The 54,907-nt window shown below is 58.5% G+C and carries 65 protein-coding genes (2 of these 65 cut by a window edge); 15 read left to right on the top strand and 50 right to left on the bottom strand.

Annotated features, from left to right (window positions below; all coding sequences use genetic code 11):
- From rplR to fkpA, 29 genes are all read right to left on the bottom strand, one after another.
- On the bottom strand, positions 1-322 hold the 5' portion of the coding sequence (gene rplR, locus RE418_RS08120) for a 50S ribosomal protein L18 (RefSeq protein ID WP_004929748.1). 32 nt of this gene lie to the left of the window's left edge; only the first 322 of its 354 coding nucleotides appear in the window; the start codon lies at positions 320-322; the stop codon falls past the left edge of the window.
- A gap of 9 nt (positions 323-331) precedes the next feature.
- Positions 332-865: a 50S ribosomal protein L6 gene (gene rplF / locus RE418_RS08115; protein WP_004929751.1), complete on the bottom strand. Its 534-nt coding sequence runs from the start codon at positions 863-865 to the stop codon at positions 332-334.
- Between the two features lie 14 nt (positions 866-879).
- Complete coding sequence (gene rpsH / locus RE418_RS08110) at positions 880-1,272, bottom strand: 30S ribosomal protein S8 (RefSeq protein ID WP_004929753.1); 393 nt, start codon at positions 1,270-1,272, stop codon at positions 880-882.
- 30 nt (positions 1,273-1,302) lie between these two features.
- The gene (rpsN, locus tag RE418_RS08105) at positions 1,303-1,608 is read right to left on the bottom strand and encodes a 30S ribosomal protein S14 (protein ID WP_004929754.1); all 306 of its coding nucleotides are present in this window, start codon (positions 1,606-1,608) and stop codon (positions 1,303-1,305) included.
- 13 nt (positions 1,609-1,621) lie between these two features.
- A complete protein-coding gene (gene rplE / locus RE418_RS08100) occupies positions 1,622-2,161 on the bottom strand; it encodes a 50S ribosomal protein L5 (protein WP_004929756.1) in 540 nt (179 codons plus the stop codon).
- A 14-nt stretch (positions 2,162-2,175) separates the two neighbouring features.
- Positions 2,176-2,490, bottom strand: a complete 315-nt coding sequence (gene rplX, locus RE418_RS08095; protein ID WP_004929758.1) for a 50S ribosomal protein L24 — start codon at positions 2,488-2,490, stop codon at positions 2,176-2,178.
- 9 nt (positions 2,491-2,499) lie between these two features.
- Positions 2,500-2,871, bottom strand: a complete 372-nt coding sequence (gene rplN, locus RE418_RS08090; RefSeq protein ID WP_000613954.1) for a 50S ribosomal protein L14 — start codon at positions 2,869-2,871, stop codon at positions 2,500-2,502.
- 172 nt (positions 2,872-3,043) lie between these two features.
- Entirely contained in the window at positions 3,044-3,298 is a 255-nt protein-coding gene (gene rpsQ, locus RE418_RS08085; protein WP_004929760.1) for a 30S ribosomal protein S17, read from the bottom strand.
- Positions 3,299-3,490: a 50S ribosomal protein L29 gene (rpmC, locus tag RE418_RS08080; RefSeq protein WP_004929762.1), complete on the bottom strand. Its 192-nt coding sequence runs from the start codon at positions 3,488-3,490 to the stop codon at positions 3,299-3,301.
- Complete coding sequence (gene rplP / locus RE418_RS08075) at positions 3,490-3,900, bottom strand: 50S ribosomal protein L16 (protein ID WP_004929764.1); 411 nt, start codon at positions 3,898-3,900, stop codon at positions 3,490-3,492. The genes rpmC and rplP overlap by 1 nt, the downstream gene beginning before the upstream one ends.
- A gap of 12 nt (positions 3,901-3,912) precedes the next feature.
- A complete protein-coding gene (rpsC, locus tag RE418_RS08070) occupies positions 3,913-4,611 on the bottom strand; it encodes a 30S ribosomal protein S3 (RefSeq protein WP_004929766.1) in 699 nt (232 codons plus the stop codon).
- A 17-nt stretch (positions 4,612-4,628) separates the two neighbouring features.
- Complete coding sequence (rplV, locus tag RE418_RS08065) at positions 4,629-4,961, bottom strand: 50S ribosomal protein L22 (RefSeq protein WP_002223844.1); 333 nt, start codon at positions 4,959-4,961, stop codon at positions 4,629-4,631.
- 14 nt (positions 4,962-4,975) lie between these two features.
- A complete protein-coding gene (rpsS, locus tag RE418_RS08060) occupies positions 4,976-5,254 on the bottom strand; it encodes a 30S ribosomal protein S19 (RefSeq protein WP_004929772.1) in 279 nt (92 codons plus the stop codon).
- Positions 5,255-5,268: 14 nt separating this feature from the next.
- Positions 5,269-6,093, bottom strand: a complete 825-nt coding sequence (gene rplB, locus RE418_RS08055; protein ID WP_004929775.1) for a 50S ribosomal protein L2 — start codon at positions 6,091-6,093, stop codon at positions 5,269-5,271.
- A gap of 18 nt (positions 6,094-6,111) precedes the next feature.
- Positions 6,112-6,414 carry a 50S ribosomal protein L23 gene (rplW, locus tag RE418_RS08050; RefSeq protein ID WP_004951179.1) on the bottom strand — a complete coding sequence of 101 codons (303 nt, stop codon included), beginning with the start codon at positions 6,412-6,414 and terminating at the stop codon, positions 6,112-6,114.
- A complete protein-coding gene (gene rplD / locus RE418_RS08045) occupies positions 6,411-7,016 on the bottom strand; it encodes a 50S ribosomal protein L4 (protein WP_004929779.1) in 606 nt (201 codons plus the stop codon). Before rplD ends, rplW begins: the two co-directional genes overlap by 4 nt.
- Positions 7,017-7,026: 10 nt before the next feature.
- Entirely contained in the window at positions 7,027-7,656 is a 630-nt protein-coding gene (gene rplC, locus RE418_RS08040) for a 50S ribosomal protein L3 (protein ID WP_399676041.1), read from the bottom strand.
- A 32-nt stretch (positions 7,657-7,688) separates the two neighbouring features.
- Complete coding sequence (gene rpsJ, locus RE418_RS08035) at positions 7,689-8,000, bottom strand: 30S ribosomal protein S10 (protein ID WP_001181005.1); 312 nt, start codon at positions 7,998-8,000, stop codon at positions 7,689-7,691.
- Between the two features lie 385 nt (positions 8,001-8,385).
- On the bottom strand, positions 8,386-8,865 hold the full coding sequence (bfr, locus tag RE418_RS08030) for a bacterioferritin (RefSeq protein WP_019456183.1): 480 nt from the start codon (positions 8,863-8,865) through the stop codon (positions 8,386-8,388).
- A gap of 73 nt (positions 8,866-8,938) precedes the next feature.
- Positions 8,939-9,133, bottom strand: a complete 195-nt coding sequence (gene bfd, locus RE418_RS08025) for a bacterioferritin-associated ferredoxin (RefSeq protein ID WP_015379266.1) — start codon at positions 9,131-9,133, stop codon at positions 8,939-8,941.
- A gap of 132 nt (positions 9,134-9,265) precedes the next feature.
- Positions 9,266-10,450: an elongation factor Tu gene (tuf, locus tag RE418_RS08020; RefSeq protein ID WP_015376315.1), complete on the bottom strand. Its 1,185-nt coding sequence runs from the start codon at positions 10,448-10,450 to the stop codon at positions 9,266-9,268.
- 70 nt (positions 10,451-10,520) lie between these two features.
- A complete protein-coding gene (gene fusA, locus RE418_RS08015) occupies positions 10,521-12,635 on the bottom strand; it encodes an elongation factor G (protein WP_025304497.1) in 2,115 nt (704 codons plus the stop codon).
- Positions 12,636-12,728: 93 nt separating this feature from the next.
- Positions 12,729-13,199, bottom strand: a complete 471-nt coding sequence (rpsG, locus tag RE418_RS08010; RefSeq protein WP_004956203.1) for a 30S ribosomal protein S7 — start codon at positions 13,197-13,199, stop codon at positions 12,729-12,731.
- Positions 13,200-13,295: 96 nt separating this feature from the next.
- Positions 13,296-13,670 carry a 30S ribosomal protein S12 gene (rpsL, locus tag RE418_RS08005; protein WP_004930426.1) on the bottom strand — a complete coding sequence of 125 codons (375 nt, stop codon included), beginning with the start codon at positions 13,668-13,670 and terminating at the stop codon, positions 13,296-13,298.
- 143 nt (positions 13,671-13,813) lie between these two features.
- On the bottom strand, positions 13,814-14,101 hold the full coding sequence (tusB, locus tag RE418_RS08000) for a sulfurtransferase complex subunit TusB (RefSeq protein WP_025304499.1): 288 nt from the start codon (positions 14,099-14,101) through the stop codon (positions 13,814-13,816).
- Positions 14,102-14,110: 9 nt separating this feature from the next.
- On the bottom strand, positions 14,111-14,470 hold the full coding sequence (gene tusC / locus RE418_RS07995) for a sulfurtransferase complex subunit TusC (RefSeq protein WP_025304500.1): 360 nt from the start codon (positions 14,468-14,470) through the stop codon (positions 14,111-14,113).
- Between the two features lie 7 nt (positions 14,471-14,477).
- On the bottom strand, positions 14,478-14,867 hold the full coding sequence (gene tusD, locus RE418_RS07990) for a sulfurtransferase complex subunit TusD (protein WP_033636259.1): 390 nt from the start codon (positions 14,865-14,867) through the stop codon (positions 14,478-14,480).
- Complete coding sequence (locus RE418_RS07985; protein WP_004930418.1) at positions 14,867-15,589, bottom strand: transcriptional regulator; 723 nt, start codon at positions 15,587-15,589, stop codon at positions 14,867-14,869. The genes tusD and RE418_RS07985 overlap by 1 nt, the downstream gene beginning before the upstream one ends.
- A gap of 373 nt (positions 15,590-15,962) precedes the next feature.
- Positions 15,963-16,802: an FKBP-type peptidyl-prolyl cis-trans isomerase gene (gene fkpA / locus RE418_RS07980; RefSeq protein ID WP_025304502.1), complete on the bottom strand. Its 840-nt coding sequence runs from the start codon at positions 16,800-16,802 to the stop codon at positions 15,963-15,965.
- A 356-nt stretch (positions 16,803-17,158) separates the two neighbouring features.
- Here fkpA and RE418_RS07975 point away from each other — a divergent pair, with 356 nt between their 5' ends.
- Positions 17,159-17,386 carry a SlyX family protein gene (locus RE418_RS07975; protein ID WP_089181399.1) on the top strand — a complete coding sequence of 76 codons (228 nt, stop codon included), beginning with the start codon at positions 17,159-17,161 and terminating at the stop codon, positions 17,384-17,386.
- A 15-nt stretch (positions 17,387-17,401) separates the two neighbouring features.
- On the opposite strand, the gene RE418_RS07970 is transcribed toward RE418_RS07975, so the two are convergent.
- The 7 genes from RE418_RS07970 to kefG all read right to left on the bottom strand — a co-directional run bounded on the left by RE418_RS07970 (position 17,402) and on the right by kefG (position 24,539).
- Positions 17,402-18,574, bottom strand: coding sequence for a MalY/PatB family protein (locus RE418_RS07970; protein WP_049208852.1), 1,173 nt, complete (start codon positions 18,572-18,574; stop codon positions 17,402-17,404).
- A gap of 1 nt (position 18,575) precedes the next feature.
- Positions 18,576-20,015 carry a Na+/H+ antiporter NhaC gene (gene nhaC / locus RE418_RS07965; RefSeq protein ID WP_089181400.1) on the bottom strand — a complete coding sequence of 480 codons (1,440 nt, stop codon included), beginning with the start codon at positions 20,013-20,015 and terminating at the stop codon, positions 18,576-18,578.
- Positions 20,016-20,137: 122 nt separating this feature from the next.
- Entirely contained in the window at positions 20,138-21,166 is a 1,029-nt protein-coding gene (locus RE418_RS07960; RefSeq protein ID WP_089181401.1) for a LacI family DNA-binding transcriptional regulator, read from the bottom strand.
- Positions 21,167-21,258: 92 nt separating this feature from the next.
- Positions 21,259-21,846 (bottom strand): peptidylprolyl isomerase, encoded by a 588-nt coding sequence (gene slyD, locus RE418_RS07955; RefSeq protein WP_004930407.1) that lies wholly within the window; start codon positions 21,844-21,846, stop codon positions 21,259-21,261.
- A 112-nt stretch (positions 21,847-21,958) separates the two neighbouring features.
- Positions 21,959-22,162 (bottom strand): YheV family putative zinc ribbon protein, encoded by a 204-nt coding sequence (locus RE418_RS07950; protein WP_015379274.1) that lies wholly within the window; start codon positions 22,160-22,162, stop codon positions 21,959-21,961.
- A gap of 14 nt (positions 22,163-22,176) precedes the next feature.
- Positions 22,177-23,985 (bottom strand): glutathione-regulated potassium-efflux system protein KefB, encoded by a 1,809-nt coding sequence (gene kefB, locus RE418_RS07945; RefSeq protein WP_049206069.1) that lies wholly within the window; start codon positions 23,983-23,985, stop codon positions 22,177-22,179.
- Between the two features lie 2 nt (positions 23,986-23,987).
- Positions 23,988-24,539, bottom strand: a complete 552-nt coding sequence (gene kefG, locus RE418_RS07940) for a glutathione-regulated potassium-efflux system ancillary protein KefG (RefSeq protein ID WP_025159909.1) — start codon at positions 24,537-24,539, stop codon at positions 23,988-23,990.
- A 129-nt stretch (positions 24,540-24,668) separates the two neighbouring features.
- Between kefG and RE418_RS07935 the strand changes: the two genes are divergently transcribed.
- Positions 24,669-26,582: an ABC transporter ATP-binding protein gene (locus RE418_RS07935; protein WP_043138860.1), complete on the top strand. Its 1,914-nt coding sequence runs from the start codon at positions 24,669-24,671 to the stop codon at positions 26,580-26,582.
- Between the two features lie 3 nt (positions 26,583-26,585).
- On the opposite strand, the gene tauD is transcribed toward RE418_RS07935, so the two are convergent.
- The 6 genes from tauD to RE418_RS07905 form a co-directional block, all read right to left on the bottom strand.
- Positions 26,586-27,434 carry a taurine dioxygenase gene (gene tauD / locus RE418_RS07930; RefSeq protein ID WP_089181403.1) on the bottom strand — a complete coding sequence of 283 codons (849 nt, stop codon included), beginning with the start codon at positions 27,432-27,434 and terminating at the stop codon, positions 26,586-26,588.
- Positions 27,431-28,267, bottom strand: a complete 837-nt coding sequence (gene tauC / locus RE418_RS07925; RefSeq protein ID WP_033631937.1) for a taurine ABC transporter permease TauC — start codon at positions 28,265-28,267, stop codon at positions 27,431-27,433. Before tauC ends, tauD begins: the two co-directional genes overlap by 4 nt.
- A complete protein-coding gene (tauB, locus tag RE418_RS07920) occupies positions 28,264-29,031 on the bottom strand; it encodes a taurine ABC transporter ATP-binding subunit (protein ID WP_025304511.1) in 768 nt (255 codons plus the stop codon). Before tauB ends, tauC begins: the two co-directional genes overlap by 4 nt.
- Positions 29,032-29,040: 9 nt before the next feature.
- The gene (gene tauA / locus RE418_RS07915) at positions 29,041-30,036 is read right to left on the bottom strand and encodes a taurine ABC transporter substrate-binding protein (RefSeq protein WP_089181404.1); all 996 of its coding nucleotides are present in this window, start codon (positions 30,034-30,036) and stop codon (positions 29,041-29,043) included.
- A gap of 114 nt (positions 30,037-30,150) precedes the next feature.
- Positions 30,151-30,933, bottom strand: a complete 783-nt coding sequence (locus RE418_RS07910; RefSeq protein ID WP_089181405.1) for a PhzF family phenazine biosynthesis protein — start codon at positions 30,931-30,933, stop codon at positions 30,151-30,153.
- A gap of 10 nt (positions 30,934-30,943) precedes the next feature.
- Positions 30,944-31,546, bottom strand: coding sequence for a LysE family translocator (locus RE418_RS07905; RefSeq protein WP_089181406.1), 603 nt, complete (start codon positions 31,544-31,546; stop codon positions 30,944-30,946).
- A gap of 119 nt (positions 31,547-31,665) precedes the next feature.
- Here RE418_RS07905 and RE418_RS07900 point away from each other — a divergent pair, with 119 nt between their 5' ends.
- The 3 genes from RE418_RS07900 (at position 31,666) to RE418_RS07890 (ending at position 33,897) form a co-directional block, all read left to right on the top strand.
- On the top strand, positions 31,666-32,646 hold the full coding sequence (locus tag RE418_RS07900) for a hydrolase (RefSeq protein ID WP_072626833.1): 981 nt from the start codon (positions 31,666-31,668) through the stop codon (positions 32,644-32,646).
- On the top strand, positions 32,643-32,876 hold the full coding sequence (locus tag RE418_RS07895; RefSeq protein ID WP_004930376.1) for a YheU family protein: 234 nt from the start codon (positions 32,643-32,645) through the stop codon (positions 32,874-32,876). The genes RE418_RS07900 and RE418_RS07895 overlap by 4 nt, the downstream gene beginning before the upstream one ends.
- Positions 32,877-33,027: 151 nt before the next feature.
- Complete coding sequence (locus tag RE418_RS07890; protein WP_025304516.1) at positions 33,028-33,897, top strand: phosphoribulokinase; 870 nt, start codon at positions 33,028-33,030, stop codon at positions 33,895-33,897.
- A 38-nt stretch (positions 33,898-33,935) separates the two neighbouring features.
- Here RE418_RS07890 and RE418_RS07885 read toward each other — a convergent pair whose 3' ends face one another.
- The gene (locus tag RE418_RS07885; RefSeq protein WP_025304517.1) at positions 33,936-34,343 is read right to left on the bottom strand and encodes an OsmC family protein; all 408 of its coding nucleotides are present in this window, start codon (positions 34,341-34,343) and stop codon (positions 33,936-33,938) included.
- Positions 34,344-34,725: 382 nt separating this feature from the next.
- Here RE418_RS07885 and crp point away from each other — a divergent pair, with 382 nt between their 5' ends.
- Positions 34,726-35,358 carry a cAMP-activated global transcriptional regulator CRP gene (gene crp / locus RE418_RS07880; RefSeq protein ID WP_004090925.1) on the top strand — a complete coding sequence of 211 codons (633 nt, stop codon included), beginning with the start codon at positions 34,726-34,728 and terminating at the stop codon, positions 35,356-35,358.
- 50 nt (positions 35,359-35,408) lie between these two features.
- The gene (locus tag RE418_RS07875; protein ID WP_043138868.1) at positions 35,409-37,487 is read left to right on the top strand and encodes a YccS/YhfK family putative transporter; all 2,079 of its coding nucleotides are present in this window, start codon (positions 35,409-35,411) and stop codon (positions 37,485-37,487) included.
- Positions 37,488-37,527: 40 nt separating this feature from the next.
- Here RE418_RS07875 and RE418_RS07870 read toward each other — a convergent pair whose 3' ends face one another.
- The 6 genes from RE418_RS07870 to ppiA all read right to left on the bottom strand — a co-directional run bounded on the left by RE418_RS07870 (position 37,528) and on the right by ppiA (position 44,335).
- A complete protein-coding gene (locus tag RE418_RS07870) occupies positions 37,528-38,745 on the bottom strand; it encodes an aspartate aminotransferase family protein (RefSeq protein ID WP_025304519.1) in 1,218 nt (405 codons plus the stop codon).
- Between the two features lie 131 nt (positions 38,746-38,876).
- On the bottom strand, positions 38,877-39,452 hold the full coding sequence (locus tag RE418_RS07865; RefSeq protein WP_025304520.1) for an aminodeoxychorismate synthase component II: 576 nt from the start codon (positions 39,450-39,452) through the stop codon (positions 38,877-38,879).
- A 72-nt stretch (positions 39,453-39,524) separates the two neighbouring features.
- Complete coding sequence (locus tag RE418_RS07860; protein WP_043138869.1) at positions 39,525-41,048, bottom strand: helicase HerA-like domain-containing protein; 1,524 nt, start codon at positions 41,046-41,048, stop codon at positions 39,525-39,527.
- Between the two features lie 151 nt (positions 41,049-41,199).
- Positions 41,200-41,925 carry a two-component system response regulator BtsR gene (gene btsR, locus RE418_RS07855; protein WP_089181408.1) on the bottom strand — a complete coding sequence of 242 codons (726 nt, stop codon included), beginning with the start codon at positions 41,923-41,925 and terminating at the stop codon, positions 41,200-41,202.
- A complete protein-coding gene (locus RE418_RS07850; protein ID WP_043138870.1) occupies positions 41,925-43,610 on the bottom strand; it encodes a sensor histidine kinase in 1,686 nt (561 codons plus the stop codon). The genes btsR and RE418_RS07850 overlap by 1 nt, the downstream gene beginning before the upstream one ends.
- Positions 43,611-43,765: 155 nt before the next feature.
- Positions 43,766-44,335: a peptidylprolyl isomerase A gene (ppiA, locus tag RE418_RS07845; RefSeq protein WP_025304524.1), complete on the bottom strand. Its 570-nt coding sequence runs from the start codon at positions 44,333-44,335 to the stop codon at positions 43,766-43,768.
- 353 nt (positions 44,336-44,688) lie between these two features.
- Here ppiA and RE418_RS07840 point away from each other — a divergent pair, with 353 nt between their 5' ends.
- The 4 genes from RE418_RS07840 to tsgA all read left to right on the top strand — a co-directional run bounded on the left by RE418_RS07840 (position 44,689) and on the right by tsgA (position 48,758).
- Entirely contained in the window at positions 44,689-45,027 is a 339-nt protein-coding gene (locus tag RE418_RS07840) for a PTS lactose/cellobiose transporter subunit IIA (protein ID WP_025304525.1), read from the top strand.
- Positions 45,024-46,331, top strand: a complete 1,308-nt coding sequence (locus RE418_RS07835) for a 6-phospho-beta-glucosidase (RefSeq protein ID WP_025304526.1) — start codon at positions 45,024-45,026, stop codon at positions 46,329-46,331. The genes RE418_RS07840 and RE418_RS07835 overlap by 4 nt, the downstream gene beginning before the upstream one ends.
- 70 nt (positions 46,332-46,401) lie before the next feature.
- Positions 46,402-47,382, top strand: coding sequence for a LacI family DNA-binding transcriptional regulator (locus RE418_RS07830; RefSeq protein WP_089181409.1), 981 nt, complete (start codon positions 46,402-46,404; stop codon positions 47,380-47,382).
- 191 nt (positions 47,383-47,573) lie between these two features.
- Positions 47,574-48,758 carry an MFS transporter TsgA gene (gene tsgA / locus RE418_RS07825; protein ID WP_025304528.1) on the top strand — a complete coding sequence of 395 codons (1,185 nt, stop codon included), beginning with the start codon at positions 47,574-47,576 and terminating at the stop codon, positions 48,756-48,758.
- Positions 48,759-48,812: 54 nt separating this feature from the next.
- Here tsgA and RE418_RS07820 read toward each other — a convergent pair whose 3' ends face one another.
- Positions 48,813-50,081: a cytosine deaminase gene (locus RE418_RS07820; RefSeq protein ID WP_038629982.1), complete on the bottom strand. Its 1,269-nt coding sequence runs from the start codon at positions 50,079-50,081 to the stop codon at positions 48,813-48,815.
- Between the two features lie 303 nt (positions 50,082-50,384).
- Here RE418_RS07820 and nirB point away from each other — a divergent pair, with 303 nt between their 5' ends.
- The 4 genes in view from nirB to cysG are tightly spaced (at most 50 nt apart) and all read left to right on the top strand, a layout consistent with a single transcriptional unit that may run on beyond the window.
- Positions 50,385-52,934 carry a nitrite reductase large subunit NirB gene (gene nirB, locus RE418_RS07815; RefSeq protein ID WP_089181411.1) on the top strand — a complete coding sequence of 850 codons (2,550 nt, stop codon included), beginning with the start codon at positions 50,385-50,387 and terminating at the stop codon, positions 52,932-52,934.
- Positions 52,931-53,257: a nitrite reductase small subunit NirD gene (gene nirD / locus RE418_RS07810; RefSeq protein WP_038878129.1), complete on the top strand. Its 327-nt coding sequence runs from the start codon at positions 52,931-52,933 to the stop codon at positions 53,255-53,257. The genes nirB and nirD overlap by 4 nt, the downstream gene beginning before the upstream one ends.
- A 16-nt stretch (positions 53,258-53,273) precedes the next feature.
- Positions 53,274-54,074, top strand: coding sequence for a nitrite transporter NirC (gene nirC, locus RE418_RS07805; protein WP_043138885.1), 801 nt, complete (start codon positions 53,274-53,276; stop codon positions 54,072-54,074).
- Between the two features lie 50 nt (positions 54,075-54,124).
- Positions 54,125-54,907: the 5' portion of a siroheme synthase CysG gene (gene cysG, locus RE418_RS07800; protein WP_089181412.1), read on the top strand. It continues 621 nt past the right edge of the window; 783 of the gene's 1,404 nt are visible here — the first part of the coding sequence; it begins with the start codon at positions 54,125-54,127; its stop codon lies beyond the right edge, outside the window.

Genomic DNA, 54,907 nt, shown 5'->3' with positions numbered 1-54,907 from the left:
CTGCCAGTGCCTGGACTCGACCATGATATTGGAAACCGGAACGGTCAAAGGATACTTTCGCAATCCCTTTTTCCAACGCGCGCTCAGCCAGAGCTTTACCTACGGCTGCTGCTGCGTCTTTGTTACCGGAATACTTCAGTTGCTCCGCGATAGCTTTTTCTAAAGTAGAAGCGGCTACCAGTACTTCAGAACCGTTTGGAGCAATCACCTGTGCGTAAATATGACGCGGGGTACGATGTACCACCAGGCGGGTTGCACCCAGCTCTTGGAGCTTGCGGCGTGCGCGGGTCGCACGACGGATACGAGCAGATTTCTTATCCATAGTGTTACCTTACTTCTTCTTAGCCTCTTTGGTACGCACGACTTCGTCGGCGTAACGAACACCTTTGCCTTTGTAAGGCTCAGGACGACGGTAAGCGCGCAGATCTGCTGCTACCTGGCCAATAACCTGCTTATCAGCGCCTTTCAGCACGATCTCAGTTTGGCTTGGGCATTCAGCAGTGATACCTGCCGGCAGCTGGTGATCGATAGGGTGAGAGAAGCCCAGGGCCAAATTCACCACGTTGCCTTTAACGGCAGCACGATAACCAACACCTACCAGTTGAAGCTTTTTGGTGAAGCCTTCGGTAACACCAACAACCATTGCGTTCAGCAGAGCGCGCGTGGTACCCGCTTGAGCCCATGCGTTAGCAAAACCTTCGCGCGGAGCGAAAGTCAGTGCGTTAGCTTCTTGCTTCACTTCAACGGCGTCGTGGATAGTACGAGTCAACTCGCCGTTTTTACCCTTAATCGAAATAACCTGACCGTTGAGTTTTACCTCTACGCCGGCAGGAATGACGACGGGTGCTTTTGCAACACGAGACATTCTTTCCTCCCGAATTAAGCTACGTAGCAGATAATCTCGCCACCAAGACCAGCCTGGCGAGCTGCACGATCGGTCATAACACCTTTAGAGGTAGAAACAACAGCGATACCCAAACCGGCCATAACTTTTGGCAGCTCATCTTTTTTCTTGTAGATGCGCAGACCTGGACGGCTGATACGTTGAATGCTTTCTACCACAGCTTTGCCCTGGAAGTACTTCAGTACCAGTTCCAGAACAGGCTTGGCGTCGCCTTCGATTTTGAAATCTTCAATAAAACCTTCTTCCTTCAGCACGTTGGCAATTGCCACTTTCAGCTTGGAGGAAGGCATGGTGACCGCAACTTTGTTCGCGGCTTGACCGTTACGGATACGGGTCAGCATATCCGCGATCGGATCTTGCATGCTCATCTGTCTTTACTCCCGTGATTCAATTGGTAATTACCAGCTAGCCTTTTTCAAGCCTGGTACTTCACCGCGCATAGCGGCTTCACGAAGCTTAATACGGCTCAACCCGAATTTGCCCACATAACCATGTGGACGGCCAGTTTGGCGGCAGCGTTTACGCTGACGAGACGGGCTGGAATCACGCGGCAGAGTTTGCAGCTTGAGAACGGCATTCCAACGATCTTCATCGGATGCGTTCACATCAGAGATAATAGCTTTCAGTTCAGCGCGTTTTGCAAAGAACTTGTCAGCTAATTTCACGCGCTTGACTTCGCGTGCTTTCATTGATTGCTTAGCCATCAGTAACCCTGCCTTACTTGCGGAACGGGAAGTTAAAAGCAGCCAGCAGCGCGCGGCCTTCATCATCAGATTTCGCAGTAGTGGTAATGGTAATATCCAAACCACGAACGCGATCGACTTTGTCGTAGTCGATTTCTGGGAAGATGATTTGCTCACGCACGCCCATGCTGTAGTTGCCACGGCCATCGAATGACTTGGCGGACAGGCCACGGAAGTCACGGATTCGTGGAACAGCAATGGAGATCAGACGCTCAAAGAACTCCCACATGCGTTCGCCACGCAGAGTTACTTTACAGCCGATCGGATAGCCCTGACGGATTTTGAAGCCTGCAACAGATTTGCGGGCTTTGGTGATCAACGGTTTTTGACCGGAGATAGCTGCCAGGTCCGCTGCGGCGTTATCCAGCAGTTTCTTGTCAGCAATCGCTTCACCAACACCCATGTTCAGGGTGATCTTCTCGACCCGAGGGACTTGCATGACAGAGTTGTAATCAAACTGAGACATCAGTTGTTTGACTACCTCGTCTTTGTAGTAATCATGCAGTTTCGCCATCGTATTACTCCAAATTACTTGATAGTTTCGCTGTTAGACTTGAAGAAACGGACTTTTTTGCCGTCTTCGAATCTAAAGCCTACACGGTCAGCCTTGCCGGTAGCCGCGTTGAAGATAGCAATGTTAGAAACCTGAATTGCAGCTTCTTTTTCAACAATGCCGCCTGGTTGGTTCAGAGCCGGAACCGGCTTCTGGTGTTTCTTAACCAGGTTGATGCCTTCAACAATGACCTTGCCAGCAGACAGGACATTTTTTACTTTACCGCGCTTACCTTTGTCTTTCCCGGTAATCACGATAACTTCGTCATCACGACGGATCTTCGCTGCCATGTTCGCTCCTTAGAGTACTTCTGGTGCCAGAGAGATAATTTTCATGAACTTCTCATTACGCAGTTCACGAGTTACCGGCCCAAAAATACGCGTACCGATAGGCTGCTCGCTGTTATTGTTCAAAATAACGCATGCATTGCCATCGAAGCGAATGACAGAACCGTCCGGGCGACGTACACCCTTCTTGGTGCGCACCACTACCGCCTTCAGAACATCGCCTTTCTTCACCTTACCGCGAGGAATTGCTTCCTTGATGGTAATTTTGATGATGTCGCCGACGCCTGCGTAGCGACGGTGCGAGCCACCTAGAACCTTGATACACATTACGCGACGTGCACCGGAGTTGTCGGCGACGTTCAGCATAGTCTGTTCTTGGATCATTTTAGTGCTCCGCTAATGTCAACTACTACTTTAAAGACCCAAGTAAAAATTAGGCCGTTGAAAAGCCCCATAACCGAGGGCGCAGCATTATAACACCGCTTACTTGGTATGGGTAGAAAAAATAAACGGCTCATTTTCTGAGCCGTTTATTAAGTGAGAGCCAGCTACTCTATTACAGAATCGCTTTCTCTACAACGCGAACCAACGTCCAGGACTTAGTCTTGGACAGTGGGCGGCATTCGCGGATTTCCACCACGTCGCCGGTACCACATTCGTTGTTCTCGTCATGTACGTGCAGCTTGGTCGTACGTTTGATGAATTTCCCGTAGATCGGGTGCTTCACAGTACGTTCGATAGCAACAACGATGGATTTCTCCATTTTATCGCTAACAACACGACCCTGCAGGGTACGGATAACTTCAGTCATTTACACACCCGCCTTTTGAGTCAGTAAAGTCTTAACGCGTGCGACGTCACGACGCACTTGTTTCAACAGGTGAGTTTGTTGCAGCTGGCCACTGGCCGCCTGCATGCGCAAGTTGAATTGCTCACGCAGCAGGTTGAGCAGCTCGGCATTCAGCTCTTCAACGCTTTTTTCACGCAGCTCTTGTGCTTTCATTACATCACCGTCTTAGTTACAAAGGTGGTTTTGATCGGCAGTTTCGCTGCTGCCAGTTTGAATGCCTCGCGGGCAACCTCTTCTGGCACGCCGTCCATTTCGTACAGGACCTTACCAGGCTGGATCAGGGCAACCCAATACTCCACGTTACCCTTACCTTTACCCATACGCACTTCCAGCGGCTTCTCGGTGATCGGTTTGTCCGGGAATACACGGATCCAGATCTTGCCTTGACGCTTAACTGCACGAGTCATTGCACGACGAGCTGCTTCGATTTGACGAGCAGTCAGACGGCCACGGCCAACAGCTTTCAGACCGAAAGTGCCGAAGCTAACATCCGTACCTTGCGCCAGACCACGGTTGCGGCCCTTGTGCACCTTACGGAATTTTGTACGCTTTGGTTGTAACATCAGCGACTCTCCTTACTTGCGGCCTTTACGCTGCTGCTTTTTAGGTTGAGCAGCCGGTTCCGGTTGTTCAACTGCAGCCATACCACCCAGGATCTCACCTTTGAAGATCCATACCTTAACGCCGATTACACCATAAGTGGTGTGCGCTTCAGATGTGTTGTAGTCGATGTCCGCACGCAGAGTGTGCAATGGAACACGACCTTCGCGGTACCATTCGGTACGTGCGATTTCAGCGCCGCCAAGACGGCCGCTTACTTCAACTTTGATACCTTTAGCGCCAAGACGCATTGCGTTCTGTACTGCACGCTTCATAGCACGACGGAACATAACGCGACGTTCCAGCTGAGAAGTGATGCTGTCAGCAACCAATTTAGCGTCGAGTTCCGGTTTACGGACTTCGGCGATGTTGATCTGTGCAGGAACGCCAGCGATGTCCGCTACGACCTTGCGCAGTTTTTCGACGTCTTCACCTTTCTTGCCGATAACGATGCCTGGGCGAGCAGTGTGAATGGTCACACGGATGCTCTTCGCAGGACGCTCGATAACGATGCGAGAAACGGAAGCTTTCGACAGTTCCTTAGTCAGGAATTGACGAACTTTAAAGTCGCTGTCCAGGTTGTCAGCGAATTCTTTGGTATTCGCATACCAAGTAGAGTTCCAAGGTTTGACAATACCCAGGCGAATACCATTAGGATGTACTTTCTGACCCATTGCTAGTCTCCAGAGTCTCAGCGATCGGACACAACCACAGTAATGTGGCTGGTGCGCTTCAGGATGCGATCTGCACGACCTTTCGCACGCGGCATAATGCGCTTCATGCTTGGGCCTTCGTCTACGAAGATTTTCGTAACTTTCAGATCATCGATGTCAGCGCCATCGTTGTGTTCTGCGTTAGCAATGGCAGACTCCAGCACTTTCTTAACCAGACCAGCAGCTTTCTTGTTGGTGTAGGTCAGAGTTTCCAGAGCTTGCGACACTTTCTTACCGCGAATCAGGTCAGCAACAAGGCGAACCTTCTGAGCAGAAGAACGAGCGTGGCGATGTTTAGCGATAGTTTCCATCTCTTCCTCCTACCTTAGCGCTTTTTAGCTTTTTTATCAGCCGCATGGCCGCGATAAGTACGAGTCGGCGCGAATTCACCCAGTTTGTGACCGACCATTTCATCGGAAACGAACACTGGTACGTGCTGACGACCATTATGGACAGCGATGGTCAAACCGATCATGTTAGGAAAGATCGTTGAACGACGGGACCAAGTGCGCAAAGGCTTCTTGTCACCGCTTTCCACCGCTTTCTCTACCTTCTTCAGCAAGTGCAGGTCAATAAAAGGACCTTTCTTGAGAGAACGTGGCATGGCTTATCCTCTAATTATTTTTTGCTACGGCGACGTACGATGAACTTATCAGTACGCTTGTTGCTACGGGTCTTCTTACCTTTGGTCTGAACGCCCCACGGAGTTACCGGGTGCTTACCAAAGTTACGACCTTCACCACCACCGTGCGGGTGATCTACCGGGTTCATCGCCGTACCGCGAACGGTAGGACGAACACCACGCCAACGTGCAGCACCTGCTTTACCCAGAACGCGAAGCATGTGTTCAGCGTTACCGACTTCACCCAGGGTGGCGCGGCAATCAGCTGGAACTTTACGCATTTCGCCAGAGCGCAGACGCAGAGTTACGTAGGAACCATCACGAGCAACGATCTGAACGTAGGCACCAGCGGAGCGAGCCATCTGGCCGCCTTTACCTGGTTTCATTTCTACGTTGTGAACCGTTGAACCAACTGGAATGTTGCGCATCGGCAGGGTGTTGCCCGCTTTGATTGCAGCATCAACGCCAGATTGAATCTGGTCACCAGCTTTCAGGCCTTTCGGCGCCAGGATGTAACGGCGTTCGCCGTCTTTGTACAGAACCAGCGCGATGTTCGCGGAACGGTTCGGATCGTACTCCAGACGCTCAACCACAGCAGGGATACCGTCTTTGTTGCGCTTGAAGTCAACCAGACGATAATGTTGCTTGTGGCCACCACCGATATGACGGGTGGTGATACGGCCATTGTTGTTACGACCACCGCTTTTGCTCAGTTTTTCCAGCAGCGGGGCATAAGGTTTACCCTTGTGCAGCTCAGGGTTAACCACTTTAACAACGTGGCGACGACCCGGAGATGTAGGTTTACATTTAACAATTGCCATTGTTCTTACTCCTCCGACTTACTCTGCGCCGCCGATGAAGTCCAGATTCTGGCCTTCTTTCAGGGTGACGTAAGCTTTTTTCCAGTCGCTACGACGACCAACACGCTGACCGTGACGCTTCACTTTCCCTTTAACTACCAGGGTGTTCACGTCTTCGACTTCGACTTCAAACAGTTTCTGCACTGCAGCTTTGATTTCTGCTTTGGTCGCGTCTTTGGCAACTTTGAGAACGATGGTGTTGCTTTTTTCCATCGCAGCGGATGCTTTTTCAGATACGTGCGGTGCACGCAGCACTTTCAGCAAACGTTCTTCACGGATCATGCCAGCATCTCCTCAACTTGCTTCACAGCATCAGCAGTCATAACCACTTTGTCGAAGGCGATCAGGCTAACCGGATCGATACCTGCTACATCGCGCACGTCAACCTTGTACAGGTTGCGAGCTGCCAGGAACAGATTCTCATCCAGTTCACCGGTCACGATCAGCACGTCTTCCAGAGCCATATCTTTCAGTTTCTGTGCCAGCAGCTTAGTTTTAGGCGCTTCTACAGAGAACTTCTCGACAACGATCAGACGATCTTGACGTACCAGCTCGGACAGGATGCTTTTCAGCGCGCCGCGGTACATCTTTTTGTTTACTTTCTGACTGTGGTCCTGTGGCTTAGCAGCAAAGGTCACGCCGCCTGAACGCCAGATCGGGCTCTTTACAGAACCTGAACGCGCACGGCCGGTGCCTTTCTGACGCCATGGCTTTTTGCCGGAACCAGTTACTTCAGCACGGGTCTTCTGAGCACGGGTACCTTGACGGGCACCTGCTGCATAAGCAACAACAACCTGGTGTACCAGCGCTTCGTTGAAATCACGACCGAAGGTAGTTTCGGAAACAGTCAGCGCGCTTTGCGCGTCTTTCAATACTAATTCCATTGCTATCCCCTTACGCCTTCACAGCTGGTTTAACGATCAGGTTGCCACCGGTTGCGCCCGGTACAGCACCCTTAACCAGCAGCAGGTTGCGCTCAGCGTCAACACGTACTACGTCCAGGCTCTGAACGGTTACGCGCTCATCACCCAGGTGGCCAGCCATTTTCTTGCCTTTGAACACTTTGCCCGGAGTCTGGTTCTGACCGATAGAACCCGGAACGCGGTGAGACAAGGAGTTACCGTGGGTAGCGTCTTGGGTACGGAAGTTCCAGCGCTTAACAGTGCCAGCAAAACCTTTACCTTTAGAAGTACCGGTAACATCGACTTTTTTAACGTCAGCGAAGATTTCTACGCTAATTTCCTGACCTGCAGCGAACTCTTGACCTTCTTCAAGGCCGAATTCCCACAGACCACGGCCAGCTTCAACGCCAGCTTTAGCGAAATGGCCCGCTTCCGGCTTGGTTACACGGTTAGCTTTTTTGCTACCAGTGGTAACCTGAACGGCACGGTAACCGTCGGTGTCCAGGCTTTTAACCTGAGTCACGCGGTTCGCTTCAATTTCAATTACGGTTACTGGGATAGAAACGCCATCTTCAGTGAAGATACGGGTCATACCCACTTTTTTACCGACTAAACCAATCATTGTTTCAACCTCTCAATCGCTCAATGACCTGATTAACCCAGGCTGATCTGCACGTCTACACCGGCAGCCAGATCCAGACGCATCAGAGCATCAACGGTTTTCTCGGTTGGCTCAACGATGTCAACCAGACGCTTGTGAGTGCGAATCTCGTACTGATCGCGCGCGTCTTTGTTGACGTGCGGAGAGATCAGAACGGTAAAGCGCTCTTTGCGAGTTGGCAGCGGGATCGGACCACGGACTTGCGCACCAGTGCGCTTTGCAGTCTCGACGATTTCCGCGGTTGATTGATCGATCAGACGATGATCAAACGCTTTCAGGCGGATACGGATTCTTTGGTTCTGCATGAGACCAGAGCTCCAATTATTTATAAACGTAAATAATTACTCCTCACACCCATTTCGATTGATGGGGGAGTGTAATCGTCAACATATAACCCCCATATCGGGAGTATTGTTCGAAAGGCAAAAAAGGCCTGCCAATCGACTGATTCGCTAAAATCAGGCTTACCAAGATTAGGTAAGCCCGCGCATTATACGCAAAATGGCCCAGGAAGCAAGCCGCAGTTGGAAATATGCTCAGGAAATCGTCATTTTTGCGCGTTCAGTGTCAGTTTGCGGGTTAGCACGGTGAGCAGGGAATGAATTATGCTTAGGGTGGGTTGAGCTCTCCCCTGCCCCGCCGTGAAAACGGCCGCCGGCAGGAGAGGCAATGGCGAATAGGCTCAAGGCTTTACTCTTTGCGCTCCAAAATCTGGGCCTGGGCATAGTTTTGAATACCGAGGCGAGCGATGAGGTCCAGCTCGGTTTCCAGCCAGTCGATATGCTCTTCTTCATCGGCCAGGATATCGATCATCAAATCGCGGCTGACATAATCGTGAATAGAATCGGCATAGGCGATACCTTCACGCAGGTTCTTGGCACCAGCCAGCTCCAGAGCCAGATCGGAACGCAGCATCTCTTCAATATCTTCGCCGATGTTCAGCTTGCCGAGATCTTGCAGGTTAGGAAGCCCTTCCAGGAACAGGATACGCTCGATGTAGCGATCGGCATGTTTCATTTCGTCGATCGACTCATGGTATTCCTTGTCGTTGAGGCGCATTAAGCCCCAATTCTTGAACATGCGGGCGTGCAGGAAATATTGATTGATGGCAACCAGCTCGTTGCCGAGCAGCTTGTTGAGGTGAGCAATGATCTTTTTATCGCCTTTCATAGGTAACTCCTCCTGGCCAGTTCTAAAAGTGTAGAACCTGTAAGCCAAGAGTCAAAAATAACCTTACCCTTTGTTAGGCAACTTCATGCATTGGGATGATAGTTCCGCGTTCCTCCACCATAATCTGTCTTGCCTGACGAATGCACTTTCCACAATCGGTACCAATCGGCACAAGTTCACGCAGCTGCTTCATGGTATGGGGATTGTGCTGACGCACCGCATTACGGATCGCTTTGTCAGTCACCGCATTACACAGACATACATACATAGAGAGACTCACTTCTTAACCAATGCATTGAGTCTAAATAGGAATGGTTTTTATTTCAATTAAGATTTGAGCAAATTGCATAAAAAAAGGGCACCGAAGTGCCCCTTTTTTGTGTCGAAAAATTATTCGCGATTAAGCGATAACTTTAGCAACAACACCAGCGCCTACAGTACGGCCGCCTTCACGGATTGCGAAACGCAGACCGTCGTCCATCGCGATTGGGTGAATCAGGGTTACAACCATGTTCACGTTGTCGCCTGGCATTACCATCTCTACGCCTTCTGGCAGTTCGATGGTACCGGTCACGTCAGTAGTACGGAAGTAGAACTGTGGACGGTAGCCTTTGAAGAATGGCGTGTGACGACCACCTTCATCTTTGCTCAGGATGTACACTTCAGATTCGAACTGGGTGTGCGGCTTGATGGAGCCTGGTTTAGCCAGTACCTGACCACGTTCGATTTCTTCACGTTTGATACCACGCAGCAGAACACCTACGTTCTCACCAGCACGGCCTTCGTCCAGCAGTTTGCGGAACATTTCAACGCCAGTACAGGTAGACTTAACGGTGTCTTTGATACCAACGATTTCAACTTCTTCGCCAACTTTGATGATACCGCGCTCAACACGACCGGTAACAACGGTACCACGACCGGAGATGGAGAATACGTCTTCGATTGGCAGCAGGAACGGCTTGTCGATAGCACGCTCTGGCTCTGGGATGTAGCTGTCCAGGGCTTCGGCCAGTTCGATGATTTTCGCTTCCCACTCAGCTTCGCCTTCCAGCGCTTTCAGCGCGGAACCGCGGATCACTGGCAGGTCATCGCCTGGGAAGTCGTACGCGGACAGCAGTTCGCGAACTTCCATTTCTACCAGTTCCAGCAGCTCTTCATCATCAACCATGTCGCATTTGTTCATGAATACGATGATGAAAGGAACGCCAACCTGACGACCCAGCAGGATGTGCTCACGAGTCTGAGGCATTGGGCCGTCAGTCGCAGCTACTACCAGGATCGCGCCGTCCATCTGAGCAGCACCGGTGATCATGTTTTTCACGTAGTCGGCGTGCCCTGGGCAGTCAACGTGCGCGTAGTGACGAGTCGGGGTGTCATACTCAACGTGAGAGGTGTTGATGGTGATACCACGAGCTTTTTCTTCTGGCGCGTTATCGATCTGGTCGAAAGCACGTGCAGAACCGCCGTAGGTTTTAGCCAGAACGGTGGTGATCGCTGCAGTCAGGGTAGTTTTACCGTGGTCAACGTGGCCGATAGTACCAACGTTAACGTGCGGTTTTGTACGTTCAAATTTTTCTTTAGACACGGCTATATTCCTTACTATAGCGCTCTCCCCTTCTGGAGAGAGCACGGGACTTTGGTTTTAACCCTGCGGCTTATTTGCCACGGGCTTCGATTACGGCCTGAGCGACGTTGTTCGGTGCATCATCATACTTCAGGAATTCCATGGTGTATGATGCGCGACCTTTAGTCAGAGAACGCAGCTGAGTTGCGTAGCCGAACATTTCGGACAACGGTACTTCAGCGTGGATCTTAACGCCAGTCACTTCAGATTCCTGACCGCGCAGCATGCCGCGACGACGGCTCAAGTCACCGATAACGTCACCGGTGTTCTCTTCTGGAGTCTCAACTTCAACCTTCATGATAGGCTCAAGCAGAACTGGTTTCGCTTTCTTAAAGCCTTCTTTAAAGGCGATAGACGCGGCCAGTTTAAACGCCAGTTCAGAGGAGTCAACGTCGTGGTAAGAACCGAAGTGCAGACGAATACCCATGTCTACTACCGGGTAACCAGCCAACGGACCAGACTTCAGCTGCTCCTGGATGCCTTTATCAACGGCAGGGATGTATTCGCCAGGAATTACACCACCTTTGATGTCGTTGACGAACTCGTAACCTTTCGGGTTAGAGCCCGGCTCCAGTGGGTACATGTCGATCACAACGTGACCGTACTGACCGCGACCACCAGACTGCTTGGCGTGCTTACCTTCAACGTCGGTAATCTTCGCGCGAATCGCTTCGCGGTAAGCTACCTGAGGTTTGCCCACGTTAGCTTCAACGTTGAATTCACGCTTCATGCGGTCAACGATGATGTCGAGGTGCAGTTCACCCATACCGGCGATGATGGTCTGGTTAGACTCTTCGTCAGTCCATACGCGGAACGACGGGTCTTCTTTAGCCAGACGGCCCAGAGCCAGACCCATTTTTTCTTGGTCAGCTTTGGTTTTCGGTTCAACGGCGATAGAGATTACCGGCTCAGGGAATTCCATACGCTCCAGGATGATTGGAGAGTCTGGATCACACAGGGTGTCCCCGGTGGTCACGTCTTTCAGACCGATCGCAGCGGCGATGTCGCCTGCGCGAACTTCTTTGATCTCTTCACGCTTGTTGGCGTGCATCTGAACGATACGGCCAAAACGCTCACGCGCAGACTTAACGGAGTTCAGCACGGTGTCGCCGGAGTTAACAACGCCGGAGTACACGCGGAAGAAGGTCAAGTTACCTACGAACGGGTCGGTAGCGATTTTGAACGCCAGCGCAGAGAACGGCTCGTCATCACTTGCGTGACGCTCAGCCGGAGTGTCTTTACCGTCGTCCAGGATACCGTTGATCGCAGGAACGTCAGTTGGTGCCGGCAGGTATTCGATTACCGCATCCAGCATCGCCTGCACGCCCTTGTTCTTGAACGCAGAACCACAGGTAACCAGGATGATTTCGTTGTTCAGTACGCGCTGACGCAGAGCTGCTTTGATTTCTTCCTCGGTCAGCTCTTCGCCGCCCAGGTATTTTTCCATCAGCTCTTCGGAAGCTTCCGCAGCGGACTCGATCAGGTTCTGGCGCCATTCTTCAGCCAGATCCATCATGTCAGCCGGGACGTCTTCGTATTCGAAGGTTACGCCTGCGTCTTCTTCGTTCCAGTTGATCGCCTTCATTTTCACCAGGTCGATAACGCCGGTGAATTTGTCTTCTGCGCCGATAGCCAGCTGCAGAGGAACAGGGTTAGCGCCCAGACGAGATTTGATCTGGCCAACAACTTTCAGGAAGTTAGCGCCCATACGGTCCATTTTGTTAACGAACGCGATACGTGGCACTTTGTATTTGTTAGCCTGACGCCATACGGTTTCAGACTGTGGCTGAACACCACCAACAGCACAGTAAACCATTACCGCGCCATCCAGCACACGCATGGAACGTTCTACTTCGATGGTGAAGTCAACGTGCCCTGGGGTGTCGATGATGTTTACGCGATGCGGTTCGAACTGCTTGGCCATACCAGACCAGAAAGCAGTAGTCGCTGCAGAAGTGATGGTAATACCACGCTCCTGCTCCTGTTCCATCCAGTCCATGGTGGCAGCGCCGTCATGAACTTCACCGATTTTGTGGTTTACACCGGTGTAGAACAGAATACGTTCGGTAGTGGTGGTTTTACCGGCGTCGATGTGAGCACTGATACCGATGTTACGGTAGCGTGCAATGGGTGTTGTACGAGCCATTTGATTCCTCTATTCCTAGGGCGTTCAAGTTCAGTTAACCCAAGCGGGCCGATTTGACGCGCCCGCTTGGTTAGCATGACTACAGCCAGGTGATTACCAGCGGTAGTGGGCGAACGCCTTGTTGGCTTCGGCCATACGGTGAACGTCTTCACGCTTCTTAACAGCAGAACCTTTGTTCTCTGCTGCGTCAGACAGCTCGTTCGCCAGGCGCAGAGCCATGGATTTATCACCGCGTTTACGTGCAGCATCAACGATCCAACGCATTGCCAGAGCATTACGACGAACCGGGCGGACTTCAACTGGTACCTGATAAGTAGAACCGCCAACGCGACGCGACTTAACTTCTACAGTCGGGCGAACGTTGTCGAGAGCGACTTCGAAAGCTTCCAGGTGATCTTTACCAGAACGCTGAGCCAGGGTCTCCAGCGCGGTATAGACGATTGCTTCTGCAGTAGATTTTTTACCGTCTACCATCAGGATATTTACAAATTTGGCCAGCAGCTCAGATCCGAACTTAGGATCTGGCAGGATTTTACGTTGGCCGATTACGCGACGACGTGGCATGGAAATACTCCGTTGTTAATTCAGGATTGTCCAAAACTCTACGAGTTTATTTTGACATTAAAGTTAAAACGTTTGGCCTTACTTAACGGAGAACCATTAAGCCTTTGGCTTCTTCACGCCGTACTTGGAACGAGCTTGCTTACGGTCTTTAACACCGGAGCAGTCAAGTGCACCACGGACGGTGTGGTAACGCACACCTGGCAGGTCTTTTACACGACCGCCACGGATCAGGATTACGGAGTGTTCCTGCAGGTTGTGGCCTTCGCCACCGATGTAGGAAGTCACTTCGAAACCGTTGGTCAAACGCACACGGCAAACTTTACGCAGTGCGGAGTTTGGTTTTTTCGGGGTAGTGGTATATACGCGGGTGCATACGCCACGTTTCTGCGGGCAGGCTTCCAGCGCTGGAACGTTGCTTTTAGCAGCCTTCACAGAGCGTGGTTTGCGAACCAGCTGGTTAATTGTTGCCATTAAAAAAGCTCCTGGTTTTTGCTTCGTACTAGCTTCGTAAACATGTGATAAATCCCCTCGTATGCACTATTGGCAGAGTACGAGGACGCAGAATTTTAGGGCTGACCAGTATGGGTGTCAAGAAATATACAACATCACTCTCATTACCAGGCCATTTGGCTGCGGTGTTGTTCGGTTAATTCAACGAAGTGATTATAGCCGATGACAGTGATTTTGTGCGAAAAATGACCAACCAATCCCCGGGCTTCCAGGTCATCCTGCAGCGCATAAAGGGATATGGGGGCGGCGAGCAGCAATTCAAGATGAGCGCTGCCGGCAAGGCCTGCAAGCACACCGTCCTGTAGCAGCAACAGCGCGTCGCCCTCCGCCGCCAGGCGCAGCAGCGCAGGTAAGTCACATTGGTTTGGCGAATGGCTCAGGGTATACAGCATCAGAAGATCCTAAAACGTCATCACGGCGTCGTAACCGGCCAATTGGCGGCGCAATTCATCCGGCGCCAGCACCTCGGCATCCAGCACCCAATCGGTCACCTGACTCAGCCCACGCTCCTGCAGCGAAGCCTGGCATAGATAGCAGCGCTCCACGTCATACAACGGCAGCACGCCGAAGGTGGCGATGTAATTGCGCGCCAAGATTTTTTCCGGTTGCTGGCCCGGCAACAGCTGCAGTACGCCATCGCCGACAAAAAACACCCCCAAATCCTCACTGAGCGCCGATGTGGCAAGCAGCGCATCCAGCCCTTCCCTGCCGCCGGCACCGCCGTGCGGCCCGTGGGTGAAAACAAAAGCGACTCGTTTCATCATATCCTCAGAACTGCACCAGACGGTCGCAACTCAGCGACGCTTCGGCCAGGGAACCCAGCCCGCTCAGGGTAAAGCCGGGCTGCAGGTTGGCGCTTGCCAGCCCCTGTTGCGCCGCCTCCTGCTCGTCGGTGACGCCACGGCGCAGCGCGGCAGCAACGCAGACGTTGAGCGCCACGCCGTGTTGCTGCGCCAGCTGCGTCCAGCCGCGCACCAGGTCGAATTCGTCGCTGGCCGGCGCGGTCAGCTGGTTGGCGTTCAACACCCCTTCACGGTAGAAAAAAACGCTGGAAAGCCGGTGCCCTTTCGCCAGCAAAGCCTGAGCGAACTGATAGGCGCTGCTGGCCTGCTGCGTGCCGTAAGCCGGGCCGGTGACCAACAGACAATAATCGAGCATCAACGGTCGCTTCCCAACAGATCGCCACTCTTGAACTGGCGGATGTACAGATACACGGTGTGTTTGGAGATATTCAGGCGATCCGCCACCTGATTGATCGCATCCTTGATATCGAAGATGCCTTTCTCATAGAGGTTGAGCACCACCTGGCGATTCTTGGCGTTATTGGACACCGAGCGGTCGGCGTTCACCTCTTCGATGGTGAACTCCAGCGTCTGCGCCACCAGATCGTCGACGGAAGAGGCGAAATTCACCGACGACGGCACGTCCTGCGTGGCCGGCGGCATAAAAGTCTGCATGATCTGCGAGAACGGCACGTCGAGGTTCATGTTGATGCACAGCAAGCCGATCACCCGCTGCTCGCGATTGCGAATGGCAATGGTCACCGATTTCATCAACACGCCGCTCTTGGCGCGGGTAAAGTAGGCTTTCGACACGCTGCTGTCGTCGCCGGCCATGTCGTGCAACATGCGCAGCGCCAGGTCGGTGATCGGCGAGCCGATTTTGCGCCCGGTGTGTTCCCCGTTGGCGATGCGCACCGCCGAGCTGTTCAGGTCTTCCAGCGCGTGCAATACGATTTCGCAGTGGCCGCCGATCAACATCGCCAGCCCGTCGACCACCGCTTCATAGGATTTCAGGATTTCATGATCCGTTTGAGTAAACGGACGTTCATTCAGCAAATCAAGTTCGCTGGCTTCGCTGGATAAAAGCGAATTCGACATCGAAGATACCACCCTCATAGATCGCCTGTGCCAGGGGGCGCAGCTAAAACCGCTCGGACCGGATCGCTGCCGTCGTCGGCATGCCGCCGCGCGGCTGGCTGAGAGCCGCATAAAACGGCACGATGACATCCGCGGGCGAGGCGGCCGGGAACAATTTTAGGTACACGCCCTAAGGGGCAGACGCATGACTGATAAGTCAGAATTATTAGTCTAGCAAAGCGGCCGGAGCAAAGTCCTTGCGTTTGCGCGTGGTATTGACGTTAAGCCCGATGCCCGGCAGGCGTCAAGCGTTCAATGGCGAGAGAGGTGGCGGCGGCCAAAATGAAAACCGCCGCGGAGGGCATCCGCGGCGGTGGCAAACAAAGCGACGAGATTATTTCGCTTTGGTATCGGCTTTCGCGTCAGCCGGTTTTTCGGCTTTAGCGTCGGCTTTCGGCGCCGCTTTCACGTCCAGCAGCTCAACGTCGAAGACCAGCGTGGAGTTAGCCGGGATGCCCGGAACGCCGGTTTTGCCGTAGGCCAAGGCCGGCGGGATCACCAGCTTGATTTTGCCGCCTTTCTTGATGTGCTTCAGACCTTCGGTCCAGCCAGGGATCACGCCGTCCAGACGGAACGACAGCGGCTCGCCGCGGGTATAGGAGTTATCAAACTCGGTGCCGTCTGTCAGGGTGCCTTTGTAGTTCACCACCACGGTGTCGCTGTCTTTCGGCGCTTCACCCGCGCCCGGTTTCTCTACCTGATACAGCAGGCCGGATTCGGTTTTCTTCACGCCTTTTTCTTTAGCGAAGCTGTCGCGATACTTGGCGCCTTTGGTTTCGTTGTCCTTGGCGTCCTGCTCCATCTTCGCCTGAGCGGAAGCCTTCACGCGCGCTTCGAAGCCCTGCAGGGTCTTCTCGATGTCGGCATCGTTCAGCTTGCTCTTGTTGGCGAACGCGTCCTGAACGCCGGCGATCAGCTGATCTTTGTCCAGTTTGATGCCCAGCTTCTCTTGCTCTTTCAAAGAGTTGTCCATGTAACGGCCGAGAGAGGCGCCCAGTGCGTAGGCCGCTTGCTCGTCGTCGTTTTTGAACTTGCCGGTGCTTGGCGCTGCTGCCGCGTCCGCTGGTTTAGCGGCTTCTGCCGGTTTGGCGGCATCGGCTGCCATGACCTGGGTCGCATTCAGAGCAAAAGCCATGGTGGTTGCCAGAAGCGTGACTTTAAACAAAGATTTCATCCATTTCTCCAGTGTCTGAAGCAATGCCCCAAACAATCATTAGGTAAGATAACCGGGCTACTATAGCTGCCTGAAACAAAACAAAACAGTCGCACAGGTAACCAATCGAGTCAAAGTGTGACTCCCACTTTGCCGAGAAGTTTCCCCCTGAGTGCTACTCGCATGATAAATCAGATTTTTCTTGCAGAATATTCGGCGAGGTTAGCAAAAAACAGCGTATCGGGCGCGCAACTTTTCAGCACTTTACACTGCCGATCGCAACGTTGCGCGCCGTCTGAAGAAATAGCGCGAGCAAACCCGGCGCCAGCTGTTACCATAGCGCCGAATCAGGATTTTATCGCGTCAGAGGTAGCCTCATGCACAACACCGACATTCAACGCCTGCTACAGCGGCTTGAAGAACTGGAGAGCCGTCAGGCTTTCCAAGAGCTCACCATCGAAGAGCTCAACCAGACCGTTACCCAGCATCAAATGGAAATGCTGAAGATGCGCGAACACCTGCGCATGTTGACCGACAAGCTGCGCTCGACCCAAACCTCAATGATCGCCTCGCAATCGGAAGAAACCCCTCCGCCGCACTATTGAGGGTCCGTTGCGCGGTTATTTCAGGCGTGCCAACCCATCGACGGCACGCTCGAGATACCGGCGCGGGCACCCCAGGTTGATGCGGATAAAACCGCTCCCCTGCGGGCCGAAACCGCTGCCCATCGACGGAGCCAGCTTTGCCACCGCCACCAGCGCCTGCTGTAAGTCAGCATCGCTCAAACCCAGTGCACGGCAATCCAGCCAGGCGAGATAGGTCCCTTCTGCCTGGGTCATCGTGCACCAGGGCGCGGCGGCCGCCAGCGCCCGTTCAAACCAACGCCGATTCTCCGCCAGGTAGCCGAGCAGCTCATCAAGCCAGACCGCACCCCGTTGATAGGCCGCGGTCGCCGCCGTCATCGATAGCGCGTTGAACACATCTAGCCCGTGGGCATTCAGCCGATCGACAAACGCCTGCCGAAGCCGAGCGTTGGGGATCAGGAAATTCGAAATGCGCAGCGAGGAAAGGCCGAACGTTTTGCTGGCGGACGTCGCCGCAATCGCTCGCTCGCGATATTTCTTGTCCAGATGCAACACCGACGTAAACGTCTCGCCGGGCAGCAGCAGATCGGCCCAGATCTCATCGGAGATCACCGTAACGTCATGGGTATGGCAAAGCGCCATGAGCCGCTCCAGTTCATCGCGGCGCCAGCAACGGCCTGTCGGATTGTGCGGATTGCACAGCAACAACAGCGGCGGTTTACGCTGTGCCAGACAGGCAGCCAACTGGTCGAAATCGATCCGATATCCCTGCGGAGTTTTCAACAGAGGATTCTCAAGCACCTCTCTGCCATTCATGGTGACTATCTTGGCGAACGAGCCATAATACGGCCCCTGCACCACCACACCGTCCCCCGGCTTGCTGAGCAGTTGGATCAGCATCGCCAATCCGGGCACCACCCCCTCAATCGACGTAAACCACTCACGCCGCAGCGGCAAGTCGTGCCGTTTGGCGAACCAGTCGATCGCCGCCTGATAGTAGGCGTCGTCACGTTCGCTGTAGCCAAAGACCCCGTGGTCCACCCGCTGATGCAGCGCCTGTTGCACCTCTGGCGGACATGGAAAATCGAAATCGGACACCCACATCGGCAACAGTTCGCTGCCATCCAGTTGCAGATAGCGGTCGATGAAGTCCCACTTCACGGAGCTGGTGTTGTGGCGATCGATGATGGCGTTGAAATGACTCGTCATGTCAGGCTTCCTTACGCTGCAAATCGTTCTGAGGTTGAAGTTTGGCGATACCGAAGCCGGTGAACCCATAAATCAGGGCGAACACCACCGCGGCATAACATTGGATCGCCCACGGCAGCAGATCGAGCGTGCTGACCCCCAGCGTGGTCGCCATGTAAATACCGGCGGCCGTCCACGGGATCAGCGGCTCGATAACGGTGCCCGCATCCTCGACGGTGCGCGACAGGTTTTTGTTGTCCAGCCCCATGCGCCGATAGGCCCCTTTGAACAGCTCCGCTGGGATCAGCAGCGCCAGCTTGCCGTCGCTGGTCGCGCCGGTCACCAGGATCGTGGTGGCAACGGTGGCGGCGATCAGTTGGCCGGTGGTGTGCACCACGTGCAGCAGCCGGCTGATGATCACCGTCAGGACGCCGGTCAGCGTCAGGGCGCCGGCGAAGGAAAAGGCGCAGAACACCAGCAGGATCGTACTCATCATCGAGAACATGCCGCCGCGGTTCAGCAGGCGCGGCACATCGGCGACGATCCCTTCGACGTGATGGCCCTGGCTGGCGAACATCGACAGATTGAAGCCGTCCATCAACGCATTCAGCCCCTGTTGCAGGCTAAAACCCTGCAGCGCGACGCCGATGGCGATCGCCAGCGCGCAGGCGGCCAGCATGACAGGGATCACCGGCCGTTTGGTCACCGCGCCCCACAGCACCAGCACCGGTGGCAGGATCAACAGCAGGTTGAAATGGTACAGCCCCTCAAGCGCGCTGACGATTTCGGTCACTTTTTCCGGCGTTGCCACGCTGCCCACCGCGCCGGTGTGGCCGGCGATCAGGTACACCACGGCGGCCAGGATGAAGCTCGGCAACGTCGTGTACATCAGATGCTGGATATGGCTGTAGAGATCGGTATCCGCAACGATAGCCGCGAAATTCGTCGAATCGGACAACGGCGAAATTTTGTCGCCGAAGTAGGCGCCGGACACCACCGCCCCAGCCGCGGCGGCCAGTGGCACGTCTAAACCGGCGGCCACGCCCATCAGCGCCACGCCCACGGTGCCGGCTGCCCCCCACGAGGTGCCGGTGCACACCGAGATCACGCTGGTGATGAAGAACGCGGCAATCAGAATATATTGCGGACTGATCAGCTTCAGCCCCCAATACACCATGTAAGGGATTGTACCGCTGATCATCCAGGTGCCGATCAGGCCACCTACGCAGATCAGGATCATGATCACCGGCATGGCCTTCGCCAGCTTGGCCACGATGGCCTCGATGATGTCGTCCCAGCGGTAACCTTGCCACCAGGCCAGCGCGGCGGTGATGGCGGCGGAAACCAGCAGAAGCGGTTCAATGCGCAGGCCAAACTGGCCATAGCCGATGATGAGCAGCAACAGCATGGCCACAATCGGCAGCGTCGCCAACCCAAGGTTGAGCGTTTTCCTATTATCCATATACGGCTCCTGTTGAAGATGGGGTACTGCAACAGCGTAATGGCTTCGATAATCGGAGGATGTGAGCGCAGGCAACCGGCCATGTAATCGGTTTCATGCGCTCACGTTGTGTGACTTGTCTCTCATTCGCCGCGCTTGCTTTGCTCATGCGGCTCGCCATCGGTGACAGAGTCTCGCAGGATAAGCTCGGCCGAAAAGCGGTTGTTCTGCGGCGCGACGTCGCTGCCGCTGTGGATCTGCAGCGCGAGGCGCGCGGCGCGTCGGGCCATTTTCTCGATGGGGTAATGCACAGTGGTCAGCGAAGGGTGGAGATATTTCGCCAGGGCAATGTCGTCAAAGCCAACGATCGACAGCGCATCGGGCAACTGAATGTGCCGTTGATGGCAGGTGCGCATCATGCCGGCGGCCATCACGTCGTTGAACGTCACTGCGGCGGTGAAGCGTGGGTCGCTGGCCAGCACGCGCTCGGCCGCTAACTCGCCCCCTTTCTCGTTGAAGGGCACGCTGATGATCCAGGCTCCGGGCACCTCAATACCAGCGGCGGCCATGGCCTTGCGGTAACCCGCTAACCGCTGTGCGCGGTCGTCGATCGGCAAATCCGTCGTCACGCAGGCGATTCTCCGATGCCCCTGGCGAATGAGTAGCTCGGTCGCCGCCTGTGCCGCCTTGGCATTGTCGAGCCAAATACAACGATTGGCGATGGCCGGCAGGTAGCGATTGACCAGCACCAGCGCGGGCGTGTGGGCGGCGTAGCGCAGCAGCTCCTCTTCTCCCATGCGCGTGACGTGCGCCACAATGGCTTCGCATCCCTGATTGATGAGAAAGTCGAGGCCGCTTTTTTCCAGTTCGGCCTGATGCCCGCCGCTGCACAACATCAAACGCACGCCAGCCTGCCGCGTGATGTCTTCCACGCCCCGCGCCAGGCGCGAGAAAAACGGATCGTCGAGGTTGCCGGTCAGCAACCCCAGCATATTGCCGCTTCTTTTCGCCAGTGCCAGCGCGGCGGCGTTGCGGTGGTAATTGAACTCGCGCATCGCTTTCTCGACGCGTTCGCGGGTCACCGGTTCAACGTAGGCGGTATTATTGATCACCCGGCTGACGGTGGCCGTGGAAACGCCGGCGCGGCGCGCAACGTCTTTCATGGTGGCCATGGCATGTCCTGTTGTGCCGTTCGGCGCCTGGTGCGCCGCGCATAAAAAAGGGCAGCCAATGGCCGCCCTCTTGTCTCGGGATTGCGTTCTGCTTAGTGGCAGCCGCAACCACCGTTACCGCAACCGCCTTTACCGTGGTCGTGACCATGGTCGTGATCGTGGCTGTGGCCGTGACCGCCGCAGCAACCTTCACCGTGCTCGTGGTGATGGTCGTGCTCGCCGTGTACGTGACCGTGCGCCAGCTCTTCTGCGGTCGCTTCGCGGATCGCGACAACTTCCACGTTGAAGTTCAGGTTTTGGCCGGCCAGCATGTGGTTGCCGTCAACCACGACGTGGTCACCGTCAACTTCGGTGATTTCAACCGGTACCGGGCCCTGATCGGTGTCAGCCAGAAAACGCATGCCGACCTGCAGTTCGTCAACGCCCATGAAGACGTCTTTCGGTACGCGCTGCACCAGGTTTTCGTCGTAGTTGCCGTACGCGTCGTTCGCGCCGACGTGAACGTCAAAACGATCGCCAACGTCGTGGCCTTCGAGTGCTTTTTCCAGACCTGCGATCAGAGAACCATGCCCGTGCAGATAGTCCAGCGGTGCGCTCACCGGAGACTCATCAACCAAAACACCGTCTTCTGTACGTACTTGGTAAGCCAGGCTGACCACCAAGTCTTTTGCTACTTTCATGATATCTCCTACCGTTGGCTACTAGGACGCGCACCGTTATCGGGATGCGCGCCTTTTCCGGACAGATTGTAACGGAAATCTGCCTCGCTGTACCCTCCGGGATAAAAAAACGCTACTTCGGCTGGAAAATGCCGATCACCTGCTCTTGCGGGCGAACGTGTTTTTCCACCTGTTGTTCGGTCTGGCGCTGATGGTGTCCGCACTTGACGCACTCCACCACTTCCACCTGATCCTCCCGCCATACCGCCAACGTATCCATAGCGCTACAGCTCGGGCACACCGCCCCGGCGATAAATCTCTTACGTGTTGCAGACATCGTTATGCTCCCGCTTATTCGTATTCGTCCCAGCCGTCGAACTGGCGACTTTCTTTTTGCATTTCGCGATGGAACAGCTCTTCCAGCTCGCGCCGCGCCTCTTTCACGCGGGAAATTTGCGCCACGTCGCCCTGATGCGGCGGCATCAGCTCACGCAGCATGCGCATATCCAGGCGGCGGAAATGCTGCTGGGCGCGGAAAGCCTGATGCGGGTGCATGCCCAACTCCATCAGCGCCTTGCGCCCCAGTTCCAGCGCGCTGGAGAAGGTTTCGCGGCTGAACTGTTTCACGCCCGCCTGCAGCAGCTCATGCGCCTCCACGCGGCCGCGCGCGCGCGCCAGAATGCTCAGGTTCGGAAAGTGCTGTTGGCACAGCCGCACGATCTCCATGGTGTCTTCCGGCTCATTGCAGGTGATCACGATCGACTTGGCCTTTTCGGCGCCCGCCGCGCGCAACAGCTCCAGCTCGGTGGCGTCGCCGTAATAAACCTGGTAACCGTAACGCCGCAGCACGCCGACGGCGCTGACATCGCGCTCCAGTACGGTAATGCGCATTTTGTTGGCCATCAACAGGCGGCCGATCACCTGGCCGAAACGCCCGAAGCCGACGATGATCACCTGCGGATCGTCATCCTCTACGTACGGCGTTTCCTCGTCTTCGCCTTTAGCGTTATAGCGGCGCGCCAAAATGCGATCGATGACCTGCATCAGCAGCGGCGTGGTCATCATCGACAGCGTCACCACCACCAGCAGCAAAGAGAGTTGATCCGGCTGCAGCACCTTTTGCGCCCCCGCCGCCGAAAACAGCACGAAGGCAAACTCACCGCCCTGGCTGAGCACCCCGGCAAACTGCAGCCGCACCGAGCTACGCAGGCCGAACAGACGCGACACGCCATAGAGCACGCCGGATTTGACCGCCACCAGCGCCAGTACGCCGATCAACACCTCGGCCAGGTGGGTGTAGAGCACGCCGATATTCAACACCATGCCCACCGAGATAAAGAACAGCCCCAGCAGCAGCCCTTTAAACGGCTCGATGGAGATCTCCAGTTCGTGGCGATATTCGCTCTCCGCCAACAGCACCCCGGCGATGAAGGTGCCGAGCGCCATCGACAGGCCGAGTGCCTCCATAAACAGCGCCGAGCCGAGCACCAACAACAGCGCCGCGGCGGTGAAAATCTCGCGCACGCCGGAGGCGGCGATATAGCGGAACAGCGGCCGCAGCAGAAAGCGTCCGCCGATCAGCATGCCGCCGAACGCCGCGACCTTGAGCGCGATCTTCGCCCAGTCGTCGCTGGTGCCGCCGGCGCCGGCCAGAATGGGGATCAACGCCAACGCCGGGATCACCGCCATATCCTGGAACAGCAGCACCGAGAAACCGAGCTGCCCCCCTTCGTTGCGGTTCATGCCCTTTTCACGCATCAGCTGCAGCGCCATGGCGGTGGAAGACATCGCCAGGCCGATACCGCCGATCACCGCCGCCTGCCAGGCGAAGTGCGTCAGGTACAGCAACGCGCCCAGCACCGCCGCGGTGAGCAACACCTGGCCGGCGCCGGCGCCGAAAATCGAGCGCCTCAGTTCCCACAGCTTGCTGGGGTTCAGCTCCAGACCGATGATGAACATCAGGAACACCACGCCCAGCTCGGAGAAGTGCAGGATCTCGTCAACGTCGCGGATGAAGCCCAATCCCCAAGGGCCGATGGCAATGCCGGCGATCAGATAGCCCAGCACCGCGCCGATCCCCAGGCGACGGGCGATCGGCACCGTCACCACCGCGGCAAACAGGAACAGCAAAATGGCGGTCAGTAAGGTCGATCCTTCCATGGTCACCGCCCTCCGTGCGGCAGCGGGTGGCTCAGCCACTCGCCGTAGGCGTCTGCATGGCTGCGCAACACCTCCGGCTTCTGCCGCCGCGCCCAATAGACCACGAACGGCGTCAGCCAGTGCATATGGCACATCCCCGCGGTCAGCTCGAACGGCCGCAGGATATCTTCCATCGGATAGTGGTTATAACCGCCGGTGCGGTAGGCGCCTTCCGGCTCACCGGTGGTGATCACCGAGCGCCAGTATTTGCCCGCCAGCGCATTGCCGCCCACCCCGCTGGCGAAGCCGCGCGACAGCACGCGATCCAGCCACTCCTTCAGCAGCGCCGGACAGCTGTAGGTATACAGAGGGTGCTGAAACACGATGACCTGATGCTCACGCAGCAGCTGTTGTTCGTGATGAATATCGATAAAAAAATCAGGGTAGTGCGCGTAGAGATCGTGCACGGTGACATGTTCCAACTGCTGCGCCGGTCGAAGCAAAACCCGGTTCGCCACCGAGTCATGGGATTCCGGATGGGCATACAGCAGCAAGACCTTGGGCGGCTGCGACATCATTCCCCTCCAAAGCGTCGTCAGAGTAGCGGTTTTCCGCTACCATGCATCGCAAAGACAAAAACAGCGCGCGGTGCGCGTTCTGTTACCTTAATGATAATTTAACATACTCTGAACATACGGCGCTTTATGATTGTATTCTCCTCGCTACAAATCCGACGCGGCATCCGCGTCCTGCTGGACAACGCCACGGCGACGGTTAATCCAGGTCAGAAGGTCGGCCTGGTGGGCAAAAATGGCTGCGGCAAATCCACGCTGCTGTCGCTGCTGAAGGGCGAGATCGCGGCGGATGGCGGCAGCTTTACCTTCCCCGGCAACTGGGCGCTGGCCTGGGTCAACCAGGAGACGCCGGCGCTGGACGTGCCGGCGATCGAGTATGTTATCGACGGCGACCGCGAGTTTCGCCAGCTCGAAGCCGAACTGCAGGCCGCCAACGACCGCAACGACGGCCACGCCATCGCCACCCTGCACGGTAAGCTGGACGCCATCGATGCCTGGACCATCCGTTCCCGCGCCGCCAGCCTGCTGCACGGCCTCGGCTTCTCCAACGAACAGCTGCAAAGCCCGGTGCGCGACTTTTCCGGCGGCTGGCGCATGCGTCTCAACCTGGCGCAGGCGCTGGTGTGCCGTTCCGACCTGCTGCTGCTCGACGAACCGACCAACCACCTGGATCTCGATGCGGTGATCTGGCTGGAGCGCTGGCTGAAAAGCTACCCCGGCACGCTGGTGCTGATCTCGCATGACCGCGACTTCCTCGATCCGATTGTCGACAAGATCCTGCATATCGAACAGCAGACCCTGAACGAATACACCGGCAACTACTCGTCGTTCGAACGCCAGCGCGCCACCAAATTGGCGCAGCAACAGTCGCTGTATCAGCATCAGCAAGAAAAAGTGGCGCACCTGCAAAGTTATATCGACCGTTTTCGGGCGAAGGCCTCCAAGGCCAAGCAGGCGCAGAGCCGCATCAAGATGCTGGAGCGCATGGAGCTGATCGCCCCGGCGCACGTCGACAACCCGTTCACCTTCAGCTTCCGCCCGCCGGAAAGCCTGCCGAACCCGCTGCTGCGCATGGAAAAAGTCAGCGCCGGATATGGCGATAAAGTGATCTTGAAGTCAATCAAGCTGAACCTGGTACCCGGTTCACGCATTGGCCTGCTCGGCCGCAACGGCGCCGGTAAATCGACGTTGATCAAACTGCTGGCCGGCACCCTGGAACCGCTGAGCGGCGAGATCGGCCTGGCGAAAGGCATCAAGCTGGGTTACTTCGCCCAGCACCAGCTGGAATTCCTGCGCGCCGACGAATCGCCGTTGCAGCATCTGAGCCGCATCGCGCCACGGGTGCTGGAGCAGCAGCTGCGAGATTACCTGGGCGGTTTCGGGTTCCAGGGCGACAAGGTCAGCGAAGTGACCGAACGTTTCTCCGGCGGCGAGAAGGCGCGGCTGGTGCTGGCACTGATCGTCTGGCAACGCCCGAACCTGCTGCTGCTCGATGAACCGACCAACCACCTGGATCTCGACATGCGTCAGGCGCTGACCGAGGCGCTGATCGATTTCGAAGGCGCGTTGGTGGTGGTCTCGCACGACCGTCACCTGCTGCGCTCCACCACCGACGATCTGTACTTGGTGCATGACGGCCAGGTCGAGCCTTTCGAGGGCGATCTCGACGACTACCAGCAGTGGCTTGTCGACCTGCAGCGCCAGGAAAACCAGCAGGATGCACCGGAAAAAGAGAGCGGCGGCAACAGCGCGCAGGCGCGCAAGGACCAAAAACGCCGCGAGGCGGAGTTCCGTACGCAGACCCAACCGCTGCGCAAGCAGATCGCCAAGCTGGAACAGCAGATGGAAAAACTGGGCGCCGAACTGGCGGCGGTGGAAGAGCAGTTGGCGGATCCCGCACTGTACGACATCAGCCGCAAGGCCGAACTGACCGACTACCTGCAAAAGCAAAGCCAGGCCAAATCCGCGCTCGAAGAGACGGAAATGACCTGGCTGGATGCACAGGAACAGCTGGAGCAGTTAACGCAGGCGTTCGAAGCCTAAGCCTCAGTCCTTGTAAAAAGGCCTATCCCCCAGAATGGTCGCGCGGTGCATGATGCGCCGCTGCGGCAGATAATCCGCGTTGGCGTAGTGCTGCGTCACGCGGTTATCCCAGATCGCCACGTCATTTTCCTGCCAGCGCCAGCGCACCTGAAACTCCGGTTTGGTGATGTGAGCAAACAGGAAGTTCAGTAAAGCGTCGCTCTCCTTCGGCGCCAGATCGACGATCCGCGTGGTGAACCCTTCATTGACGAACAGCGCCTGCCGGCCGCTGACCGGGTGAGTACGCACCACCGGATGCAGCAGCGGCGGATTTTTCTGCACCGCCAGTTGCCAACGCTGGTGTTCTTCTTCACTGCCGCGATGCTTGTACTCCGGGAACGACTTGGTGAAGTCATGCTCTGCGCGCAGCCCCGCGAGCAGCGTTCTGAACGGCGCCGACAGCGCCTCGTAGGCCGCGATGCCGCTGGCCCACAGCGTATCGCCGCCGGTGGAAGGCAAGGTCTTGGCCGCCAGGATCGCTCCCAGCGGCGGGTTCTCGATAAAGGTCACGTCGGTATGCCAGTTGTCGTTGTCCGGCGGGTTGTCGTCGTGGGTATCGAGCACGATGATCTCTTCCACGTCGGTGGCGTGCGGATAGACCGGATGGATGTGCAGATCGCCGAAGCGGCCGGCCAGATCGCGCTGCTGCAGCGGCGTGATCGGCTGGTTGCGGAAGAACAGCACCTGATGCTTGAGCAGCGCATGATAAAGCTGTTCAAACTGGCCATCGCCCAACGGCCGGGCCAACTCGACGTTTTCCACCAGCGCCCCGATGTAAGGCCCCAGCGGGGTGATATTCAGACGTTCGTTCATTGCTGTACTCCATGCCACGGGGTCAATCGGCGCTGCAGGGCGCGCAGCCCCAGCTCCAACCCAAATGCAATCACCGCAATCACGCCGATGCCGGCCAGCACCACGTCGGTCGCCAGAAACTCACCGGCGGATTGCACCATAAATCCCAGGCCGCGCGTGGCGGCGATCAGTTCGGCAGCCACCAGTGTCGACCAGCCGACGCCCAGCCCGATGCGGATGCCGGTCAGGATCTCCGGCAGCGCGCTCGGCAGCACCACGAAACGCAGCACCTGCCAACGCGTGGCGCCCAGCGCGCGGGCGGCGCGCACCCGCACCTGCGCCACGCTGCGCACGCCGGCCACAGCGGACAGCGTCACCGGCGCGAAAATCGCCAGATAAATCAACAAGATTTTCGAGGTCTCGCCGATGCCGAACCAAATTACCATCAGCGGTAAATACGCCAACGGCGGCACCGGACGATAGATCTCAATCAGCGGATCGAGGATGCCGCGCACCGTGTCGTTCAGCCCCATGGCGATGCCCACCGGAATGCCGACGATCACCGCCGCCAGCAGCGCCACCAAAATGCGCCCCAGGCTGGCCGCCAGATGCTGCCACAGCGTGGCGTCCATAAAACCTTGCGGGCTGGCGATGGTGATCAGTTGATGCAGCACCTGCTGCGGCGCCGGCAGGAACAGCGGGCTGATCAGCTGCAGCGCCGTCACGCCCCACCAGACGATCAACACCGTCAACAGCGTGGCGCCGCTCAACCAAACGTTGCGCGGCACGCTGAAACGGCGCGCCGCTTTGCCCTGCGGCTGCGCCGCGGCCTTTAACGTGGAATGCAGGCTCATAGCAAGGCCTCGCGCTGTTGGAAAACTTTGCCCAGCACGTATTCGCGCTGCGCGATAAATTCAGGATCGGACTTAATCGAGCGGCAGGCTTCGCCGTCGGCATAGCGTTGGCCGAAGTTCAGCGACAATCGCTCCACCACCTGCCCCGGCCCCGGCGACAGCAGCAGCAGCTCGCTGGCGAGGAACACCGCCTCTTCGATATCATGGGTGATCAGCAGCACCTGCTTGCCGGTATCGCGCCAGATGGTCAGCAGCAGCTCCTGCATTTGCTCGCGAGTAAACGCGTCCAGTGCGCCGAACGGTTCATCCAGCAACAGCAGGCGTGGATCCGCGGCCAGGGCGCGGGCGATGCCGACGCGTTGGCGCATGCCGCCGGAAAGCTGCCAGATGAAATGCCGCTCGTAACCGGCCAGACCGACGCGCTGCAGCATCTGCTCCGCCACCTGGCGGCGCTGCGCCTTGCCGACGCCGGCCAGCTGCAGGCCGAACTCGACGTTGTCCACCACGTTACGCCACGGCAGTAAACCCTCATGCTGGAACACCACGCCCCGTTCAGCGCCCGGGCCGTGAACGGGCGTTCCATCCAGCGTGATGCTGCCAGCTGAAGGCTCGATAAACCCGGCGATCAAATTCAGCAGCGTGGTCTTGCCGCAGCCCGATGGGCCGAGCACCACCACCAGTTGCCCGGCGGCGATCTGGAACGACACGTCACGCAGCGCGGGCCGCCCCTGATACTCTGCTGAAAGATGATTGACGTTTAGCATCCTGCTTCCTTACGACTGCGGCGCAGCCTGCACCTGTTTCACAAAACGGTCGGTGACGTAAGCGCTGTAGTCGCTGTCGACCTGCGGGATCTTGCCCTGCTGCTTGAGGAATTCGGCGGTATCGCGGATTGCCTTGTCCACCGGCTGGCCGAGCTGGGCAACCTGATCGGCCACCGGCAGATAACGGTTCCCCTTCACCAGTTCCGGCACCTGCGCTTCCGGTACGCCGCTCAAGCGCGCCAAGGTGCTAAGATGGCTCGGATCTTTCAGCCACTGTTCCGGCGCCGTCAGGTAGGCCTTTTGCGCCTGCAGAGCGCTGGCGGCAAAGGCGGTCACCACGTCGGGATGTTTCTCGGCGAAGTCTTTGCGCACCACCCACACGTCCAGCGTCGGTGAACCCCATTCGCCCACCTGCGCGGAGTCGGTCAGCACCTTGCCCTGTTTGGCCAGTTCGTTGACCACCGGCGCCCAGACGTAAGCGCCGTCGATGTCGCCGCGCTGCCAGGCGGCGGCGATGGCCGGCGGCTGCAGATTGAGGATCTTCACCTGCTCAGGCTTGATGCCCCAATGCTTGAGCGAGGCCAGCAGGCTGTAATGGGTGGTGGAAATAAACGGCACCGCAATGCGCTTGCCGATCAGATCCTGCGGACTTTTGATGTCATTCTTCACCACCAGCGCTTCGGAGCTGCCGAGCTGCGAGGCGATGAGGAACACTTCGATGGGGAGTTTCTGGCTGGCGGCCACCGCCAGTGGGCTGGAGCCGATATTGCCGATCTGCACGTCGCCGGAGGCCAGCGCACGCAGCACGCTGGAACCGCTGTCGAACTTACGCCAGTCGACCGTCGCGCCGGACTGTTTGGCGAAGCTGTTTTCCGCCTGCGCCACCTTGGCCGGTTCTGCCGACGTCTGGTACGCCACGGTCACGTCCACCGCGTAGGCGCTGGCTGCGCTGAGCGACAGCGCCAACAGCGCCGCGTTGCGTAAGGAAAAGAGTTTGCCCGCCATGTTCCGCTCCGTTGATAAAAATCTGTTCAGTTGCTGACAGTTTTATCTGAGCGATGACGGGCGATAAAAGAATAAAAAAGTCTTCTTTATTACCTTGAGTAATATAACCGCAGATTACAGCGCGATACTTCCGCGCAGGAACACATGAGCATAGCCGCCGAGCAGCGTGCGATCCCCTTGCAGTTCGCAGAACAGTTCGCCGCCGCGTGCCGAGATCTGCTGCGCATGCAGCCGATGGTGGCCGAGACGCGCCGTCCAGTAAGGCATCAGCGTGCAGTGCGCGGAGCCGGTGACCGGATCTTCACCGCCGTCGAGCGTGAAATAGCGCGAAACGAAGTCCACGGTGTCACCCGGCGCGGTAACGATTACCGCACACCCGGCCAGCGCGATCAGCGCCGGAATGTCCGGCCGCAGCGCGCGTACCTGCGCCTCGTTTTCCAGCACCACCATCAGCGCTTTCGCCTGCCACACCTCCTGCGGCTGTACGCCCAGCAGCGCCGCAAGGCCCGCCGGTTCAGCCACCTTCTGCGGCGGCCGCGCGGGGAAGTCGAGCACCAGCCGTTCCCCGTCCTGCGCATCGCGCTTGACGAACAGCTCGCCGCCGGCCGAACGGAAGCGGATATCCTGCAGCGCCGGATTGATCGCGCTGAACATCACATGCGCTGCCGCCAGGGTGCCGTGGCCGCAAAGATCGACCTCGCGTTCCGGGGTAAACCAGCGGATAGCGGTCATGTCGCCGTCATCCCAGACAAAGCTGGTTTCCGGCAGGCCGATCTCGTTGGCGATCGCCTGCAGCCGCTCCGCCGGCAGCGGCTTCGTCAGCAGGCAAACCCCGGCCGGGTTGCCGCGCAGCCCTTTGCCGGTAAAGGCAACCACATGATAATAATTTTCCGCCATCGTTCGCTCCTTAATGCCAGATCAGTAACACACAGGCTGCGGTCAACAACCCCATGGAAACGTTGAAGATAACCCAGGCCTTTTTGCTGCGCAGCAGGCGGCCGATCACGGTGCCGAACGCCAGCCAGATAATGCCGGCGACAATGTTGACCACAAAAATGCCCAGCGCGATCGCCGCAATGGAACCGTTGTACTTATCGCCCGCCAGGCTGAAGCTGGCCACCGCCCCCAGCGCCATCAGCCAGGCTTTCGGGTTGAGGAACTGCAGCAGCCAGCCCTGATACAGCCGCACCGGCTGCGGCGGCGCCACGTCGGTTTCCAGTTTTTCATAGGCGGCGGTGGCGACTTTCCACGCCAGCCACAGCAGGTACAGACTGCCGAGGATTTTCAGGCTCAGATGCAGCGACGGGTAGACCAGGATCAGGCTGCCGACGCCGAAGGCCACCAGCAGCAAAATGCTTTGCATGCCGAGCATGATACCGACCATCAGCCACAGCGATCGCATAAAGCCGAAGTTAGCGCCGGAGGTGGTCAACAGCAGGTTATTGGGGCCAGGCGTGATGGCGGCGACCCACAGGAAGCCCAGCATCGAAAGGAATAAACTCGGTTCCATGGCACGGGTGCTCCTCACCCAAGGCGCTTTTTTGCAGTATCATTGTTAGTTCTTGGTATTGAAGCTAACAGTGCGCTAGGGATCTCACAATAGCCGCCCACAACATTTTTACTCAGCCTATGCATGACGTCTTTCGCCCTCTGACCGGGGCCAGTAACCCGCACCTGCAAACGCTGTTGCCGCGGCTGGTGCGCCGCCGCGTGTTATTGAAACCGCATTGGCAACGGCTGGAATTGCCCGACGGCGACTTCGTCGATCTTGCCTGGAGCGAGGATCCGGCGCAGGCGCGCGATAAACCGCGCGCGGTGCTGTTCCACGGTCTGGAGGGCAGCTTCTACAGCCCCTACGCGCATGGCCTGCTCAACGCCTGGCGCGAACGTGGCTGGCTCGGGGTGGTGATGCACTTTCGCGGCTGCAGCGGCGTGCCCAACCGCAAGCAGCGCATCTACCACTCCGGTGAAACCGAAGACGCGCGCTTCTTCCTGCGCTGGCTGCGCGACCGCTACGGCGAGGTGCCAACCGCGGCGGTAGGCGTTTCGCTCGGCGGCAACATGCTGGCCTGCTATCTGGCGCAGCAAGGCGCCGACAGCCTGCTGCAGGCGGCGGTGGTGGTCTCAGCGCCGCTGATGCTGGAACCCTGCGCCTACCGCATGGAGCAAGGCTTCTCCCGCGTCTATCAGCGCTATTTGCTGGGGCAACTGAAACAAAACGCCACCCGCAAACTGTTGCACTACCCGGACACCCTGCCGCTCAAGCTGTCACAGCTGAACGGTTTGCGGCGCATCCGCGAGTTCGACGACGCCATCACCTCGCGCATTCACGGCTTCAGCGACGCCACCGACTATTATCGCCGCTGCAGCGCTCTGCCGCTGTTGCCGGCGATCCAAACGCCGCTGCTGATCATCCATGCGAAGGACGATCCCTTCATGACCCATGAGGTGATCCCCGACGTCGCTGGCCTGCCGCGCAATATCGAATATCAGCTGACCGAGTTCGGCGGCCACGTCGGCTTTGTCGGCGGCACGCTGAAAAAACCGCACATGTGGCTGGAGCATCGCATTCCGGCCTGGCTTTCCCCTTATCTGGACATCCCGACGTGATCATTCCCTGGCAAGAACTGGCAACCGACACCCTGAACAGCCTGATCGAATCCTTTGTGCTGCGCGAAGGCACCGATTACGGCGAGCACGAACGATCGCTGGAACAGAAGGTGGAGGACGTGCGCCGCCAGCTGAAAAACGGCGAAGTGGTGCTGGTGTGGTCAGAACTGCATGAGAGCGTCAACATCATGCCGCGCGGCCAGTTCCGCGCCGGGCAGGAAGAAATTTAGTGGCGTTCGGTTCTATGACTGACGGAAAAAATCAGGTAACAATGGGACATTGCAAACCAGCGAGCGCCATTTTTTCCTGACATAGAGAGCGTCAACAAGAGCCACAATAATCCCCTGACGCCGGCGCATTCAACACGGAGTGACAACCACCATGTCTGCCAAACATCCCGTTATCGCGGTGACCGGTTCCAGCGGCGCCGGCACCACCACCACCAGCGTGGCGTTCCGCAAAATCTTCCAACAGCTCAACATTCGCGCCGCCGAACTGGAGGGCGACAGCTTCCACCGCTATACCCGGCCGGAAATGGACGCGGCGATCCGCAAGGCGCGCGATCTGGGCAGACACATCAGCTATTTCGGCCCTGAGGCCAACGACTTCGGCCTGCTGCAGCAGAGCTTTATCGAGTACGGCAAAAACGGCACCGGCCGTTCGCGCAAGTACCTGCACACCTACGACGAAGCGGTGCCCTACAATCAGGTGCCGGGCACCTTCACCCCGTGGGAGCCACTGCCGGCGCCGACCGACGTGCTGTTCTACGAGGGGCTGCACGGCGGTGTGGTCACCGAACACCATGACGTGGCCAGCCACGTCGATCTGCTGGTCGGCGTGGTGCCGATCGTCAACCTGGAGTGGATCCAGAAGCTGATCCGCGATACCGGCGAGCGCGGCCACTCCCGCGAGGCGGTGATGGATTCGGTGGTGCGTTCGATGGAAGATTACATCAACTACATCACGCCGCAGTTCTCGCGCACCCACATCAACTTCCAGCGTGTGCCGACGGTGGACACTTCCAACCCGTTCGCCGCCAAAGCCATTCCCTCACTGGATGAAAGCTTCGTGGTGATCCACTTCCGCGGGCTGGATCAGATTGACTTCCCCTATTTGCTGGCGATGCTGCAGGGCTCGTTTATCTCGCACATCAATACGTTAGTGGTGCCGGGCGGCAAGATGGGGCTGGCGATGGAGCTGATCATGGCGCCGCTGGTGCAGCGATTGCTGGAAGGCAAGAAGATCGAATAAATGCGTTGAGCGCGGCGGCGGGCCGCGCTCCGTCTCGATTACGCCGGTTGGCGGATCTCGAAACTGTGGGTCACCGTGGCAGCCTTGTTGAGCATCAGCGCCACCGAGCAGTATTTCTCCGCCGACAGGTTCACCGCACGCTCTACGATTTTGTCGGTCAGATCCTGACCGGTGACGATGAAGTGCAGATTGATATGGGTGAACAACCGCGGGGCTTCTGCACGGCGCTCGGAGGTCAGCTTCACCTCGCAGTCGCGCACGTCGTTGCGCCCTTTTTGCAGGATGGACACCACGTCAATCGCGCTGCAGCCGCCCACCGACATCAGCACCATTTCCATCGGGCTCGGCGCTTTATCGCCGGCGTTGCCGTCCATCAGCACCTGGTGGCCGGAGGCCGATTCACCCAAAAACGTTAACCCTTCCACCCACTTAACTCTTGCCTGCATTCTGGTCACTCCGGTTAATTTCTTAAAATCAGAGTACGCTTTCGCATAGAAACAGGCAACGTAACCTGATGCTAATCATGCTGAAGCGAGACAACACGAGACACCCGCCTTACTCTGTGCTACAAACAGAGCCGCAATAAATCTTTCCGGGACACTGAATTTCAGGGAAATGCCCAGAGAAAGGCTCCTTTACCGGTATGTTAACAGAATGTAGCTTGCAGCGCTTACGGCAAGTTAATATGCTAGAGCGACAGCGTATTTTTATGACACGCCTCAAAACTTGCCGGTAGCCCTCGCTCATGACTGCGGCTACAGGCGGGTTTTACAGGGAACTCTGACCCCTGTGACACAAGGCAGCGATAACAACAGAGGATAACAGCGAATGGTTCTCGGCAAACCGCAAACAGACCCTACTCTCGAATGGTTCCTGTCTCATTGCCATATCCACAAATATCCATCGAAGAGTACGCTGATTCACCAAGGTGAAAAGGCCGAAACGCTTTACTACATCGTGAAAGGCTCCGTCGCGGTGCTGATCAAGGATGAAGAAGGTAAAGAGATGATCCTGTCCTACCTCAACCAGGGGGATTTCATCGGCGAGCTCGGATTGTTCGAAGAAGGCCAGGAGCGCAGCGCCTGGGTTCGCGCGAAAACCGCCTGTGAAGTGGCCGAAATTTCCTACAAGAAATTCCGCCAGCTGATCCAGGTGAACCCGGACATCCTGATGCGCCTGTCCGCCCAAATGGCGAGCCGCCTGCAGGTTACCTCCGAAAAAGTGGGCAACCTCGCCTTCCTGGACGTGACCGGCCGCATCGCGCAAACCCTGCTGAATCTGGCGAAGCAACCCGACGCCATGACTCACCCGGACGGCATGCAGATCAAGATCACCCGTCAGGAGATCGGCCAGATCGTCGGCTGCTCGCGTGAAACCGTTGGCCGTATTCTGAAAATGCTGGAAGATCAAAACCTGATTTCCGCCCACGGCAAAACCATTGTCGTCTACGGCACCCGTTAATCCCTGAAGAAACGGCGCAATCTGCGCCGTTTTTTTGTCTGCTCTCTGCCATGTGGCGCCGTCTGATCTACCACCCGGAAATCAACTACGCACTGCGACAAACGCTGGTGCTGTGCCTGCCGGTGCTGTTTGGCTTGTTGATAGGCCAGCTGCAGCTCGGCCTGATGTTCTCTCTGGTGCCCGCCTGCTGCAATATCGCCGGTCTGGACACGCCGCATAAGCGCTTCTTTAAACGGCTGATCGTCGGCGGCTCGCTGTTCGCCTTCAGCAGCGTGCTGTTGCAACAGGCACTGCTGTGGCACGTGCCGCTGCCGGCGCTGATGCTGGGCCTGGCGCTGCTGCTCGGCGTTACCGGCGAAATCAGCCCGCTGCACGCCCGGCTGTTGCCGGCGGCGCTGGTGGCCGCCATCTTCGCTCTCAGCACGGCCGGCACGGTGCCTGTCTGGCAGGTGCCGCTGCTGTACGCGATCGGCACCGTCTGGTACGGCTTATTCACCTGGTTCTGGTTCCGGCTGTGGAAAGAGCAACCGATGCGCGAGACGCTCAGCCAGCTCTATCTGGAACTGGCGGACTACTTCGAAGCCAAATACTCCCTGCTGACTCAGCACACCGATCCGCAGACCGCGCTGCCGCCACTGCTGGTGCGCCAGCAAAAGGTGATGGATCTGATCAGCCTGCTGTACCAACAGCTTAATTTCCTGCCGCACGCCAACAACCTCGATCAAAAGCGACTGCAGCGCGCCTTTCAGGTGGCGATGGATCTGCAGGAGCACATCACCGTCAGCCTGCATCTGCCGGAGGAAGTGCAAAAACTGGTGGAGCAGAGCCAGGCCGAAGCGATCATTCGCCGCAACGCTCAGGTGATCGCCGGCCGGCTGCGCGTGGTGGCGCACGATATACTCTACCATCAACATTCGAAGCGCTTTTCCATGGCCCACGAGCTGGCGGCGCTGGAAAAAATGGCGGCGCAGCATCCCGATAACCCGGTCGGCCAGTTTTGTTATTACCACTTCAGCCGCATCGCCCGCCTGCTGCGCACCCAGCATCCGCTGTACCGCCGCGATCTGATGCCCGGCCAGCACCGCCTGCCGTTTTGGCCGGCGCTAGCCAGCTATCTGTCGTTCAAATCTACCGCCCTGCGCAACGCCGCGCGGCTGGGGGTGACGCTGGCGGTCGGCAGCAGTCTGGGGGCGGTGTTCAACCTGCCGAAGCCTTACTGGATCCTGCTCACCATCATGCTGGTGAGCCAAAACGGGTATAACGCCACCCGGGTGCGTATTCAGCACCGTGCGCTGGGCACGATTGCCGGGCTGTTGCTGGCGGCCGGGCTGCTGCAGCTGCAGTTACCGGAAGGCGAAACGCTGAGCATCATGCTGGTGATCACGCTGCTAGCCTACCTGGTTTCACGCAAGAACTACGGGCTATCGGTGATTGGCTTTACGGTGACGGCGGTTTACACCTTGCAGCTGCTGGCGCTGAACGGCTCGCATTTTCTGGTGCCTCGTCTGATTGATACCTTGATCGGCTGCGTGCTGGCGTTCGGCGGCACCATTTGGCTATGGCCGCAGTGGCAAAGCGGGCTGCTGCGCAAGAATGCCCATCAGGCACTGGAAAACGATCAAGCCGCGCTGCGGCTGATGCTGGAACAGCCGGAGCCGGACGCCACCGCGTTGGCCTATGCCCGCATGCAGGTCAACCAGGCGCACAACGCGCTGTTCACCTCGCTCAATCAGGCGATGCAGGAGCCGGGATTCGCGTCGAACTATCTGGCGGATATGCGTTTATGGGTCACTCACAGCCAGTTTATCGTCGAACACCTGAATGCCATGACCATTTTGGCGCGCGAGCACTATATGCTGACGCCGAAGCTGGCGGAAACGTATCTGCAAACCTGTGAAATTGCGCTGCAGAGCTGCCAGCAACGCCTGGAGTACGACGGCCCGAGCAGCGGCAGCAGCGGCATCATGCAGCCGCCGGATCTGCATCCGGAGATGCCCGTTACCGAGATGGAGCGTCATTTGCGGCGTATTCTGTCGCACCTGAGCGTGATGCACACCATTTCGTCGCTGGCCTGGCGCCAACGCCCGCACCACGGCATTTGGCTCAAGCGCAAACTCCGCGATCAATAAGGGCGCGGCATGCCGCGCCCCGTTATTCGTCACACGGGCTTCAGGCGTTGATCACATCCTGCACCGCCAGCTCGAACAGCGCCATGCCGGCCTCGATGTCCTGCGGCTCCACCACCAGCGACGGCGCGAAGCGGATCACGTTCGGCCCGGCGTTGAGGATCATCAACCCACGCGCAGCGGCGGCGGTGAGAAAATCGCGCGCTCTGCCGTGGTAATGCGGCGTCAGTTCGGCGCCGATCAGTAACCCCATGCCGCGAATGGCGGTGAAAATACCGTATTTATCGCCGATATCCTGCAAAGCCTGCACATACAGCGCGTGGCGCTGCTCGATGCCGCTCAGCACCTCCGGCGTATTGATCACATCCAGCGCCGCCTCCGCCACCGCGCAGGCCAGCGGGTTACCGCCGTAGGTGGTGCCGTGAGTGCCCACCTGCATCACCGACGCAATCTCTTCGGTGGTCAGCATGGCGCTGACCGGGAAACCACCGCCCAGCGCCTTGGCGGTGGTGAGAATGTCCGGCGTCACGCCATAATGCATATAGGCGAACAGCTTGCCGCTGCGCCCCATGCCGCTTTGCACTTCGTCGAACACCAGCAGCGCCTGATGTTGGTCGCACAGTTTGCGCACGCCTTTGAGGAAGTCGGCGTCGACCGGCGTAATGCCGCCCTCTCCCTGAATCGGCTCCATCACCACCGCGCAGGTATGGTCGTCCATTACCGCTTTCACCGCCGCCAGATCGTTGAACGGCACGTGCACGATGTCGGCCGGCTTCGGCCCGAACCCGTCGGAATATTTGGCCTGCCCGCCCACCGACACGGTGAACAGCGTGCGGCCGTGAAACGCGTTATAGAAGGCGATGATTTTGGTTTTGTACGGGCTGTGGCGGGTGATGGCGTAATGACGCGCCAGTTTGAACGCCGCCTCGTTGGCCTCTGCGCCGGAGTTGGCGAAGAACACCCGGTCGGCGAAGGTGGCGTCGATCAGTTTGCTCGCCAAACGCAGCGCCGGTTCATTGGTGAAGACGTTGCTGGTATGCCACAGGGTTTCGCCCTGGCGTTTGAGCGCCTCGACCAGCGCCGGGTGGCAGTGTCCCAGCGCCGTCACCGCGATGCCACCGGAAAAATCGATGTACTCTTTTCCCTGCTGATCCCAGACCCGGCTGCCTTTGCCGCGCACCGGAACAAACTGGGCGGGTGCATAAACAGGCAGGATCACCTGGTCAAAGGTGCTGCGGCTCACTGCGGATTTGTCAGTCATTTTCGGCTCCACCCTGAAGGTTTTTCAGCGCTATCGCGATGTTATAGTGAAAATATAATCACGAAATATGCATAAAAAAACACTAAAGCGCAAATGCAAAACGCCTGACGGGCGAAAAAAACGCGAAGGGATTAACGCCTGAGAAAATTATCCAACAGCTGATGGCCCTGCTCGCTGAGCACGCTTTCCGGGTGGAACTGCACCCCTTCCAGCGCCAGCGTGCGGTGGCGGATGCCCATGATCTCGTCGCGCACGCCGTCGCGTTCGCTCCAGGCGGTCACTTCAAAGCAATCCGGCAGCGTATCGGCTTTCAGCACCAGCGAGTGATATCGGGTCACGGTCAGCGGATCGTTCAGGCCGCGAAACACGCCGACGCCCAGATGGCGAATCGCCGAAGTTTTGCCGTGCATCACCGCGCGGGCGCGCACCACTTCGGCGCCGAACGCCTGCCCCAGCGCCTGGTGCCCCAGGCATACGCCGAGGATCGGCAGCTTGCCGGCGAAATGACGAATGGCGGCCAGCGAGATACCCGCTTCGTTCGGGGTACAGGGGCCAGGGGAAATCACCAGATGCTGCGGCGCCAGCCGCGCGATATCGGCCAGCTGCAGCTCATCGTTGCGCTTCACCAGCACCTCGGCGCCCAATTCGCAGAAGTACTGGTAAAGGTTATAGGTAAAGGAGTCGTAGTTATCGATCAGCAGCAGCATGTTAGGTCCGGCAGAGAAAAACGCCGCCATAGTTTACTGATTTAACCCGCCGCTGCCGACGATAATTTCCGCTTACTTTTTACGGCCGCCGGTGATCGAGCCCAGTACGCCGCGCAGGATCTGCCGGCCGAGATCGCGCGCCATGCTCTTGGCGGCGGTCTGGACGATGCCGTCGCGTTTGCCGCCGCGCGGGCCGGTGGAACCGAACAGCAGCTCGTTCAATCCGTCCATCAGGCCGCCGCCCGTCTGTTGCTGTGCTTGCGCCTGCGGTTGCTGCCCCTGCTGCGCAGTACCGACGGTGGCGAAGCCGCCCGACGACAGCTTCTCGTAGGCGGACTCGCGGTCAATCATGTCTTCATAGCGGCCATACAGCGGCGATTTGTTGATCGCACTGTTCAGCCCTTCCGTGCCGAGCATGCCCATCTTGGATTCCGGCGCGATGACCATCGCCCGCTCCACCACGTTCGGCCGGCCCTTCTCGTCGAGGAATGACACCAGCGCTTCGCCCACGCCCAGCTCGGTGATCGCCGTTTCGGCATCGAAGGCCGGATTGGCGCGCAGGGTTTGCGCCGCCGTTTTCACCGCCTTCTGATCGCGCGGCGTGAAGGCGCGCAGCGCATGCTGTACGCGGTTGCCCAACTGGCCCAGCACGCTGTCCGGGATATCCAGCGGATTCTGGGTGACGAAGTAAATGCCGACGCCTTTGGAGCGGATCAGGCGCACCACCTGTTCGATCTTGGTCAACAGCGCCGCCGGCGCGTCGTTGAACAGCAGGTGCGCTTCATCGAAGAAGAACACCAGCTTCGGCTGTTCAGGGTCGCCCACTTCCGGCAGATGTTCAAACAGCTCGGCCAGCAGCCACAGCAGGAACACTGAATACAGCTTCGGCTGATTGATCAGCTTGTCCGCCGCCAGCAGGTTGATCACGCCATGACCGTTGGCGTCGGTTTTCATCAGATCGTTGATGTCCAGCATCGGCTCGCCGAAGAACTGGTTGGCGCCCTGCTCTTCCAGCGTCAGCAACCCGCGCTGGATGGCGCCGATCGACGCGGCAGAGATATTGCCGTACTGGGTCTGGAATTGTTTGGCGTTGTCGCCGACGAACTGCACCATGGCGCGCAGGTCTTTCATGTCCAGCAACAGCAGCGCGTTGTCATCGGCAATTTTGAACACCAGCTGCAGCACGCCGCTTTGCACCTCGTTCAGATCCAACAGGCGCCCCAGCAGCAGCGGCCCGAGATCGGAAATCGTGGCGCGGATCGGGTGGCCCTTCTCGCCGTAAATATCCCACGGGATAATGGTGCAGGCCTGCGGCTGCCAGTCGGTGACGCCAATCGCCGCCAGGCGCGCCTGCAATTTCTCGGAAGGCACGCCCTCGGCGCCGATGCCAGACAGATCGCCTTTCACGTCCGACAGGAACACCGGCACGCCAATGCGCGAGAACTGCTCGGCCATTTTTTGCAGCGTCACCGTCTTACCGGTGCCGGTTGCCCCGGTGATCAGCCCGTGGCGGTTGGCCAACGCCGGCAAAATCACCAGATCCTGTTCCGGTTTTCCGTCTTTCATCGCCTTGGCGATAATCCGTGGTTCACTCATTTTCTGTTCCTTTGACGCTGACGCGGCGCGAAACGCGCCTGTTGATGCAATAAAGCTATAAGCGCCGCGTAACCCCGTCAAGGACAAACAAAATGGGCGCCGTCGGGACGCCCATGATGCCTGTCTTTTCAGAATCCCCCTAAGACCTGCGTCACCCCCGCAGCCCCAGTTGCTCCTTCAGCGCTTTCAAATAGCGCCGGCTGACCGGCACCGGATCGCCGGCGGACATGATCATCTCCGCCGCGCCGCCTTCTTCGAAGCGGATCTCGCGCACCTGCTCCAGGTTGACCAAATACTGCCGATGGCAGCGCACCAGCGGCGTACGGCTTTCCAGCGTGCGCAGCGTCAATTCGGTGAAACACTCAATGCCGTCGCTGCGCACCACGAATACCCCGCTCAGTTTGGAACGGATCGCCAACACCTCGTCAAACCGCAGCAGATAGATGCGGCTGTGGCCGGTGCAGGGAATGTATTTCAGGTAACCGGCGCTCTCATCCAGCGCTGTCACGTCCTGCGGCGCACTGCGCTGCCGCAGGCGTTGCAGCGTCTTGCTCAGCCGCTTCGGCTCCGCCGGCTTCAGCAGATAGTCGAAGGCGTGCTCCTCGAACGCCTGCACCGCGTATTCGTCGTAGGCGGTCAGAAACACGATGTGCGGCATGCGGTTGGGATCCAGCATGCCGACCATTTCCAGCCCGCTGATGCGCGGCATTTGGATATCGAGAAACACCACGTCCGGCTGCAGCCGGTGGATCTGGCTGATGGCTTCGATGGCGTTGGCACATTCGCCGATGATCGTGATCCCCGCTTCGGCCTCCAGCAGATGGCGGAGGTTGTCGCGCGCGGAAGGCTCATCGTCAACAATCAGTGCGTTTAACATCAGGCGGCCCTCTCCATGGGAACATTGAGCGTAATGCGGGTATAGGCGTCCGGCCGGCAATCCACCCGCACGCCATAGCCTTCGCCGTAGCGCACGCGAATGCGCTTATCCACCAGGTTCATCCCCAGCCCGCTGCAGTTCGGCTTCGGCTGGAACAGCCCGGCATTGTCCGTCACCTGCAGCAGCAGATGCTCGCCTTCGCAGCAGGCGCCGATTTCGATGCGGCCCACGCCCAACAGATGCGAGGTGCCGTGCTTGATGGCGTTCTCGACGATCGGCTGCAGCGAAAACGCCGGCAGCCGCGCCGCCAGCAGCGCCTCCGGCAGCGATACCGCGATCTCCAGCCGATCGGCGAAGCGCGCTTTCTCAATCTGCAGGTAGGCGTTCACATGCTCAATCTCGTCCGCCAGGCTGACTTCATCATCCGAACGTTTGAGGTTTTTACGAAAGAAAGTCGAGAGAGACTGCACCAGATCGCAGGCGCGTTCGCCATCGCGGCGGATCACCGCCACCAGCGTATTTAACGCATTGAACAGGAAATGCGGATTGACCTGCGCATGCAACAGCTTGATCTCCGACTGCGCCAGCAGTTGCTTGTGGCGCTCGTACTGTCCGGCCATGATCTGCGCCGACAGCAGGCTGGCGATGCCTTCGCCCAGCGTGCGGTTGATGGTGCTGAACAGCTGGCTTTTCGGTTCGTACAGCTTGATGGTGCCGATGACCCGCTGGTTTTCGCCGCGCAGCGGGATCACCAGCGTCGATCCCAGCTTGCAGGCCGGATTGATCGAGCAGCAGTAAGAGAGCTGATTACCGTCGGCGTACACCACCTCGTTGTTGTCGATGGCGCGATGCGAATGCACCGAGGCGATCGGCGTGCCCGGCAGGTGGTGATCGTCGCCGATGCCGATAAACGCCAGCAGCTTGTCACGATCGGTGATCGCCACTGCACCGATACCCAGCTCCTGATAAATCACCCGGGCGACCTTCATGCTGTTTTCTTGATCGAAGCCCTGGCGCAGGATGCCCTCGGTGCGCTCGGCGATCTTCAGCGCCTTGGAAGAGAAAGCGCTGGTGTATTTCTCAAACATCGCGCGCCGATCCAGCAGGATTTGCATGAACATCGCCGCACCGACGGTATTGGCGATCATCATCGGCAGCGCGATGTGCTCTACCAGCTGCAACGCTTCGTCGTAGGGGCGCGCCACCGCCAGGATGATCGCCATCTGCAGCACTTCCGCCACCAGCGCCACGCCGCCGACGAACAGCGGATTGAACAGCAGCTCGATGCGCCCGCGGCGCATGGCGATGCTGTGTACGATGCCGCCGACCAGGCCTTCCGACACCGTGGAAATCGCGCAGGCCACGTCGGTCATGCCGCCGAGCGTATACCGGTGCAGGCCGCCGGTCAGCCCGACCAGAAAGCCCACCGACGGCCCGCCCAGCAGCCCGCCCAGGACCGCGCCTATCGCGCGGGTGTTGGCGATCGAATCCTGAATGTGCAACCCGAAATAGGTGCCCATGATGCAGAACACCGAGAAGATCACGTAACACAGTAGCTTGTGCGGCAGGCGAATGGTCACCTGCATCAGCGGGATAAACAGCGGGGTTTTGCTCAGCAGATAGGCGATGACGAGATAGACGCACATCTGCTGCAACAGCAACAGCACCTGGTTAAATTCATACATGGCAGCAACTCATCCAGAGACAACAAAGGGCGAACGCCGGATTTCCGGTCTGGTTATTGTCTGCCGATTAGAGCATGGGGCGCGGGAGAAAACAGTGATGAAGGCAAGGCTTCGTGAGGAAGGACGGCCGACCCCGGCGGGATCGGCCAAAAAACTTACGGCAGCACCTTGGCCGATAGAATCACCACCGGTTTGGTCGGCACATTCTGGTAAGGGCCGACGTTGCCGGTCGGCACCTGAGCGATCTTGTCCACGACGTCCATGCCTTTCACCACTTTGCCGAACACGGCGTAGCCAAAGTCACGCTGGCCGTGATCCAGGAAGGCGTTATCGGCCACGTTCAGGAAGAACTGGCTGGTGGCGCTGTCCTTGTCGGCGGTGCGCGCCATCGAAATGGTGCCGCGCAGGTTGCGCAAGCCGTTGTCGGCTTCGTTCTTGATTGGCGCCTTGGTGGATTTCTGCTGCATGTCAGCGGTGAAACCGCCGCCCTGAACCATAAAGCCCGGGATCACGCGATGGAAAATGGTGTTGTTGTAGTACCCGCTGTTCACGTAATCGACGAAATTCTGGGTGGAAACCGGTGCCTTCTGACTGTCGAGCGCCAACTCGATATTCCCTGCCGAGGTGGTCAGCATGACGTGGGTTTCACCGGCAGCGAGCGCCGCTGGCGCCATCGCTGTCAGGGAACACAGCGCGACGAAGGTCACTAAAGTACGTTTGAACATTAACGGGTCCTTTCTCTGAGAGACAAACAACGGAAAAGCGCTTTGATTCTAAAGAGCTGTATCGGCAAGTACCAGCCATTTACCTATATTTACCCAATTACGGGACATATCCTAGGCGGCCCTGAATTTTGCTGCGGAAAGTATGGGCGCAGAAGGCTTTTTTGCCAACCGCGTCACGCATTTTTTGCCCAGCGCCGCCCCGGGGCGTTTTTTGCGATCTACCTCCCAGTTTGCACACCCGTTGCCGTTACCCTATATAAATGAGAGCGCTCTCATTATAAAAAGAACGGATACTGAGGTATCCCACGGCGGCGTAGCCGCGCAACCCCTGGAGAAATGACGTGAGTGAATTGATGACTGAAGTCAGCCCCGAGTTTGAAAGCACCATCATGGAACTGCTGGTGTTCTCCGGCAGCGCGCGCAGTAATGCGTTGATGGCGTTGCGGCAAGCGCGCGCCGGTGACTTCGCCGCCGCGGCCAAACACATGGTCGAATCCAAAGAATGGGTGAAGAAGGCGCACCTGATCCAGACCGAGCTGATCGGCCTGGACGAAGGCTGCGGCAAGCTGGCGATCAACCTGATCACCGTGCATGCGCAGGATCATCTGATGAACGCCATGGTCATCCAGGATCTGGCCGACGACATGATCGAGCTCTATCGCCGTCAGTCACAGACGGAGGGCCGCTCATGAACACGCTCAAAATCGCGGTGATTGGCGGTGGCAGCAGCTACACTCCCGAACTGGTCGATGGGCTGATCCAACGCATCGATGAGCTGCCGGTCACCGAACTGGCGCTGGTGGACGTCGAGCCAGGCCGCCAAAAAGTGGAAACCATCGCCGCCCTGACCCGCCGCATGCTGGCGCGCCACGGGCTGGAACAGGTGAAGGTCAGCGTGCACTTCGCGCTGGACGACGCCATTCACGGCGCCGCTTTCGTGCTGACCCAATTCCGCGTCGGGCAACTGCCGGCGCGCGCCGCCGATGAACGGCTGGGCCTGAAATACCAGCTGCTCGGCCAGGAGACCACCGGCGTCGGCGGCTTCGCCAAGGCGCTGCGCACCATTCCGGTGATGCTGGATATCGCCCGTCGGGTGGAAAAGCTGGCGCCGGACGCCTGGATCATCAACTTCACCAACCCGGCCGGCATCGTCACCGAGGCGGTGTCCCGCTTTACCAAAGCGAAGATCATCGGCCTGTGTAACGTACCGATCAGCATGCATCACATGATCGCCAACATGCTGCAGGCGCCTTACGCCGACGTGCAGCTGCGGTTCGCCGGTTTGAATCACATGGTTTGGGTGCATCAGGTCACGCAGCAGGGGCGCGACGTCACCGGCAACGTGATCGACATGCTGTGCGACGGCGCGGCGCTGACCATGAACAACATCAAGGAAGAACCCTGGCAGCCGGACTTCCTGCGCGCGCTCGGCGCCATCCCCTGCCCGTACCACCGCTATTTTTACCAGACCCGCGAGATGCTGGCGGAAGAGATGGCTGCCGCCGGCGAGCGCGGCACCCGCGCCGAGCAGGTGATGCAGGTAGAAAAAGAGCTGTTCGAGCTGTATGCCGATCCGCAGTTGAACAGTAAACCGGAGCAACTCAGCTTCCGCGGCGGTTCTTTCTATTCCGAAGTTGCGCTGGAGCTGATCCGTGCTATCCATAATAATCTCGGCACGCAATTAGTGGTCAACACCGCAAACCGCGGCGCAATCCATGGCCTGCCGGACGATGCTGTGATAGAAATCAACTGTATCGTCGATGCCCAGGGCGCGCATCCGCTGACGTTCGGCCCGCTGTCGGAACCGATGCAGGCGCTGACGCAGCAGGTAAAAGCCTACGAGCGCCTGACCATCGAGGCGGCAGTGCACGGCGATCGCCGCAGCGGCTTGCTGGCGCTGATCGCCAACCCGCTGGTGGGCAACGCCAACCTGGCACAGCCGTTGCTGGACGAGGTGTTGACGATAAACGCGCCGTACTTGCCGCAGTTCAGGTAAGCGCCGGCGCGGTATGACAGGGGTTCGGCACGCCGAACCCATTTTTTTAGCCGTAATCAGGAGTTGGACGATGGTGACACTGGAAGATGTCGCGGCGCTGGCGGGCGTATCGCGCGCCACCGTATCGCGGGTAGTGAACGGCGACAGCAACGTCAAGGCGCCGACCCGCGAGAAGGTTGAACGCGCCGTCGCCCAGCTCGGTTATACCCCCAACCCGGCGGCCCGTGCACTCGCCTCCAGCCACAGCAATACCCTCGGGTTGGTCACGACGTCGTACCGCGGTGGCTTCTTCGGCGCGCTGATGGACTTCGTGCAGACCGAGGCCGAATCCCACGGCAAGCAGCTGCTGGTGACCCAGGGCCGCAACAGTGCCGAAAACGAATGGCAGGCGGTGCAGCGCCTGTTCAGCCTGCGCTGCGACGGCGTGATCCTGCACGTGCGTTTTCTCAGCGACGATCGGCTGCGCCAGCTGGCGGTAGAGCAACGTGATTTCGTGTTGCTCGATCGTCTGGTGCCGGGGCTGGAAGACCGCTGCGTCACCTTCGATCACCCGCTTGCCAGCCGCATGGCGACGCAGCAGTTACTCGACGCCGGGCACCGGCGCATCGCCTGCATCAGCGGCCCGCGCGAGCGCCCGTCGAGCCGCCTGCGGCTGCAAGGATTTGAAGAGGCGATGCAGGCAGCGAATATCGAGCCGGTAGCCTGTCTGGAGGGCGTCTACGATCTGGAAAGCGGTTACCGCTGCGCCGATCATCTGCTGCAGCAAACCGCACGGCCCAGCGCCATCTACTGCTGCAACGAAGAGATGGCGATCGGCGCGCTGCTGGCGATCAACGAGCACCGCCTGCGGGTACCGCAGGATATCTCCTTGATCTGTTACGACAGCGGCGAACGCGCACCTTTCGTGCGCCCGGCGTTGAGCAGCGTACATTTTCCCATCAGCGAAATGGCCCAATACGCGGCGCGCAGGCTGATCGACCCTGCCACCCCGGCGCACCGGTTTGAGCCGACGATCATCAACCGTGATTCCATTGTGACGGTACGCAAATAGATCACAATAATGCGTATCATCCCTTCATGGATTGCATCAAAAAATCGACAGCCATCACAAAAAATCCCGTTGTCTGTGCTAGGATCCGCCCCCTGGTGGCCTGATCGGGACTTTTTTCTGCGTTTGCCAGGAAAAGCCAGCGGCCTTATGCCAGCTTTAAAACCTCTAACAGACATATTCAGGCCTATACAATGAATGACAGTAACCGCATACGGCTTACCTGGATCAGCTTCTTTTCGTACGCGCTGACCGGTGCTTTAGTGATCGTCACAGGGATGGTGATGGGAAACATTGCAGAGTACTTTAATCTGCCGGTTTCCAGCATGAGTAACACCTTTACTTTCCTCAACGCCGGTATTTTGATTTCGATCTTCCTCAATGCCTGGCTGATGGAAATCATCCCGCTGAAGCGTCAGTTGATCTTCGGCTTTGTCCTGATGGTGCTGGCAGTCGCGGGGCTGATGCTCGGCAAGAGCCTGACCATGTTCTCGCTGTGCATGTTTATCCTCGGCGTGGTGAGCGGCATCACCATGTCGATCGGCACCTTCCTGATCACCCACATGTATGCCGGCCGCCAGCGCGGTTCGCGCCTGTTGTTCACCGATTCCTTCTTCAGCATGGCCGGGATGATCTTCCCGATCGTCGCCGCGATGCTGCTGGCCCGCCATATCGGCTGGTACTGGGTTTATGCCTGCATCGGCCTGCTGTACGTGGGGATCTTCGTGCTGACCTTGTGCTCCGACTTCCCGGTGCTGGGCAAGAAAGGCGCCGATGCCGGTCAACCAGTCGAGAAAGAAAAATGGGGCATCGGCGTGCTGTTCCTATCGATCGCCGCGCTGTGCTACATCCTCGGCCAGTTGGGCTTCATTCAGTGGGTGCCTGAGTACGCCACCAAGTCGTTCAACATGGACATCGGCCAGGCCGGTAAGCTGGTGAGCGACTTCTGGACCTCTTATATGGTTGGCATGTGGGTGTTCAGCTTCATCCTGCGCTTCTTCGATCTGCAACGCATCGTCACCGTGCTGGCCGCACTGGCTACCGGCGCGATGTACCTGTTCGTCAGCACCGACAATCCGGAGCACCTGGGCTACTACATCATGGCCCTGGGCTTCGTTTCCAGCGCCATCTACACCACGCTGATCACCCTCGGCTCGCTGCAGACCAAGGTCTCCTCGCCGAAGCTGGTCAACTTTATCCTGACCTGCGGTACCATCGGCACCATGCTGACCTTCGTGGTCACCGGCCCGATCGTGGCGAAAGGCGGCGCGCATGCGGCGCTGACCACCGCTAACGGCCTGTATCTGGCGGTGTTCGTGATGTGTCTGCTGCTGGGCTTCGTGACCAAGCACCGCAGCCACGGTCACGTGACGCACTGATTTCTTCGCATCAAATACATCAAGGGCGCCCGCAAGGCGCCCTTTTTTTGCGCCTTAGCGCCGAAAATCCACCGTCTCCTCCTGCTGCAAATGCAGCGTGGTTTCCGCCGGCCGCGTTTCGGCGATCACCGCACCCTGGCGAATCGAATAACGCACCGGCGTCTGGCGACGCACCGCGTCGAAGCCGCTTTCCGCCGGCAGGATCACCAGGTTGGCGCTGTTGCCGGCCGCCAGGCCGTAGTCGCTCAGGTTAAGCGTGCGCGCGCTATGGTGGGTGATCAGCTTCAATCCGTCGTCGATTTGGCCATAGCCCATCAGCTGGCACACGTGCAGCCCCATGTGCAGCACCTGCAGCATGTTGGCGGTGCCGAGCGGGTACCAAGGATCGAACACGTCGTCATGGCCGAAACAGACGTTGATCTCCGCCTCCAGCATCTCCTTCACTCGGGTCACGCCGCGCCGTTTCGGGTAACTGTCGAAACGGCCCTGCAGGTGAATGTTCACCAGCGGATTGGCGACGAAGTTGATGCCGGACATCTTCAACAGACGGAACAGCCGCGAGGCGTAAGCGCCGTTGTAAGAGTGCATCGCCGTGGTGTGGCTGGCGGTGACTTTCGCTCCCATCTCCAGCTTCAGTGCCAGCGCCGCCACGGTCTCGACGAAGCGCGATTGCTCGTCGTCGATTTCATCGCAGTGCACGTCCACCAGCCGATCGTATTTTTGCGCCAGCGCGAACGCCTTATGCAGCGACTCCACGCCGTACTCGCGGGTGAATTCGAAGTGCGGAATGGCGCCCACCACGTCGGCCCCGAGCCGCAACGCTTCTTCAAGCAACGCTTCGCCGTTGGGGTAGGAAAGGATCCCCTCCTGCGGGAAGGCGACAATCTGCAGCGTCACCCAAGGCGCCACTTCCTGCTTCACCTCCAGCATGGCGCGCAGCGCGGTCAGCGTGGGATCGGAAACGTCGACGTGGGTACGCACATACTGCACGCCGTTGGCGATCTGCCACTTAAGCGTTTGCCAGGCGCGCTGTTTGACGTCTTCATGAGTCAGCAGCGCTTTGCGTTCAGCCCAGCGCTCAATGCCCTCGAACAGCGTGCCGGACTGGTTCCAGGCCGGCTGACCGGCGGTCTGCGTGGTATCCAGGTGGATATGCGGTTCGACGAACGCCGGCAACGCCAACCCGCCCTGCGCATCCAGCACGTCGCTGCGCCACTCCTGTCCTTCCGGCTGTGGCACCAGATGCGCGATGCGCCCCTGCTCGATTGCCAGTTGCCACAATCCTTCATGCCCGCTTAAACGCAGGTTGTCGATAAACTTCAATGGACGTTTCGCCACCCTTCACCTCTGCCGTTGCGCTGGTTTTCTTCATCATACTGGCAGCGGATCGCGCTGACAAAGTCGCCGTGCCATGCCTACCCCTTGCGTTTACTCCCTGCGGGGTAATTTACCTGCAAACTGACTCGCTTCAGCTAAAGATGAATAAAATCCGCAACTTATCAAAAAACGTGAAAAATCATTTATATACCACATTGGAGGTATATGAGAGTGTGATTGATTTGCATCAATAAATTGCTCATCGGGAGGGATAAGGTAACCCTAGGAAACCAGAATTTTGAGGCAATAATGAGCAGAGTCAAACTTGCCGTCGTCGGCAATGGCATGGTCGGCCACCGGTTCATCGAAGATCTGTTGGATAAAGCAGACAAAGACCAGTTCGAAATCACCGTATTTTGCGAAGAGCCGCGTATCGCTTACGATCGCGTGCACCTCTCTTCCTACTTCTCTCACCACACCGCCGAAGAGCTGTCGCTGGTGCGCGAAGGCTTTTACGAAAAACACGGCGTAAAGGTACTGGTCGGCGAACGCGCTATCACCATCAATCGTGACGAGAAAGTGATCCACTCCAACACCGGCCGCACCGTCTATTACGACAAGCTAATCATGGCCACCGGTTCCTATCCGTGGATCCCGCCGATTAAAGGCTCGGATAGCCAGGACTGCTTCGTTTACCGCACCATCGAAGACCTGAATGCCATCGAAGCCTGCGCGCGCCGCAGCAAACGCGGCGCGGTGGTCGGAGGCGGGCTGTTGGGGCTGGAAGCCGCCGGCGCGCTGAAAAGCCTGGGGGTGGAAACGCACGTGATCGAGTTCGCTCCGATGCTGATGGCCGAACAGCTCGACCCGATGGGCGGTGACCAGCTGCGCCGTAAGATCGAGCGCATGGGCGTCAAGGTACACACCGGCAAAAATACCCAGGAGATCGTCAACGGCGGCACCACGGCGCGCAAAACCATGCATTTCGCCGACGGCAGCCTGCTGGAAGTGGATTTCATCGTGTTCTCCACCGGCATCCGCGCCCAGGACAAGCTGGCGCGCCAGTGCGGGCTGGAGATCGGCCGCCGCGGCGGCATCGCCATCAACGACAGCTGCCAGACGTCGGATCCGGACGTGTACGCCATCGGTGAGTGCGCCGCCTGGCGCGATCGCACCTTCGGTCTGGTGGCCCCGGGGTACAAAATGGCGCAGGTGGCCGTCGATCGCCTGCTGGGCCGCGAAAATGGCTTCCAGGGCGCCGACATGAGCGCCAAGCTGAAGCTGCTGGGCGTGGACGTCGGCGGCATCGGCGATGCACACGGCCGCACCGAAGGCGCCCGCAGCTACGTTTATCTGGATGAAAGCAAAGAAGTCTACAAACGCATCGTGGTCAGCGCCGACAATAAAACCCTGCTCGGCGCAGTGCTGGTGGGCGACACCAGCGACTACGGCAACCTGCTGCAGCTGGCGTTGAACGGCATCGAGCTGCCGGAGAACCCGGACGGCCTGATCCTGCCGGCCCATGCGGGCAGCAAACCAGCCATCGGCGTGGACTCGCTGCCGGAAAGCGCGCAGATCTGCTCCTGCTTCGACGTCAGCAAAGGTGACATCATCCAGGCGGTCAACAAAGGCTGCCACACCGTGGCGGCGCTGAAGGCCGAAACCAAGGCCGGCACCGGCTGCGGCGGCTGCATCCCGCTGCTCACCCAGGTACTGAACGCCGAGCTGAGCAAGCAAGGCATCGAGGTCAACCACCACCTGTGCGAACACTTCGCCTATTCACGCCAGGAGCTGTTCCACCTGATCCGCGTCGAAGGCATCAAGTCGTTCGAGGCATTGCTGGCCAAATACGGCAAAGGCTACGGCTGCGAAGTGTGTAAACCGACCGTCGGCTCGCTACTGGCCTCATGCTGGAACGAGTACATCCTCAAGCCGCAGCATACGCCGCTGCAGGATACCAACGACAACTTCCTCGGCAATATCCAAAAAGACGGCACCTACTCGGTGATCCCGCGCTCCGCCGGTGGCGAAATCACCCCGGACGGCCTGCTGGCCATCGGCCAGATCGCCAAGGAGTACAACCTCTACACCAAAATGACCGGCTCGCAGCGTATCGGCATGTTCGGGGCGCAGAAAGACGATCTGCCGGCCATCTGGAGCAAGCTGCTCGCCGCCGGCTTTGAAACCGGCCACGCGTACGCCAAGGCGCTACGCATGGCGAAAACCTGCGTCGGCAGCACCTGGTGCCGCTACGGCGTCGGCGACAGCGTCGGCTTCGGCGTCACGCTGGAACATCGCTACAAAGGTATCCGCACCCCGCACAAAATGAAGTTCGGCGTCTCGGGATGTACCCGCGAATGCGCCGAGGCGCAGGGTAAGGACGTCGGCATCATTGCCACCGAGAACGGCTGGAACCTGTACGTCTGCGGCAACGGCGGCATGAAACCGCGCCACGCCGACCTGCTGGCCGCCGATCTCGATCGCGAGACCCTGGTGCGCTACCTCGACCGCTTCATGATGTTCTATATCCGCACCGCCGATAAGCTGCAGCGTACCTCGGTATGGCTGGAGAGCCTGGAAGGTGGCATCGATTACCTACGCAAGGTGATCGTCGACGATAAGCTCGGCATCAACGAGCAGTTGGAAGCGGAGATCGCCCGCCTGCGCGACGCGGTGGTCTGCGAGTGGAAAGAGACCGTCGAGCATCCGGAAACGCAGCTTCGCTTCGCTCACTTCATCAACAGCCCGCTGCGCGATCCGAATGTGCAGGTAGTGGCCGAACGCGACCAGCACCGCCCGGCGCGCCCTGATGAGCGCATTCCCGTCACCCTGATCGATACCGAGGAGAGCCACGCATGAGCCAGTGGATTACCGTTTGTCCCGTCGCCGACATTCTGCCCGGCACCGGCGTGTGCGCCCTGATCGGCGATCGGCAGGTGGCGGTGTTCCGCCCCTATGCCGACGAACAGGTGTTCGCCATCAGCAATATCGACCCGTTCGCCCAGGCCAGCGTGCTGTCACGCGGGCTGATCGCCGAGCATCAAGGCGAACTGTGGGTCGCCAGCCCGCTGAAGAAACAGCATTTCCGCCTGTACGACGGCCACTGTCTGGAAGATGACAGCCGTTCCGTCGCCAGCTTCACCAGCCGGGTGGTCGACGGCATCGTGCAAGTCGCGGCATAACCTTTCGGGAGGCAACATGTTTACCGACACGATCAACAAATGCGCCGCCAACGCGGCGCGCATCGTCCGCCTGGCGAAGGAGAGCCCGCTCGGCTTCTGGATCAGCTCGGCGATGGCGGGCGCCTACGTCGGCCTCGGCATCATCCTGATCTTCACCCTCGGCAACCTGGCCGACCCAAGCGTGCGGCCGCTGGTGATGGGCGCCACCTTCGGCATCGCGCTGACGCTGGTGATCATCGCCGGTTCCGAACTGTTCACCGGCCATACGATGTTCCTGACGCTCGGCGTCAAGGCCGGCACCATCCGCCAAAGCCAGATGTGGGCAGTGCTGCCGCAAACCTGGTTCGGCAACCTGCTCGGCTCGGTGCTGGTGGCGCTGATGTATTACTACGGCGGCGGTAGCCTGCTGCCGGTGGATACCAGTCTGGTGCACAGCGCCGCATTGGCAAAAACCACCGCGCCGGCCGAGGTGCTGTTCTTCAAGGGCGTGCTGTGCAACTGGCTGGTTTGCCTGGCGATCTGGATGGCGATCCGCGTAGAAGGCGCCGCCAAGTTCATCGCCATTTGGTGGTGCCTGCTGGCCTTTATCGCCTCGGGTTACGAACACTCCGTCGCCAACATGACGCTGTTTGCCCTCTCCTGGTTCGGCAACCACAGCGAGGCCTACACCCTCGCCGGCATCGGCCACAACCTGCTGTGGGTGACGCTGGGCAACATCCTGTCTGGCTCGGTGCTGATGGGCCTGGGGTATTGGTACGCCACGCCGCGCGCCGAACGCCCGCAGGCGGCGAAAGCCGCCGTACGTCAGACCGCCTGAGTTTTCGGGGGCGCATTTCGCCCCCCCATTGATTACCCCGAGGAGTGCCGATGGACTACCTGCCGATTTTCTGCCAACTGCAACACAAAGCCTGCCTGCTGGTCGGAGGCGGCGAGATCGCCGAACGCAAGGCGCGCCTGCTGCTGGAAGCCGGTGCGGCGCTGACCGTCAACGCCGTAGACTTCACCCCGCAGTTCCGCCAGTGGGCGGCAGAAGGCCGGTTGACGCTGGCCGAAGGCGAATTCAGCCCGGCCCTGCTGGTGGAAAAATGGCTGGTGATCGCCGCTACCGACCGGCTAGAGGTCAACGCACGGGTGTATCAGTGCGCCAACCAGCAGCGGGTGTTCTGCAACGTGGTGGACGATCCGAAACGCGCCAGCTTTATCATGCCGTCGATTATCGACCGTTCGCCGATCATGGTCGCGGTGTCCTCCGGCGGCAAAGCGCCGGTGTTGGCGCGGCTGCTGCGCGAGAAGCTGGAAGCGATGCTGCCACAGCACCTCGGCAAGCTGGCCCAACTGGGCGGCTCGCTGCGCCAGCGGGTAAAACAACGCTTCAGCAGCCTCGGCGCGCGTCGGCGCTTCTGGGAACGGTTGTTCGCTCACGATCGGCTGGCGCAGTCGCTGGCCAACGACGACGCCGCGCTGGCTGAACGCCAGCTCGAGCAGCTGTTCAGCGAACAGCCGGCAGATCGCGGTGAAGTGGTTCTGGTGGGCGCCGGGCCGGGCGATGCCGGCCTGCTTACGCTGAAAGGGCTGCAACAAATCCAGCAGGCCGACGTGGTGGTTTACGACCGGCTGGTCTCCGAAGAGATCATGACGCTGGTGCGCCGC

It is taken from the genome of Serratia sp. szju, from assembly GCF_044594185.1.
GTDB classification, from domain to species: domain Bacteria; phylum Pseudomonadota; class Gammaproteobacteria; order Enterobacterales; family Enterobacteriaceae; genus Serratia; species Serratia bockelmannii.
This window is presented reverse-complemented; position numbering and strand designations above follow the sequence as displayed.

Coding starts and splice junctions, on each gene's coding strand:
- rplF (WP_004929751.1), bottom strand. CDS start 865: ATGTCTCGTGTTGCAAAAGCACCCGTCGTCATTCCTGCCGGCGTAGAG.
- rpsH (WP_004929753.1), bottom strand. CDS start 1,272: ATGAGCATGCAAGATCCGATCGCGGATATGCTGACCCGTATCCGTAAC.
- rpsN (WP_004929754.1), bottom strand. CDS start 1,608: ATGGCTAAGCAATCAATGAAAGCACGCGAAGTCAAGCGCGTGAAATTA.
- rplE (WP_004929756.1), bottom strand. CDS start 2,161: ATGGCGAAACTGCATGATTACTACAAAGACGAGGTAGTCAAACAACTG.
- rplX (WP_004929758.1), bottom strand. CDS start 2,490: ATGGCAGCGAAGATCCGTCGTGATGACGAAGTTATCGTGATTACCGGG.
- rplN (WP_000613954.1), bottom strand. CDS start 2,871: ATGATCCAAGAACAGACTATGCTGAACGTCGCCGACAACTCCGGTGCA.
- rpsQ (WP_004929760.1), bottom strand. CDS start 3,298: ATGACTGAAGTTATCCGTACCCTGCAGGGTCGTGTTGTTAGCGATAAA.
- rpmC (WP_004929762.1), bottom strand. CDS start 3,490: ATGAAAGCACAAGAGCTGCGTGAAAAAAGCGTTGAAGAGCTGAATGCC.
- rplP (WP_004929764.1), bottom strand. CDS start 3,900: ATGTTACAACCAAAGCGTACAAAATTCCGTAAGGTGCACAAGGGCCGC.
- rpsC (WP_004929766.1), bottom strand. CDS start 4,611: ATGGGTCAGAAAGTACATCCTAATGGTATTCGCCTGGGTATTGTCAAA.
- rplV (WP_002223844.1), bottom strand. CDS start 4,961: ATGGAAACTATCGCTAAACATCGCCACGCTCGTTCTTCTGCTCAGAAG.
- rpsS (WP_004929772.1), bottom strand. CDS start 5,254: ATGCCACGTTCTCTCAAGAAAGGTCCTTTTATTGACCTGCACTTGCTG.
- rplB (WP_004929775.1), bottom strand. CDS start 6,093: ATGGCAATTGTTAAATGTAAACCTACATCTCCGGGTCGTCGCCACGTT.
- rplW (WP_004951179.1), bottom strand. CDS start 6,414: ATGATCCGTGAAGAACGTTTGCTGAAAGTGCTGCGTGCACCGCACGTA.
- rplD (WP_004929779.1), bottom strand. CDS start 7,016: ATGGAATTAGTATTGAAAGACGCGCAAAGCGCGCTGACTGTTTCCGAA.
- rplC (WP_399676041.1), bottom strand. CDS start 7,656: ATGATTGGTTTAGTCGGTAAAAAAGTGGGTATGACCCGTATCTTCACT.
- rpsJ (WP_001181005.1), bottom strand. CDS start 8,000: ATGCAGAACCAAAGAATCCGTATCCGCCTGAAAGCGTTTGATCATCGT.
- bfr (WP_019456183.1), bottom strand. CDS start 8,865: ATGAAAGGCGATAAAAAGATCATTGCTCACCTCAACAAGCTGCTCGGC.
- bfd (WP_015379266.1), bottom strand. CDS start 9,133: ATGTATGTATGTCTGTGTAATGCGGTGACTGACAAAGCGATCCGTAAT.
- fusA (WP_025304497.1), bottom strand. CDS start 12,635: ATGGCTCGTACAACACCCATTGCACGCTACCGTAACATCGGTATCAGT.
- rpsG (WP_004956203.1), bottom strand. CDS start 13,199: ATGCCACGTCGTCGCGTAATCGGCCAACGTAAAATCCTGCCAGATCCT.
- rpsL (WP_004930426.1), bottom strand. CDS start 13,670: ATGGCAACAATTAACCAGCTGGTTCGCAAACCACGCTCTGTGAAGGCT.
- tusB (WP_025304499.1), bottom strand. CDS start 14,101: ATGCTGTATACCCTGAGCCATTCGCCAAACCAATGTGACTTACCTGCG.
- tusC (WP_025304500.1), bottom strand. CDS start 14,470: ATGAAACGAGTCGCTTTTGTTTTCACCCACGGGCCGCACGGCGGTGCC.
- tusD (WP_033636259.1), bottom strand. CDS start 14,867: ATGCTCGATTATTGTCTGTTGGTCACCGGCCCGGCTTACGGCACGCAG.
- RE418_RS07985 (WP_004930418.1), bottom strand. CDS start 15,589: ATGTCGAATTCGCTTTTATCCAGCGAAGCCAGCGAACTTGATTTGCTG.
- fkpA (WP_025304502.1), bottom strand. CDS start 16,802: ATGAAATCTTTGTTTAAAGTCACGCTTCTGGCAACCACCATGGCTTTT.
- RE418_RS07975 (WP_089181399.1), top strand. CDS start 17,159: ATGCACAACACCGACATTCAACGCCTGCTACAGCGGCTTGAAGAACTG.
- RE418_RS07970 (WP_049208852.1), bottom strand. CDS start 18,574: ATGACGAGTCATTTCAACGCCATCATCGATCGCCACAACACCAGCTCC.
- nhaC (WP_089181400.1), bottom strand. CDS start 20,015: ATGGATAATAGGAAAACGCTCAACCTTGGGTTGGCGACGCTGCCGATT.
- RE418_RS07960 (WP_089181401.1), bottom strand. CDS start 21,166: ATGGCCACCATGAAAGACGTTGCGCGCCGCGCCGGCGTTTCCACGGCC.
- slyD (WP_004930407.1), bottom strand. CDS start 21,846: ATGAAAGTAGCAAAAGACTTGGTGGTCAGCCTGGCTTACCAAGTACGT.
- RE418_RS07950 (WP_015379274.1), bottom strand. CDS start 22,162: ATGTCTGCAACACGTAAGAGATTTATCGCCGGGGCGGTGTGCCCGAGC.
- kefB (WP_049206069.1), bottom strand. CDS start 23,985: ATGGAAGGATCGACCTTACTGACCGCCATTTTGCTGTTCCTGTTTGCC.
- kefG (WP_025159909.1), bottom strand. CDS start 24,539: ATGTCGCAGCCGCCCAAGGTCTTGCTGCTGTATGCCCATCCGGAATCC.
- RE418_RS07935 (WP_043138860.1), top strand. CDS start 24,669: ATGATTGTATTCTCCTCGCTACAAATCCGACGCGGCATCCGCGTCCTG.
- tauD (WP_089181403.1), bottom strand. CDS start 27,434: ATGAACGAACGTCTGAATATCACCCCGCTGGGGCCTTACATCGGGGCG.
- tauC (WP_033631937.1), bottom strand. CDS start 28,267: ATGAGCCTGCATTCCACGTTAAAGGCCGCGGCGCAGCCGCAGGGCAAA.
- tauB (WP_025304511.1), bottom strand. CDS start 29,031: ATGCTAAACGTCAATCATCTTTCAGCAGAGTATCAGGGGCGGCCCGCG.
- tauA (WP_089181404.1), bottom strand. CDS start 30,036: ATGGCGGGCAAACTCTTTTCCTTACGCAACGCGGCGCTGTTGGCGCTG.
- RE418_RS07910 (WP_089181405.1), bottom strand. CDS start 30,933: ATGGCGGAAAATTATTATCATGTGGTTGCCTTTACCGGCAAAGGGCTG.
- RE418_RS07905 (WP_089181406.1), bottom strand. CDS start 31,546: ATGGAACCGAGTTTATTCCTTTCGATGCTGGGCTTCCTGTGGGTCGCC.
- RE418_RS07900 (WP_072626833.1), top strand. CDS start 31,666: ATGCATGACGTCTTTCGCCCTCTGACCGGGGCCAGTAACCCGCACCTG.
- RE418_RS07890 (WP_025304516.1), top strand. CDS start 33,028: ATGTCTGCCAAACATCCCGTTATCGCGGTGACCGGTTCCAGCGGCGCC.
- RE418_RS07885 (WP_025304517.1), bottom strand. CDS start 34,343: ATGCAGGCAAGAGTTAAGTGGGTGGAAGGGTTAACGTTTTTGGGTGAA.
- crp (WP_004090925.1), top strand. CDS start 34,726: ATGGTTCTCGGCAAACCGCAAACAGACCCTACTCTCGAATGGTTCCTG.
- RE418_RS07875 (WP_043138868.1), top strand. CDS start 35,409: ATGTGGCGCCGTCTGATCTACCACCCGGAAATCAACTACGCACTGCGA.
- RE418_RS07870 (WP_025304519.1), bottom strand. CDS start 38,745: ATGACTGACAAATCCGCAGTGAGCCGCAGCACCTTTGACCAGGTGATC.
- RE418_RS07865 (WP_025304520.1), bottom strand. CDS start 39,452: ATGCTGCTGCTGATCGATAACTACGACTCCTTTACCTATAACCTTTAC.
- RE418_RS07860 (WP_043138869.1), bottom strand. CDS start 41,048: ATGAGTGAACCACGGATTATCGCCAAGGCGATGAAAGACGGAAAACCG.
- btsR (WP_089181408.1), bottom strand. CDS start 41,925: ATGTTAAACGCACTGATTGTTGACGATGAGCCTTCCGCGCGCGACAAC.
- RE418_RS07850 (WP_043138870.1), bottom strand. CDS start 43,610: ATGTATGAATTTAACCAGGTGCTGTTGCTGTTGCAGCAGATGTGCGTC.
- ppiA (WP_025304524.1), bottom strand. CDS start 44,335: ATGTTCAAACGTACTTTAGTGACCTTCGTCGCGCTGTGTTCCCTGACA.
- RE418_RS07840 (WP_025304525.1), top strand. CDS start 44,689: ATGACTGAAGTCAGCCCCGAGTTTGAAAGCACCATCATGGAACTGCTG.
- RE418_RS07835 (WP_025304526.1), top strand. CDS start 45,024: ATGAACACGCTCAAAATCGCGGTGATTGGCGGTGGCAGCAGCTACACT.
- RE418_RS07830 (WP_089181409.1), top strand. CDS start 46,402: ATGGTGACACTGGAAGATGTCGCGGCGCTGGCGGGCGTATCGCGCGCC.
- tsgA (WP_025304528.1), top strand. CDS start 47,574: ATGAATGACAGTAACCGCATACGGCTTACCTGGATCAGCTTCTTTTCG.
- nirB (WP_089181411.1), top strand. CDS start 50,385: ATGAGCAGAGTCAAACTTGCCGTCGTCGGCAATGGCATGGTCGGCCAC.
- nirD (WP_038878129.1), top strand. CDS start 52,931: ATGAGCCAGTGGATTACCGTTTGTCCCGTCGCCGACATTCTGCCCGGC.
- nirC (WP_043138885.1), top strand. CDS start 53,274: ATGTTTACCGACACGATCAACAAATGCGCCGCCAACGCGGCGCGCATC.